At 69.4% G+C, this 57,671-nt stretch carries 48 protein-coding genes, 2 tRNA genes, 1 pseudogene and 1 riboswitch (1 of these 52 running past the window's edge); of the genes and pseudogenes, 30 read left to right on the top strand and 21 right to left on the bottom strand.

Annotated features, from left to right (window positions below; genetic code table 11):
• The 4 genes from PUT80_RS34465 to PUT80_RS34450 form a co-directional block, all read left to right on the top strand.
• Window positions 1-174, top strand: the final stretch of a protein-coding gene (locus PUT80_RS34465) for a bifunctional adenosylcobinamide kinase/adenosylcobinamide-phosphate guanylyltransferase (protein ID WP_037817588.1). Its footprint begins 432 nt before the window's first position; 174 of the gene's 606 nt are visible here — the last part of the coding sequence; its start codon lies beyond the left edge, outside the window; the stop codon is at window positions 172-174.
• Between the two features lie 10 nt (window positions 175-184).
• A complete protein-coding gene (gene cobT / locus PUT80_RS34460; protein ID WP_275294634.1) occupies window positions 185-1,198 on the top strand; it encodes a nicotinate-nucleotide--dimethylbenzimidazole phosphoribosyltransferase in 1,014 nt (337 codons plus the stop codon).
• A 523-nt stretch (window positions 1,199-1,721) separates the two neighbouring features.
• A complete protein-coding gene (locus tag PUT80_RS34455) occupies window positions 1,722-2,477 on the top strand; it encodes an adenosylcobinamide-GDP ribazoletransferase (RefSeq protein ID WP_275294633.1) in 756 nt (251 codons plus the stop codon).
• A gap of 193 nt (window positions 2,478-2,670) precedes the next feature.
• Entirely contained in the window at window positions 2,671-3,870 is a 1,200-nt protein-coding gene (locus PUT80_RS34450) for a hypothetical protein (RefSeq protein ID WP_275294632.1), read from the top strand.
• Here PUT80_RS34450 and cobC read toward each other — a convergent pair.
• From cobC to PUT80_RS34430, 4 genes are read right to left on the bottom strand one after another with little or no spacing between them, the layout of a single operon-like run.
• The gene (gene cobC / locus PUT80_RS34445; RefSeq protein WP_275294631.1) at window positions 3,848-4,873 is read right to left on the bottom strand and encodes an Rv2231c family pyridoxal phosphate-dependent protein CobC; all 1,026 of its coding nucleotides are present in this window, start codon (window positions 4,871-4,873) and stop codon (window positions 3,848-3,850) included. The genes PUT80_RS34450 and cobC overlap by 23 nt on opposite strands.
• Window positions 4,866-6,218, bottom strand: coding sequence for a cobyrinate a,c-diamide synthase (locus PUT80_RS34440; protein WP_275294630.1), 1,353 nt, complete (start codon window positions 6,216-6,218; stop codon window positions 4,866-4,868). The genes cobC and PUT80_RS34440 overlap by 8 nt, the downstream gene beginning before the upstream one ends.
• Window positions 6,212-6,826 carry a cob(I)yrinic acid a,c-diamide adenosyltransferase gene (gene cobO, locus PUT80_RS34435; protein WP_134730433.1) on the bottom strand — a complete coding sequence of 205 codons (615 nt, stop codon included), beginning with the start codon at window positions 6,824-6,826 and terminating at the stop codon, window positions 6,212-6,214. Before cobO ends, PUT80_RS34440 begins: the two co-directional genes overlap by 7 nt.
• Complete coding sequence (locus tag PUT80_RS34430) at window positions 6,826-8,814, bottom strand: putative cobaltochelatase (RefSeq protein ID WP_037817726.1); 1,989 nt, start codon at window positions 8,812-8,814, stop codon at window positions 6,826-6,828. Before PUT80_RS34430 ends, cobO begins: the two co-directional genes overlap by 1 nt.
• Before the next feature lie 70 nt (window positions 8,815-8,884).
• Here PUT80_RS34430 and PUT80_RS34425 point away from each other — a divergent pair, with 70 nt between their 5' ends.
• The 7 genes from PUT80_RS34425 (at window position 8,885) to PUT80_RS34395 (ending at window position 16,757) form a co-directional block, all read left to right on the top strand.
• Window positions 8,885-10,033, top strand: coding sequence for a bifunctional cobalt-precorrin-7 (C(5))-methyltransferase/cobalt-precorrin-6B (C(15))-methyltransferase (locus PUT80_RS34425; protein ID WP_037817599.1), 1,149 nt, complete (start codon window positions 8,885-8,887; stop codon window positions 10,031-10,033).
• Window positions 10,030-10,791, top strand: coding sequence for a precorrin-4 C(11)-methyltransferase (cobM, locus tag PUT80_RS34420; RefSeq protein ID WP_037817600.1), 762 nt, complete (start codon window positions 10,030-10,032; stop codon window positions 10,789-10,791). Before PUT80_RS34425 ends, cobM begins: the two co-directional genes overlap by 4 nt.
• Window positions 10,788-11,798, top strand: coding sequence for a Gfo/Idh/MocA family oxidoreductase (locus PUT80_RS34415; RefSeq protein ID WP_037817602.1), 1,011 nt, complete (start codon window positions 10,788-10,790; stop codon window positions 11,796-11,798). The genes cobM and PUT80_RS34415 overlap by 4 nt, the downstream gene beginning before the upstream one ends.
• Window positions 11,795-12,532, top strand: a complete 738-nt coding sequence (locus tag PUT80_RS34410; RefSeq protein ID WP_037817731.1) for a cobalt-precorrin-6A reductase — start codon at window positions 11,795-11,797, stop codon at window positions 12,530-12,532. Before PUT80_RS34415 ends, PUT80_RS34410 begins: the two co-directional genes overlap by 4 nt.
• 11 nt (window positions 12,533-12,543) lie before the next feature.
• A complete protein-coding gene (bluB, locus tag PUT80_RS34405) occupies window positions 12,544-13,203 on the top strand; it encodes a 5,6-dimethylbenzimidazole synthase (RefSeq protein ID WP_037817604.1) in 660 nt (219 codons plus the stop codon).
• Between the two features lie 18 nt (window positions 13,204-13,221).
• A complete protein-coding gene (locus PUT80_RS34400) occupies window positions 13,222-16,317 on the top strand; it encodes an arabinosyltransferase domain-containing protein (RefSeq protein WP_275294629.1) in 3,096 nt (1,031 codons plus the stop codon).
• Window positions 16,318-16,445: 128 nt separating this feature from the next.
• Window positions 16,446-16,757 (top strand): GNAT family N-acetyltransferase, encoded by a 312-nt coding sequence (locus PUT80_RS34395; protein WP_343076910.1) that lies wholly within the window; start codon window positions 16,446-16,448, stop codon window positions 16,755-16,757.
• 37 nt (window positions 16,758-16,794) lie between these two features.
• On the opposite strand, the gene PUT80_RS34390 is transcribed toward PUT80_RS34395, so the two are convergent.
• Entirely contained in the window at window positions 16,795-17,949 is a 1,155-nt protein-coding gene (locus PUT80_RS34390) for an MFS transporter (RefSeq protein WP_275294628.1), read from the bottom strand.
• Between the two features lie 54 nt (window positions 17,950-18,003).
• Here PUT80_RS34390 and PUT80_RS34385 point away from each other — a divergent pair, with 54 nt between their 5' ends.
• Window positions 18,004-18,792: a helix-turn-helix transcriptional regulator gene (locus tag PUT80_RS34385; RefSeq protein ID WP_051729370.1), complete on the top strand. Its 789-nt coding sequence runs from the start codon at window positions 18,004-18,006 to the stop codon at window positions 18,790-18,792.
• On the opposite strand, the gene PUT80_RS34380 is transcribed toward PUT80_RS34385, so the two are convergent.
• Window positions 18,692-19,195, bottom strand: a complete 504-nt coding sequence (locus PUT80_RS34380) for a hypothetical protein (RefSeq protein ID WP_275294627.1) — start codon at window positions 19,193-19,195, stop codon at window positions 18,692-18,694. The genes PUT80_RS34385 and PUT80_RS34380 overlap by 101 nt on opposite strands.
• A 47-nt stretch (window positions 19,196-19,242) precedes the next feature.
• Between PUT80_RS34380 and PUT80_RS34375 the strand changes: the two genes are divergently transcribed.
• The gene (locus PUT80_RS34375; RefSeq protein WP_051729372.1) at window positions 19,243-19,671 is read left to right on the top strand and encodes a helix-turn-helix domain-containing protein; all 429 of its coding nucleotides are present in this window, start codon (window positions 19,243-19,245) and stop codon (window positions 19,669-19,671) included.
• On the opposite strand, the gene PUT80_RS34370 is transcribed toward PUT80_RS34375, so the two are convergent.
• Genes PUT80_RS34370 through cobG form a run of 3 tightly spaced genes read right to left on the bottom strand, consistent with a single transcriptional unit; the run spans window position 19,662 to window position 22,920 of the window.
• Window positions 19,662-21,179, bottom strand: coding sequence for a precorrin-2 C(20)-methyltransferase (locus tag PUT80_RS34370; RefSeq protein ID WP_275294626.1), 1,518 nt, complete (start codon window positions 21,177-21,179; stop codon window positions 19,662-19,664). The genes PUT80_RS34375 and PUT80_RS34370 overlap by 10 nt on opposite strands.
• A complete protein-coding gene (locus PUT80_RS34365) occupies window positions 21,176-21,799 on the bottom strand; it encodes a precorrin-8X methylmutase (RefSeq protein WP_037817617.1) in 624 nt (207 codons plus the stop codon). The genes PUT80_RS34370 and PUT80_RS34365 overlap by 4 nt, the downstream gene beginning before the upstream one ends.
• Window positions 21,796-22,920: a precorrin-3B synthase gene (cobG, locus tag PUT80_RS34360; protein ID WP_037817619.1), complete on the bottom strand. Its 1,125-nt coding sequence runs from the start codon at window positions 22,918-22,920 to the stop codon at window positions 21,796-21,798. Before cobG ends, PUT80_RS34365 begins: the two co-directional genes overlap by 4 nt.
• Before the next feature lie 96 nt (window positions 22,921-23,016).
• On the opposite strand from cobG, the gene PUT80_RS34355 reads away from it, so the two are divergent.
• The 5 genes from PUT80_RS34355 to PUT80_RS34335 all read left to right on the top strand — a co-directional run bounded on the left by PUT80_RS34355 (window position 23,017) and on the right by PUT80_RS34335 (window position 30,668).
• Window positions 23,017-23,922, top strand: a complete 906-nt coding sequence (locus PUT80_RS34355; RefSeq protein WP_037817620.1) for an ABC transporter ATP-binding protein — start codon at window positions 23,017-23,019, stop codon at window positions 23,920-23,922.
• On the top strand, window positions 23,919-24,773 hold the full coding sequence (locus PUT80_RS34350) for an ABC transporter permease (RefSeq protein ID WP_037817621.1): 855 nt from the start codon (window positions 23,919-23,921) through the stop codon (window positions 24,771-24,773). The genes PUT80_RS34355 and PUT80_RS34350 overlap by 4 nt, the downstream gene beginning before the upstream one ends.
• A 6-nt stretch (window positions 24,774-24,779) precedes the next feature.
• The gene (locus PUT80_RS34345) at window positions 24,780-25,019 is read left to right on the top strand and encodes a helix-turn-helix transcriptional regulator (RefSeq protein ID WP_037354504.1); all 240 of its coding nucleotides are present in this window, start codon (window positions 24,780-24,782) and stop codon (window positions 25,017-25,019) included.
• A gap of 67 nt (window positions 25,020-25,086) precedes the next feature.
• Window positions 25,087-25,162, top strand: a riboswitch (cobalamin riboswitch).
• Window positions 25,163-25,214: 52 nt separating this feature from the next.
• Window positions 25,215-28,820 (top strand): cobaltochelatase subunit CobN, encoded by a 3,606-nt coding sequence (gene cobN / locus PUT80_RS34340; RefSeq protein WP_275294639.1) that lies wholly within the window; start codon window positions 25,215-25,217, stop codon window positions 28,818-28,820.
• A 627-nt stretch (window positions 28,821-29,447) separates the two neighbouring features.
• Window positions 29,448-30,668 (top strand): chitinase, encoded by a 1,221-nt coding sequence (locus tag PUT80_RS34335; protein ID WP_275294625.1) that lies wholly within the window; start codon window positions 29,448-29,450, stop codon window positions 30,666-30,668.
• A gap of 67 nt (window positions 30,669-30,735) precedes the next feature.
• On the opposite strand, the gene PUT80_RS34330 is transcribed toward PUT80_RS34335, so the two are convergent.
• The gene (locus tag PUT80_RS34330) at window positions 30,736-31,842 is read right to left on the bottom strand and encodes a dihydrofolate reductase family protein (protein WP_238608274.1); all 1,107 of its coding nucleotides are present in this window, start codon (window positions 31,840-31,842) and stop codon (window positions 30,736-30,738) included.
• Window positions 31,843-31,874: 32 nt separating this feature from the next.
• Complete coding sequence (locus PUT80_RS34325; protein WP_134730406.1) at window positions 31,875-33,107, bottom strand: aldehyde dehydrogenase family protein; 1,233 nt, start codon at window positions 33,105-33,107, stop codon at window positions 31,875-31,877.
• Window positions 33,108-33,632: 525 nt separating this feature from the next.
• Between PUT80_RS34325 and PUT80_RS34320 the strand changes: the two genes are divergently transcribed.
• A complete protein-coding gene (locus PUT80_RS34320; protein ID WP_078870659.1) occupies window positions 33,633-34,250 on the top strand; it encodes an Ltp family lipoprotein in 618 nt (205 codons plus the stop codon).
• 549 nt (window positions 34,251-34,799) lie between these two features.
• Here the strand turns inward: PUT80_RS34320 and PUT80_RS34315 are convergent.
• Window positions 34,800-35,516: a M50 family metallopeptidase gene (locus PUT80_RS34315; RefSeq protein ID WP_275294638.1), complete on the bottom strand. Its 717-nt coding sequence runs from the start codon at window positions 35,514-35,516 to the stop codon at window positions 34,800-34,802.
• Window positions 35,517-35,724: 208 nt separating this feature from the next.
• Window positions 35,725-36,645, bottom strand: coding sequence for a hypothetical protein (locus PUT80_RS34310; protein ID WP_275294624.1), 921 nt, complete (start codon window positions 36,643-36,645; stop codon window positions 35,725-35,727).
• Between the two features lie 165 nt (window positions 36,646-36,810).
• Here PUT80_RS34310 and PUT80_RS34305 point away from each other — a divergent pair, with 165 nt between their 5' ends.
• From PUT80_RS34305 to PUT80_RS34295, 3 genes and pseudogenes are all read left to right on the top strand, one after another.
• Window positions 36,811-37,572, top strand: a complete 762-nt coding sequence (locus PUT80_RS34305; RefSeq protein ID WP_275294623.1) for a methyltransferase domain-containing protein — start codon at window positions 36,811-36,813, stop codon at window positions 37,570-37,572.
• 37 nt (window positions 37,573-37,609) lie between these two features.
• A complete protein-coding gene (locus PUT80_RS34300) occupies window positions 37,610-38,932 on the top strand; it encodes a M20 family metallopeptidase (RefSeq protein ID WP_275294622.1) in 1,323 nt (440 codons plus the stop codon).
• 843 nt (window positions 38,933-39,775) lie between these two features.
• Window positions 39,776-40,612: pseudogene (locus PUT80_RS34295) on the top strand (trypsin-like peptidase domain-containing protein); the annotation flags it as partial.
• Between the two features lie 119 nt (window positions 40,613-40,731).
• Here the strand turns inward: PUT80_RS34295 and PUT80_RS34290 are convergent.
• Entirely contained in the window at window positions 40,732-41,115 is a 384-nt protein-coding gene (locus PUT80_RS34290; RefSeq protein WP_043839052.1) for a DUF3224 domain-containing protein, read from the bottom strand.
• A gap of 73 nt (window positions 41,116-41,188) precedes the next feature.
• On the bottom strand, window positions 41,189-42,727 hold the full coding sequence (locus tag PUT80_RS34285) for a helicase HerA-like domain-containing protein (RefSeq protein ID WP_275294621.1): 1,539 nt from the start codon (window positions 42,725-42,727) through the stop codon (window positions 41,189-41,191).
• Window positions 42,728-42,845: 118 nt separating this feature from the next.
• Here PUT80_RS34285 and orn point away from each other — a divergent pair, with 118 nt between their 5' ends.
• From orn to PUT80_RS34270, 3 genes are all read left to right on the top strand, one after another.
• Window positions 42,846-43,454: an oligoribonuclease gene (gene orn / locus PUT80_RS34280; protein ID WP_037817745.1), complete on the top strand. Its 609-nt coding sequence runs from the start codon at window positions 42,846-42,848 to the stop codon at window positions 43,452-43,454.
• A 74-nt stretch (window positions 43,455-43,528) separates the two neighbouring features.
• Window positions 43,529-43,601, top strand: a tRNA-His gene (locus PUT80_RS34275).
• A gap of 285 nt (window positions 43,602-43,886) precedes the next feature.
• Window positions 43,887-43,959 (top strand) — tRNA-Lys (locus tag PUT80_RS34270).
• Window positions 43,960-45,647: 1,688 nt separating this feature from the next.
• Here the strand turns inward: PUT80_RS34270 and PUT80_RS34265 are convergent.
• The 6 genes from PUT80_RS34265 to PUT80_RS34240 all read right to left on the bottom strand — a co-directional run bounded on the left by PUT80_RS34265 (window position 45,648) and on the right by PUT80_RS34240 (window position 50,658).
• Window positions 45,648-45,851, bottom strand: coding sequence for a helix-turn-helix domain-containing protein (locus PUT80_RS34265; RefSeq protein ID WP_275294620.1), 204 nt, complete (start codon window positions 45,849-45,851; stop codon window positions 45,648-45,650).
• Entirely contained in the window at window positions 45,848-46,783 is a 936-nt protein-coding gene (locus tag PUT80_RS34260; RefSeq protein WP_275294619.1) for a site-specific DNA-methyltransferase, read from the bottom strand. The genes PUT80_RS34265 and PUT80_RS34260 overlap by 4 nt, the downstream gene beginning before the upstream one ends.
• Window positions 46,780-47,712 (bottom strand): site-specific DNA-methyltransferase, encoded by a 933-nt coding sequence (locus tag PUT80_RS34255; RefSeq protein ID WP_275294618.1) that lies wholly within the window; start codon window positions 47,710-47,712, stop codon window positions 46,780-46,782. Before PUT80_RS34255 ends, PUT80_RS34260 begins: the two co-directional genes overlap by 4 nt.
• Entirely contained in the window at window positions 47,709-48,905 is a 1,197-nt protein-coding gene (locus PUT80_RS34250; protein WP_275294617.1) for a site-specific DNA-methyltransferase, read from the bottom strand. The genes PUT80_RS34255 and PUT80_RS34250 overlap by 4 nt, the downstream gene beginning before the upstream one ends.
• 83 nt (window positions 48,906-48,988) lie before the next feature.
• Window positions 48,989-49,885 carry a DNA methyltransferase gene (locus tag PUT80_RS34245; protein ID WP_275294616.1) on the bottom strand — a complete coding sequence of 299 codons (897 nt, stop codon included), beginning with the start codon at window positions 49,883-49,885 and terminating at the stop codon, window positions 48,989-48,991.
• Entirely contained in the window at window positions 49,882-50,658 is a 777-nt protein-coding gene (locus PUT80_RS34240) for a hypothetical protein (RefSeq protein ID WP_275294615.1), read from the bottom strand. Before PUT80_RS34240 ends, PUT80_RS34245 begins: the two co-directional genes overlap by 4 nt.
• A gap of 590 nt (window positions 50,659-51,248) precedes the next feature.
• Here PUT80_RS34240 and PUT80_RS34235 point away from each other — a divergent pair.
• Genes PUT80_RS34235 through PUT80_RS34215 form a run of 5 tightly spaced genes read left to right on the top strand, consistent with a single transcriptional unit; the run spans window position 51,249 to window position 57,622 of the window.
• Window positions 51,249-52,226 carry a hypothetical protein gene (locus PUT80_RS34235; protein ID WP_275294614.1) on the top strand — a complete coding sequence of 326 codons (978 nt, stop codon included), beginning with the start codon at window positions 51,249-51,251 and terminating at the stop codon, window positions 52,224-52,226.
• Window positions 52,217-52,705 (top strand): pilin, encoded by a 489-nt coding sequence (locus PUT80_RS34230; RefSeq protein ID WP_275294613.1) that lies wholly within the window; start codon window positions 52,217-52,219, stop codon window positions 52,703-52,705. The genes PUT80_RS34235 and PUT80_RS34230 overlap by 10 nt, the downstream gene beginning before the upstream one ends.
• Window positions 52,702-54,627: a hypothetical protein gene (locus PUT80_RS34225; RefSeq protein ID WP_275294612.1), complete on the top strand. Its 1,926-nt coding sequence runs from the start codon at window positions 52,702-52,704 to the stop codon at window positions 54,625-54,627. The genes PUT80_RS34230 and PUT80_RS34225 overlap by 4 nt, the downstream gene beginning before the upstream one ends.
• Window positions 54,624-55,799, top strand: a complete 1,176-nt coding sequence (locus PUT80_RS34220) for a PrgI family protein (RefSeq protein ID WP_275294611.1) — start codon at window positions 54,624-54,626, stop codon at window positions 55,797-55,799. Before PUT80_RS34225 ends, PUT80_RS34220 begins: the two co-directional genes overlap by 4 nt.
• A complete protein-coding gene (locus PUT80_RS34215; RefSeq protein ID WP_275294610.1) occupies window positions 55,796-57,622 on the top strand; it encodes a DUF87 domain-containing protein in 1,827 nt (608 codons plus the stop codon). Before PUT80_RS34220 ends, PUT80_RS34215 begins: the two co-directional genes overlap by 4 nt.
• The last annotated feature ends 49 nt before the right edge of the window (window positions 57,623-57,671 follow it).

The raw sequence follows: 57,671 nt of genomic DNA, 5'->3' as shown, positions 1-57,671 counted from the left end.
CAGGCCCGGGTGCCGATCGTCGCGGTCAGCAACGAGGTCGGCAGCGGTGTGGTGCCCGCAACGGTGTCCGGACGGCTGTTCCGTGATGTGCTGGGCGCACTCAACAACCGGGTGTCCGCCGACAGCGACCGGGTGTCGCTCATCGTCGCCGGGCGGGCGCTCGACCTTCCGTGAGGAGCCAGCCGTGCCGAGTTTCGCCATCCCCGTCCCGGACGCCGCCGCCCGCGCCGCCGCCTTGGAGCGCCTGGACGGCCTGGTCAAACCGGTCGGCTCGCTCGGTCGGCTGGAAGAACTCGCGGCCTGGCTGAGCGCCGCGCACGGGGCGGTCCCGCCGCGCCCGCTGGACGACGTCCGCGTAGTCGTCTTCGCCGGCGACCACGGGGTGTCGGCGCAGTCGGCGTACCCCCGCGAGGTCACCGCGGCGATGGTGCGCGTGTTCCTCGCCGGGCGAAGCGGAGTAACGGTCCTCGCGGCACAGGTCGGGGCTTCGGTGCGGGTAGCGGACATCGCGGTCGACTGGGACGCCTCGGACGTTCCCGCCGAAGTCACCGCCCACAAGATCCGCCGCGGTTCGGGTGCCATCGACGTCGAGGACGCGTTGGCTCCCGGCGAGGCACTTGCCGCGTTTGAGGCGGGTCGTGCCATCGCTGCTTCGGAGTCCACTGCGGACGTTCTCATTCCCGGCGACATGGGCATCGGCAACACGACCGTCTGCGCCGCGGTCGTGGCTTCTGCGCTGGGCCTTCCCGCAGCTGAGGTGGTGGGCACCGGCACCGGGGTGTCCGGGGAGTCCTTGGAGCGCAAGACCGCTGTCGTCGCCGCTGCCCTGTCGCGACGCCCCGTGGCCGACCCCTTCGACCGCCTGACCGCCCTCGGCAGCGCCTGCCTCGCCGCGACGGCCGGTTTCCTGGTGGAAGCGGCCGTCCGCGGAATCCCGGTGGTGCTGGACGGAATCTTCTCGGCGACGGCGGCCTTGGTGGCCCGGGACATCGCGCCCGGGGCTGAGCAGTGGTGGCTGGCCGGACATCGTTCGACCGAGCCCGCGCAAGCGTTTGCGTTGAAGGCGCTGGGGTTGACGCCGATCCTCGACCTGGGCCTGCGCCTCGGCGAGGGCAGCGGGGCGGTGCAAGCCGTGCCGACCCTGCGCGCGGCGCGCGCGGTGATCGCGGAGATGGGTTTGCTGGCGGACCTCGGGTGACCGGGGTGTGCGAAGGGCAGGCCTTGCGCCGGGGTCGGTTCGAGGCTCGGCCCGGGGGCGGGGTTGCGGCTCGGGCCGGGGTTGTGGCTGGGGTTCGGCTCGCGGATTCGGCTGGGCCTCGGTCCGGGGCCCCAGCTGAGGTTCGGCTCGCGGGTTCGGCTGAGGTGCAGGCCAGGGCTTTGGCTGAGGTTCGGCCCGCGGGTCCGGCTGGGGTCCGGCTCGCAGGTTCGGCTGGGGTTCGGGCCGGGGCTTTGGCTGGAGTTCGACTTGCGGGTTCGGCTGGGGTTCAGTCCGCAGGTCCGGCTGGGGCCCGGCGCGCGGTCTTGGCCGGGATTCGCCCCGGGGTCCCCGCTGGGGTTGAGCGTGGCGTCCAGCGCGGGACTCGGTTCGTGGCCCGGTCCGCAGACCGGCGCGGCATCCCTTTCGCTGGGGATCGCCCCAATGTGGCGTTGGGTGCGCTAGACGCACCCAATGTGGCATTCGGTGCATCCCACGCACCCAACGCCGCATTGGGGCGCACCTCGTGACCCGGCTCAGCGACGGAATCCGCCTCGCCGTCGGCACCCTCACCACCGTCCCGGTGCCTGCGCCGCGCGTGATCGATCGGCGGGTCGCGGGTGTCGCGATGGCGCTCGGCCCGCTTGCCGCGCTTCCCCTCGCCGCGGTGGCGGGGCTCATCGTCGCGGGCGGGACTGCGATCGGGCTCCCCTCGCTGGCCGTAGCCGCGCTGGCGCTGGGGGCGGTAGCCCTGGGCAGCCGCGGGCTGCACCTCGACGGGCTGGCCGACACCGCCGACGGACTCGGTGCCTCCTACGACCGCGCGAAAGCCCTCGACGTCATGCGCCGCGGCGACTCCGGGCCTACCGGGGTCGCGACGTTGCTCTTCGTCCTGCTCGTCCAGACCGGTGCGCTGACCGGCGCGATCGCACACGGGCACGGCATCGCGGCCGCGTCGCTATCCGTCCTCTGTGGACGGTGTGTGCTCTCGTTGTGCTGCGCACGAGGGGTCCCCTCGGCCCGGCCGGAGGGCTTGGGCGCGACGGTCGCCGGATCGGTCCCGGTCCTGGTGGCCGCGCTGGTGTTCGTACTCGCGGCGGGGTGCGCCGCGTTGGCGCCGGGATTGCCGTGGTGGCGAGGGGTTCTCGCGGTGGCCCTCGGGTACGCGGCCGCGGCGGTGCTGCTGGCCCGGTGCGTCCAGCGCATCGGCGGAGTGACCGGCGACGTCCTCGGCGGGTGCGTCGAAGTGGCGGTGGCCGCGGCGTTGCTGGCGACCGCCTAGGTCGCATACCAGGCGTAGTCCAAACCGGACAGGTGACTCACACAAGGATTTCGCCGACGTCCGTTACGAAACGCGCCGCTCACATCGCCGTCCGCGACGCCGCCGGGCGCGGTGAGATCGACGCTCAGGCTGCGACGCGAGCACCACTCGTGTTACCAAGGAAGAGTCCGCGAAGCATGACCGAGGGGACCTCGTGGCATCCAGCTCGCCCGTATCCGCGCGCTTTACCCGGCGTCGGCTGTTCCAGTTGTCCGCCGGTTTTTCGGTGCTCACCACGGCTGCCTGCAGTTCGACGCCGGACAGTCCGGCCCCGAACGCCGCGGTGCCCAAGCCGGACGGAGCGCTCGGGGCGAATTTCAACGCCGATCCGGACACCATGGGCTGGGACGAGCTTCAGCGGTCCGGCGCGAAGTGGGTGCGCGGGTTCACCGCGATGCCCGACCTGGACAAGCACGCTGCCACCGAAAACCCGACGATCAAGACGTTGCGGCAAGCGGCCGATCGCCAGTACGGCACGGTTCTGTCGCTCAAGTTTCCGTATTTTCCCGACTCCCGCAAGCCGATTCCACGGCCCGGGACCCCGGAGATGCGGGCCGATCTCGCGCGGGTCGACAAAGTGCTTCCCGCCGTGATGGACAAGGTCGACATCCTGGTGATCGGCAACGAGCCGTTCATCGAATGCCCGCGGGCGGACTGGAACAACGGCGCGCTCAACGAATTCTACGAGACCGTCGCCGCCCACGTGATCAAGCAGCGCAAGGGAAAGACCGCCCTCTACATGGGCGCCCTCAACAATCTCGAAGATCCCAAGTGGACTGGCGCGGGCACCGAACGCTGGCTGAAGTACGTCCGCGACACGCCGGAGATCGCGGGCACCGACCTTCATCCGCACGTCGGCGCGCCGGACGAGGTTCAGGCGTTTCTCGATTACACCCTGCCCAAGCTGGGCGGCAAGAAGTTCCTCGTCACCGAGTTCTCCCTGGTCCAACTGTGGAAGAAGCATCTCGCCGACCGGATCTCGGCCGAGTACGCGGGCAAGTACCACGTGCCGCAGGACACCAAGGTCTGGCAGGTTATCCGCAACGCGCTGCACCAGCCGTTCCCCAAGGCGCGGTGGGACGATTTCCTCCGCACCAGCCCGTGGTTCGAGAACAACAAGAACTTCCTCACCGACCAGATGACGAAGTTCCGCGCGACCGGAAAGCTCGCCGTCGCCGCGTACGGCATCGATCAGGGCATCGCCGCGCTCAAGGGCGGGGACTTCGGACCGGATACTCCGCCGTGGCTGCTCAACAGCGTGTTCGCGCGGGCGACCGTGCAGAAGAATCCCGACGGCACAATTGCGCCGAATTACGCTTGGATTGAGGAATTCACCGCGCTCCAGAAGCATTAGCCAGCGCAGCAAGGAAAGCGTCCGTCGTCGCGCGGTCTCGGACCGCGAGGCGAAGGTGGTCGGGGCCAAGGCCGGGGAAAGTGTCGCCGCGACGGACGGCGTAGCCTGCTTCGCGCAGCCGCAATCGGACGTCCGCGCCGCCGGGGACTCGGATCAGCACGAACGGGCCGCGCGGGGTGCCGAGTACGGGAATTCCCTGTGCGGCCAAGCCGGATTCCAGGTAGTCGCGGTCGGCTTCCGCGGCGGCGGCCAGTTTTTCCGCTTCTTCCAGGGCTGCGGGACGGCAGCAGGAAACCGTCGCTACAGCAGCCAAAGTGGACACTGACCAGGGCGGCTGTACCGCGCGCAACCGGGCGATCAGTGACGGTTCGGCGAGGACGTATCCGGCTCGCAGGCCCGCCAAGCCCCAGGTCTTGGTGAGGCTTCGCACCACCACCACGCCGGGGATTCGTTCTCCGGCAAGGCTTTCGACTTCTCCGGGGACGGCGTCGAGGAAAGCTTCGTCCACCACGAGCACCCGTCCGGGGCGCGCCAAGGCCTGCAGCGACTCGGCGCGGTGCAAGACCGAGGTCGGGTTGGTCGGGTTGCCGACGAAGACCAGGTCGGCCGAATCAGGGACCGCGGCTGGATCCAGGCGGTAACCGTCTACTTCGGACAAGATGACTCGGTCGACGGTGTGTCCGGCGGCGCGCAGAGCGGCTTCCGGTTCGGTGAATTGCGGGTGGACTACCACTGCGTGCTCAGCGGGAAGCGAAGCCAGCAGCGTGAACGCTTCCGCGGCACCGGCAGTCACCAGGACGTCGGCGAAATCCCGGCCATGGCGGGCAGCGACGGCTTCCGCGGCGCGGGTCGGGTCCGGGTAGGCGGCTAGATCATCCAGGGCGGCAGCGAGTTCCGCGCGCAGCCACGTAGGCGGAGCAGGGAGCCGGACGTTCACAGCCAGGTCGACGAGTCCCTCGCCGACTTCGCGATCGCCGTGGTGGTGGAGGTCGTACTCAGCCATGGACTGCTGCCAGGGAATGGGCACGCACCCGCGAGGCGAAACGGTCTGCCAGTTCGGGATGACCAGCCCAGTGAACGTGCAGGTAAGAAGCGTGCAGCGAAGCGGAAGCAAACCCGTCCAGGCTGCGATCCCAGCCCCACGCGGCGGTTTCCCCGTGCGCGGGCGTGATTTCGGTGCGGTGGAATTCATGTCCGGTGACCCGTTGCCCGGCCGCTGCGAGCACGTTGTCCACGACCGAGACCGCCCGGCGGTAACCGAGTTTCCCCCGCGACGTCATGGTCGCGTCCGCGGCGACCGCGCCGACCATCGGCAATCCGTCCAAGGAACGACACAGGTACAGCAAGCCCGCGCATTCCGCACTCACCGGCATTCCGGCGTCGATAGCCTCACCGACTGCCGTCCGGAGTTCCACATTGGACGACAGCTCGGCGGCATGCACTTCCGGGAATCCGCCGCCGAAGTACAACCCGGCGCATCCGGCGGGCAAGGCCTTGTCTCGCAAGGGGTCGATGTCCACGACGTCGATTCCGCGAGCGGCCAGCAATTCGATGTTCTCGGCGTAGCGGAAGGTGAACGCCGGACCGCCAGCAGCGGCGAGGGTCGCACGCGGACCGTCCCACTCGGGACCGGCATTCCACAAAGGACCATTCAGTGAGGGAGCGCTTCGGGCCACCCGCACGATGCCTTCGAGATCGACCCCAGCGGCAACCCATTCCGCCAGTTCCGGCAGCAGCCGCTGCGACTCCGCGGCTCGTTCGGCGGCCGGAACCAGCCCGAGATGCCGACTCGGCGCGTGTACATTTTCGTTACGCCGCAAGGCGCCCAGCAACGGGACGCCGGTCGCTTCCAGCGCGGTGACAATCTCGTCCTCGTGCCGTTGCGAGCCCAGTTTGTTCAGGATCACCCCGGCCAGCCGGACCCGGGTGTCGTACTGCGCGAACCCCAGCACGGTCGCCGCGACGCTGCGCGAAGCCGCCGAAGCGTCGACCACCAGCACGACCGGCGCGTCGAGCAGCCGCGCGACGTGGGCGGTCGACGCGTAGCCTTCGGTGCCCAAAGCGCCGTCGAAAAGGCCCATCACGCCTTCGATGACCGCGATGTCCGCGCCCGCGGAACCGTGGCGCAGCAACGGAACCAGCGTGTCCTCGCCTTGCAGGAACGGGTCCAGGTTCCGTGCGGGGCGACCGGTGGCGAGCGAATGGTAGCTGGGGTCGATGAAATCCGGACCGACCTTGTGCCCGGACACGACGTGCCCGGCGGTGCGCAACGCGGCCATCAGACCGGCCGCGATGGTGGTTTTGCCGTGCCCAGAACCGGGTGCGGCAATGACGACCCGTGCTACCACTCGATCCCCCGCTGGCCCTTCTGCCCGGCGTCCATCGGGTGCTTCACCTTCGTCATTTCCGCGACCAGGTCCGCGGCCTCGATCAATTCCGGCGGCGCGTAACGGCCGGTGATCACGACGTGCTGGTGCCCGGGCCGCGCGGCCAAAGTGGACACGACGTCGTCGACCTCGAGCCAGCCCCATTTGAGCAGGTAGCTGAATTCGTCCAGCACATAGAAATCGTGCGTTTCGGCGGCGAGCCGGCGCTTGATTTCCGCCCAGCCCTCCTGGGCGTTGGCGGCATGGTCCTCTTCGGACCCTTGCTTGCGCGACCAGCTCCAGCCCTCGCCCATTTTGTGCCACTCGACCGGACCGCCCTGTCCGGTGTCGTCGTGCAGCTTCCCGAGCGCCTTGAACGCGGCTTCCTCGCCGACGCGCCACTTCGCCGACTTCACGAACTGGAACACGCCGATCGACCAGCCCTGGTTCCACGCGCGCAAAGCCATGCCGAACGCCGCGGTGGATTTCCCTTTCATCTCGCCGGTGTGCACGGCGAGCAGCGGGCGGTTGCGGCGCTGCCGCGTGGTGAGCCCGTCCTTCGGCACGACAGCCGGTTTTCCCTGCGGCATCAGGCAGCCCTCCCCGTCCGTTCGCGCACGGCCGAGGCCAGCGATTCAGCGGCCACCTCGGACAGTGGCACGTGCTCGGCACCCAAGTGCCCGGCCAGTTCCGCGGCCAGGCCGAGACGCATCCGGCCGGTCTCGCAGTCCATCACGATCGTCGTCACGTCAGTCAGCAAACCCGCGGCGGCCTTGGCTCGCGCGACCGCGTCGGAACCGCTCGTGGCGCGGCCGTCGGTGACGAGCACCAGCAGCGGCCGACGGCGCGGATCCCGGATCGCCTCGACGCGCAGCACCCGCGCGGCTTCCAGCAATCCCTCAGCCAGCGGCGTGCGGCCGCCGGTCGGCAAGCCTTCCAGCCGGGCCGCTGCGGCTTCGACACTGATCGTCGGCGGGAGCGCCAGCTCGGCGTCCGCGCCACGGAACGTGACGAGACCGACCTTGTCTCGCCGTTGGTAGGCGTCCAACAGCAGCGACAGCACCGCGGTCTTCACTTCCCGCATCCGCGCCCGCGCGCCCATCGAGCCCGACGCGTCCACACAGAACAGCACCAGATTGCCTTCGCGGCCTTCGCGCAGCGCGAACCGCAGATCCGCGGACCGCACTTCGAGACCCGCCCCGGACCGGCCCCGCGCCTGCTGATGCGGTGCGGCAGCACGGATCGTCGCGACCAGGTGCGGCCGTCCCTCCCGCACGCTGGGCGGCTGCACGCCGATCGTCCGGCCGGTGTCGGTGATCGCGCGCGACCGACGACCCCGCTCGCCCTCGCCGGTGCCCTTCACCCGGAAGACCCGCGCCCGAAAGGTATCCCCGGCACTGACCGTCTTCTGCGGCGAAGAACCATTGCCCGACGGGGCCGGGGTTTCGCCGCTGTCCGCGGGCGGAGGACCGTCCGAACCGGACGGGCCTCCGTCCGGCGGCGGGCCGCCGTCATCCGGACCGGGGCCGCCCTCGCCGGGACCGTCGTCGTCCGGCCCCTCGGGCGGCGGCTGCGAATCCTCCAACGCCTGCTCCAGCTGCTCCTCGGAAATCCCCGGCGCGTCAAACGGATTCCGCCGCCGCCGGTGCGGCAGCGCGAGCCGCGCCGCGACCCGGATGTCCTCGGTGGTGACCTCGGCGCGCCCGGCCCACGCCGCGTGCGCGACCGCCGTCCGCGCCGTCACGATGTCCGCGCGCATGCCGTCGACCTCGAACGACGCGCACACCTCGGCGATCTGCCGCAGCGCCTCGTCCGGCAGCTTCACCGACGGCAGAAGCCGTTGCGCCGCCTCGATCTTCGCCGCCAGGTCCGCGTCCGCCGAGGCGTAGCCGTCGGCGAAACCGTCCGGGTCCGCTTCGTAGGCCAGCCGCCGCCGGACGACCTCGACGCGCTGCTCCGGATCCCGGCTCGACGCGACCTCGACGGTCAGGCCGAACCGGTCGAGCAGCTGCGGCCGCAGTTCGCCCTCCTCCGGGTTCATCGTCCCGATCAGCACGAACCGCGCCGCGTGCGAAACCGAAACGCCCTCGCGCTCGACCGTCGCCCGGCCCATCGCCGCCGCGTCGAGCAGCGTGTCCACCAGGTGGTCGTGCAGCAGGTTGACCTCGTCGACGTACAGCAGCCCGCGATGCGCGGCGGCCAGCAGGCCGGGCTGGTAGTCGGTGACGCCCTCGGCCAGCGCCTTCTCCAGGTTCAGCGAGCCGACGACCCGGTCCTCCGCGGCACCGACCGGCAGTTCCACCAGCCGCGCCGGCCGCCGGTGCGCGGGAGCGCCCGCCGCGTGCGGCCCGTCCGGGCACGCCGGGTCCGGGCTGACCGGGTCGCACGAGAACCGGCAGTGCTCCACCACGTCGACGCCCGGCAGCAGCCCCGCGAGCGCGCGCACCATGGTCGACTTCGCGGTGCCCTTCTCGCCCCGCACCAGCACCCCGCCGACCGCGGGCGAGATCGAGGACAGGACGAGCGCCAGACGCAGGTCCGGCATCCCGACGACAGCGGTGAACGGATAGGGCTTCAAGAGCACTCCCTCGTGGGTCGGCGTCCGGCCGATCATCGCACAGCGAAGCCGTCGCTTAGGGTGGGAAATCGTGCGCGAAGAATCACGCCTGACGGTGGTCGGGATCGGGGCCGACGGGTGGGCCGGGCTCACCCCCGCGGCCCGCGACGCCGTGCGGCAGGCGGACGTCGTGCTCGGCGCGGAACGGCAGCTCGCGACCTTGCCCGAAGACATCCACACGCGATCCTGGCCCAGCCCGCTGCTTCCCGCGCTCGACCGGATCCTGACCGAGCAAACCGGCTGGGTATGCGTGCTGGCCAGCGGCGATCCGTACCTGTCCGGCATCGCCACCACCCTCCGTGACCGCGGCTACGCGCTCGACGTCCACCCTGCGGTTTCGTCAGCGACACTGGCCCGCGCGCGGCTCGGCTGGTCGTTCGAGGAAACCGAGGTCGTGACAGTCGTCGGCCGCGCAGTCCACCGCGTCGCGCGAGCCCTGGCACCCAACCGGAAACTGCTGGTCCTGGGTGCCTCCGCAGCAGAACTGCGCGAGTTGCTCAAAGCCCGCGGGTACGGCGATTCCGCCCTTACCGCCTGGGAAAACCTCGGCGCGGCCGACGAGCGCGGCTCCGACGGCTGGACCTGCGACCCCGGCCCGCTCACTGTGTTCGCCGTGCTCTGCAAGGGTCCCGGCCTCCCGCTCGTCGGCCTCCCCGACGACGCCTTCGAGCACGACGGCCAGCTCACCAAACGCGACCTCCGCGCGTCCGCCCTCGCCCGCCTCGCCCCGGCTCCGGGCGAACTCCTGTGGGACGTCGGCGCGGGCGCGGGCAGCATCGGCATCGAATGGTCCCGCGCGCACCCGCTGAACCGCGCCATCGCGATCGAACGCGACCCCGCGCGCGCCGAACGCGTCCAGCGCAACGCCAACACCCTTGGCGTGCCGGAATTACAGGTGGTCACCGGTCCGGCGCCCGAGGCACTCGCCGGGCTCCCCCGCCCGGACGCGATCTTCGTCGGCGGCGGCCTGACCGTGCCCGGCGTCCTCGACCAGTGTGTCGAAACCGACGCCCGGATCGTCGCGCACGGTGTCACCCTCGAAGCCGAGCAGATCCTGGCCGCCGCGTACGCCCGGCACGGCGGGGAACTGCAACGGATCTCCGTGGAGCACGCGAAACCGCTCGGCGGGTTCACCGGATGGACGCCGTCCCGGGCAGTCACGCAGTGGAGCTGGAAATGACCGTTTACTTCATCGGCGCCGGACCGGGCGCGGCCGACCTGATCACCGTGCGCGGCCGCGACCTGCTCGCGCGCTGCCAGGTGTGCCTGTACCCGGGCAGCATGACGCCGACCGACCTGCTCGCCTACTGCGCGCCGGACGCCGAGCGCGTCGACACCGCGAACCTCAGCCTCGACCAGATCACCGCGAAACTGATCAAAGCGCATCAAGCCGGGCAGGACGTCGCGCGGCTGTGTTCCGGAGACCCGTCGCTGTACAGCGCGGTCGCGGAACAGGTCCGGCGGCTGGAACCGGAAGGCGTGCCGTACGAGATGGTGCCCGGCGTTCCGGCGTTCGCCGCGTCCGCCGCCGTGCTCGGCCGCGAACTGACCGTCCCGGGAATCGGGCAGAGCCTCGTGATCACGCGCGCGCAGGCGAGGTCCACCGCGATGCCGGACGCCGAAACGCTGGAGAATTTCGCCCGCACCGGCACGACTCTCGCGCTGCACCTGGCGATCAACCATATCGAGCGCGTCACCGAAGAACTCTCCGGGCACTACGGCGAGGACTGTCCGGCCGCCGTCGTCGCCCTGGCCAGCCAGCCCGGCGAAACGGTGGTCCGCGGCACGCTCAAGGACATCGCCGGTCAAGCACGGGCCGCCGGAATGACCCGCGCTGCCACGATTTTCGTCGGCCGGGTCCTCGCCGCGGGCGGATTCCCGGACAGTTTCCTGTATTCGAGCACCCGGGACCGGGCGAGCCAACCGGAGTCGTTGTGACCGAACTGCGCTGGGGTCTGCTGGCCACCGGGACCATCGCCGCCGAATTCGCCGCGGGCGTCGAGCAAAGTCGCCACGGCGTACTCGCTGCGGCGGCCTCGCGCACGGCCCAGCGGGCGCAGGATTTCGCTACCAGGTACGAAATCCCGAAGGCGTACGGCAGCTATGAGGAACTCCTCGCCGACCCGGACGTCGACGCGGTCTACGTCGCCACCCCGCACGCACAGCACGAGGAATGGGCGATCCGGGCCGCCGAAGCGGGCAAGCACGTGCTGTGCGAGAAACCGCTCACGCTCACCGCGCCCGACGCGGAGAAAGTCATCGATGCCGCGCGGCGCAACGACGTTTTCCTCATGGAAGCGTTCATGTACCGCATGCACCCGCAGACGCGACGGCTGGTCGAGCTGATCGAATCCGGGGCGATTGGCGAGGTCCGCGCCGTGGACGTCACGTTCAGCTTCGACTCCGACGCGAACGACGCGGCCCGCCTCGGCGACCCCGCGCTCGGCGGCGGCGGAATCCTCGACGTCGGCTGCTACTGCACCTCGCTGGCCCGGCTGGTTTCCCAGGCCGCGACCGGAATCCCTGCGGTCGAGCCGACGCTCGTCACCGGCATGGCACGGCTCACCGAAAGCGGCGTCGACGAGTTCGCGATGGGCCTGCTGCGGCTGCCCGGCGACATCATCGCGCAGATGTCCTGCGGTTACCTGCTCACCCAGGACGACCACATCCGGATCTACGGCACCGCCGGCCAGCTGTACGTGCCGAAGCCCGCGTGGATCCACGAACTGCGCGCGCCGGGCGTTTCGACGATCGTGCTGACCCCGTCGGACGGCGAGCCGGAGGTCATCGAAATCGAAGCCACCCAAGGGATTTACGCGCGGGAAGCGGACTACGTCGCCGCGCATGTCGCGGACCGGCAAGGCCCGGAACTGACCTGGGCCGAAACGCTCGCCAACATGCGCACGCTCGACCGGTGGCGCGCGGCCGTCGGGTACGGGCGATGACCGTCCTGATCCTGGGCGGCACCGCGGAAGCCCGCGACCTCGCCGCACAGCTGCACGAACGCGGCGTCCCGGTGGTCTCCTCGCTGGCCGGACGCGTCACACGGCCGCGCCTGCCGGTCGGAGAAGTGCGGATCGGCGGGTTCGGCGGCGTCGACGGCCTTACGGTCTGGCTGCGCGAAAACGGTGTCCGGGCAGTGGTCGACGCCACGCATCCGTTCGCGGAACGCATCGGTGCCAACGCTTTCCACGCCACGCAAGCCGCCGGCATTCCGCTCCTGCGGCTCGCCCGCCCCGGCTGGCAGCCGAGCGAAGACGACCGCTGGCACTGGGCCGCCGACCTCGAAGAAGCCGCCGCGCTCCTGCCCGGCCTCGGCACCCGCGTGTTCCTCACCAGCGGCCGCCAGGGCCTGGCCGCGTTCGCCGACCTCGACCCGCTGTGGTTCCTGATCCGCTGCGTCGACCCGCCCGGCCAGCCGCTGCCGCGCCGGCACGAGGTGGTGCTCGACCGCGGCCCGTACCGCCTCGACGGCGAACGCGCGCTGATGACCGAACACGACATCGACGTGCTGGTCACCAAGGACAGCGGCGGCGCGATGACGGGCGCGAAGCTGACCGCCGCGCGGGAACTCGGCCTGCCGGTGGTCGTCGTGCGCCGGCCGCCCCGACCGTCCGCTCCGGAAACCGCGGAAACCACAGACGCAGCCGCCGCCGTCGAATGGGTGCTCAGCCGATGAACGCTGAATCAATGAACGCCATGTTTTACGAAGTCCTGCACCGCCGCCGCGACGTCCGCGCCGAGTTCACCGGCGAACCGGTCGACGACGCCGTCCTCACCCGGGTGCTCGAGGCCGCGCACGCCGCGCCGAGCGTCGGGATGAGCCAGCCGTGGGACTTCGTGCTCGTCCGCGACCCCGCCACGCGCGAGGAATTCGCCCGCCACGTGCACGAGGAACGCGACGTGTTCGCCGCGTCCCTCGACGGCGAGCGCGCGGAGACGTTCGCCAGGATCAAGGTCGAGGGCATCCGCGAATCGAGCCTCGGCATCGTCGTCACCTACGACGAGCAGCGCGGCGCCCCGGCGGTGCTCGGACGGCACGCGATCGCCGACGCCGGGCTGTACTCGGTCTGCCTGGCGATCCAGAACCTGTGGCTCGCCGCGACCGCGGAAGGGCTCGGCGTCGGGTGGGTGAGTTTTTACCGCGAACCCGCGCTCGCCGACCTGCTCGGCATTCCCGCCGGGATCCGGCCGGTGGCCTGGCTTTGTATAGGACCGGTAACGAATCTGGCCGAGGTTCCCGACCTGGAGCGGCACGGCTGGCGCAGCCGCGCGCCCCTGGCCAGCGCGTTACACCACGAGCGGTTCACCCCGCGCGACGAGGGGTCCGCGCAACCGCGTCAACCCTGACCCAATAGATTTCCTCTAATGCGTCCGATTGCCGTAGTGCTGGGGTTGCTTTCGGCGCTGTGCGCCCTGGCCTATCCCTTCCTGCCGGTCGTGCAGGACACCGCGGAAGTCGTCTGGCCCGTCGCCTCCGACACGCGTTCCGTCAACGCGCCCTTGACCGGGTACTGGGCACAGGACCTGAAGGCCGAACTGCCCTGCGAGACGATCCGCTCGCTCGACGCGCGCACGAACGGCCCGGCGCTGCTGTTCTCGACCGTTCCGGACGGGCGCACCGGCAAGCACGCGGCCAACGGCGTCGGCATGCAACTGCGCGTCGACAACGGAGTGCTGCTCGCGTCCAGCCAGGGCCAGCAGATCGCGCAGCAGCCGCTGCCGCAGGACGGCTGCACGGTCACGCTCGACTCGGACGCGACCCAGATGACGCTCTCGGTCGGCAAGACCCCGATCTTCCACACCACCGGCGACGTCCGGCCGCGCGTGCTCGGCATCTACTCCTCGATCACCTCGGCGCGCGACCCGATCGCCGGGCTGCACGTGTCGGTCGTCCCGGACACCCGCTACCAGACCTCGCCGACCACGCTCAAGATCGTCGTCGGCATCCTCGCCGCGCTGTCGTTCCTCGGCTGCCTGATCGCGGTCTGGCGGATGGACTCCGGCTTCGCCCGCCGCGCGCCGCGCTGGGCCCCGGTCGGCTGGTGGCGGCTGACCGGCCGCGACGCGACGGTGTTCGGCGTGCTCGGCGCGTGGGTCTTCATCGGGCCGGTGACCTCGGACGACGGCTACATCCTCACCATGGCCCGGGTCACCGAGGCCACCGGATACCTCACGAACTACCACCGCTGGTTCGGCGTCGCGGAGGCCCCGTTCGGCTGGTTCTACCACCTGTACGAGCTGATGACGCACGTCAGCACGGTGCCGCCGTGGATCCGGCTGCCCTCGTACCTGCTGGGCGTGATCAGCTGGCTGCTGATCAGCCGCGAGGTGATGCCGCGGCTGGGCACCCAGGTCCGCCGCAGCCGCGCCGCGGGCTGGGCCGCCGCCGCGGTGTTCCTGGTCTGGTGGATGCCCTACAACAACGGCGTCCGGCCGGAACCGGTCGCCGCGCTCGGGTCGCTGCTGGCGATCTGCGCGGTCGAACGCGCGCTGGTCACCCGCCGCCTGCTGCCGCTGTGCCTCGGCCTGACCGCGGCCGCGTTCACCCTCGCCGCGACGCCGACCGGGCTGATCGCCGTGGCCCCGTTCCTGGTCGCCGGGAAACCGCTGTTCAAGCTGGTCCGGCAGCGGTCGGCGAGCGGCTGGCTGCCGATGCTCGCGCCGATTCTCGCGTCCGGCTTCCTGGTGCTCGTGGTGATGTTCGCCGACCAGACGTTCGCGACGGTCGAGGAGGCCACCCGCATCCGCACCGCGGTCGGCCCGAACCTGTCGTGGTTCCAGGAACTCGCGCGGTACCAATTGCTGTTCGAGAACCTGCCGGACGGCTCCGCGCCGCGCCGGTTCCCGGTGCTGCTCGTGCTGCTCTGCACGGTCACCTGCCTGGTGGTGCTGCTGCGCCGCGGCCGGATCCCCGGCGCGGCGCTCGGGCCGAGCCGGCGGCTGATCGGCACCACCGCGCTGTTCTTCCTGCTGCTCGCGCTGACCCCGACGAAATGGACGCACCACTTCGGCGCGTTCGCCGCGGTCGGCGCGTCGATGGCGGCGCTCACCGCGCTCGCGACCAGTTCCACCGTGCTGCGCTCCAACCGCAACCGCGCCGCGTTCCTCGCCGTGCTGCTGGTGGTCGGCGCGCTCGCCGCGACCGGGCCGAACACGTACTGGTTCGTCTCGCGGATCGGCGTGCCGTGGACGAACGTCGCGCCGTCGATCGGCGGCATCCCGCTGTCGACGATCCTGCTCGCGGCCGCCGCGATCGCCGGGATCTACGCGTTCGTGGAGAACATCCGCGCGCACCGCCCGGGCCCGGCGCTGACCCAGCAGGAGGGCCGGAGCCGGTCGCTGCGGCTCGGTTCGCTGTCGCTGGTCGTGGTGTGCGGCCTGGTCGCGGCGGGCGAGATCTACACGATGGGCGCGGCGATCTACTTCCAGCGCGACAGCTACAGCCTCGGCGCGGCCAACATCGGGCACCTGTTCGGCAAGAGCTGCAACCTGTCCGACCACGTGATGGTCGAGCGCGACGCGGCGAAGAGCATCCTGCACCCGCAGCCCGAACAGCGGACGGTGCCGGAGAAACCGGTGACGCAGAACCCGCCGAACCCGCTGCCGAGCCCGGACCAGGACAACGGCCGGATCCGGACCGGCTTCCACACCAGCCCGGTCGACGACAAGGACCCGCTGGCCGAGCCGCCGCACGGGTTCAAGCAGGACCAGGTGCCGATGTGGAGCAGCTACCTCGACACCCAGACCCGCGCCGGACGGCTGCGCAGCGACTGGTACGCGCTCACCGACCGGACCGAGAACGGCCAGATCGTGGTCGCCACCGCGAGCCAGCCGCGCCGTCCCACGTCGGTGAGCCTGGAGTACGGCGTCAATACTCCCGAGGGCGTGCGCGTGCTGCGCGGCCAGTTCGCGCTCCCGCCCGGCGCGGGCACCGGCGGCTGGAACGACACCCGGATCAACCTGCGCGACCTGCCGCCGGAGACCACGTCGGTGCGGATCGTCATGGTGGACAACGACCTCACCGAGGACGGCTGGATCGCCGCGTCCGCGCCGCGCGTGCCGACCTTCACCACGCTCACCGACAAGCTCGCGGGCAAATCGGTGTACATCGACTGGCCCGCGTCGTTCGTGTACCCGTGCGCGAACCCGGTCACCTCGCACGACGGCATCTCCGCGATGCCGGACTACCGCATCACCGCCGGCCAGCTCGCCGACGAGGCGAAATGGGCGTCCAGCACCAACGGCGGCCCGAACGGCTGGCTCGAGGAGATCGCCGACGAGCCCGAGGTGCCGAGCTATCTGAACGGGCAGCCCTACCAGTCGTGGGGACAGTTGCTGCAGATCGAGCCGTACACGACCGGGGTGGCGCCGACGGTCCGACACGGCGAGAAGACCGTGTGGGGCTGGTGGTCGCCTGGACCCGGGCCTTCGCAGCCGAACGGCAAGGACCCGACCCGCTAGCCGGGTTGGCTGCCTTGGGGAAGGTTGCGTGACAACCGCTCGGTTCGGCGCTCTCGAGTTCAGGCCACGCCTCGAAATATCTTGTCGAGGGCCACGCGAGGCTGCGCCCGGCGGTCACCGGCGGGCTGGTGACCGGAGTGCTCGACGCGGCAGTGCGGGACCGGCTCGCGACCATCGAGACGATCGCCGTGCATCCCGACCACCAGTCCCAGGGCATCGCGACCGGCCTGCTGGAGACCGTCCTGCCTCGGCTGCGCGACCTGGGCGCCACCGAAGTGGACGCCTGGACCCGGGGCGAGGAAACCGCTCGCGCCGTTCGCCCTGGCCCGGGATTCACCGTCGCCGGGGCCTTCCTGCACGCCGACGCGGCCCGCGAGCAGCAGTTGCGGGACACGTTCACCCGCGTCTACCGCTGCCGACGCTTCCACCGCCATCTCTGACACGACGAGGCTGCGCGTCACCGCCACGGTTGACCGCTCACTGCGGCTCCCGCAGCCGCCGCGCCGCGAACACCGACACCGCGGGCAGCACCGCCAGCGCCAGCAACGCCCACTGCAACCCGACCGCGTTAGCGAGCGCCCCCACGGCAGGAGCGGCCACCCCGCCGACGCTCACTGCCAGCCCGAGCGTCACCCCGCTGGCGGTCCCGAGGCGGTTCGGCAGATAGTCCTGGCCGAGCGTGACATGCAGCGAGAACGGCACGTACAACGCCAGCGCCGCCAACGCGATCAGCGGGAACACGCCGTACCCCGGCAAGAGCGCGATCCCGGCGACCGCGGGCACTGACACGACATACGCGAGGTAAACCGTCCGGATCCTCCCCCACCGTCCGGCCAGCACCCCGCCGAGCATGGTCCCCAGCGCGCCGACGCCGAACAGCACCACCAACGCCACTTCCCCGGCGAGCACGCTGCCGGTTCGCTGGGCGACCCAGATGGCGAGGAAGGTGTTGAGCGAGAAGGCAGCGATGGAGCGTCCGACGACCACCACGGTCAGCCAGCCGAACTGCCGCCAATCGTCGCGCCCGGCGTGTGCCTTGTGCCCCGCCGCGGAATGGACGTCGCTCATCCGCCGGAACAACGCGGCGATCACCACCCCTGCGACGAGCGCGGGCAACACCAGATACGGCGTCGCGCCCAGCCCGCCCGCCTGCAGCACCGGGGTGACGACGATCGGCCCGAGCGCGAAACCGACGTTGCCGCCCAAGGAAAACCAGCTCATCCCGACGTGCCCGCGCCCGGCGATCCGGCGCGCGATCCGCGCTGACTCCGGGTGATAGGCGGCGACGCCGAGAACGGACAGCGCGATCGCCAGCCAGGTCAGCGCGTAGGAATCTGCGAGCCCGGACAGCCCGATCCCGGCGCCGGCGACCGTCATCCCGACCGGCACGAGCCACGGCATCGGCCGCCGGTCGGTCAGCACGCCGAACAGCGGCTGGACCACGGAGGACAGCAACGTCGCGGCCACTGTGATCCCGGCCGCGGCGAGGTAGCCGTAATGCCGCTCGGCGACGAGAAACGGGACGAGCGCGGGGACCGCGCCTTGGTAGAGGTCGTCGACCGCGTGGCCGAGCACCATCAGCGGCATCGGCCAGCGCGCGGGACGCGTCGGAGCGGGAAGGGTCGTCGTCACTCGATCATCGTCGGACCCGGACCTGCCTTCGCGATTCCGTTATTGTGCCGAGTTGTGTCGATTTCCAGCCACCTGCCGACCGCGCCCACGAACACCCGCGACCTGGCGGCCACCACGGGCATCGCCGAGCACTGGCACGACGAGCACCAGATCGTCTACGCCAGCAGCGGCGTGCTGGCCGTGCACACGGACCGGTCGCGCTGGATCGCACCCGCACACCGAGCGCTGTGGATTCCGGCGGGAACCGTGCATTCCCACCGCGCATACGGCGTCACGCGGCTGCATCTGTTCGGCTTTCCGCAGGAACTGAGCCCGTTGCCGGTGACCGAGCCGACCGTCCTCGCGGTCACCCCGCTGCTGCGCGAACTGCTGATCGCGTACACCGAACTCGGCGACGACCGCTCGACCCCGGCAGGCCAGCGGATGCGGGCGGTGCTGTTCGACCAGCTCACCCTCGCCCCGGAGCGTCCGGTGCAGGTGCCCGCCGCGCGCGATCCGCGGCTGGCCGCCGTGTGCCAGTTGCTGGAGGAGGATCCGTCCGACTCACGCAGCCTGGAAGCACTGGGCCGCACGGTCGGCGCCAGCGGCCGGACGCTGACCCGGCTGTTCCGCGCGGACACCGGCATGACGTTTCCGCAGTGGCGCACCCAATTGCGGCTCTACCACGCCCTGCGGCTGCTGGTGGAGGGCCGGTCAGTCACCGCGGTGGCGCAGTTGTGCGGATTCGCCACCACCAGCGCGTTCATCGACGTGTTCCGGCGTTCCCTGGGGCATACCCCGGGGTTTTACCTCCACAGTGGACAATCCGGTGACGCACCACGAGACTCGCCGCGAGCCGGTTGACGCCGAACGAGACGAGAATGAGCCCAGTCGCGTCGAGCAGCTGCGCACCGAGGACGCTGGCCAGCGCGAACGAGCCGATGCGGATCGCGAGAAACACCGCCCACAGCGCGATTCCCGGGCCGGTGAGCCGGTATTGCAGCCCGCCGGCCCGCCGGAAACGCGTCACGTACCCCATCGCGGTCCCGGTGCCCGCGACCAGCACGAGTTCGCCGGCCAGCAGCCAGTCCGCCGGCTGCAACCCGCCGTCCAGCTCGAAACCGAGGCAAACCAGCCCTGCCGCGATCACCGCCAGCGGCATCACCAGCATCCGCCGCGGTTCAGCGGACCGCCACTGGAACTGCCGCACGATCAGGATCCCGACCGCGAGCGCGATCAGCACGTCGCCGACCATCGCCAACTCCATCACTAGTGATACTTCCTCGAATGTATCACTAGTGATTGAATAGGGCCATGCGCGCCGCCGACCTGCATCTCCTCGCCCGCACCCTGCGTGAGATCGCCCTGACCAGCACCGGGAACACCGGCACGGACCAGGTCAACGCGGGAGAGCTGGCGGTGGTCGAGGACGTCTCGCGCAACCCCGGCGCGACGATCAGCGACGTGACGCGCCGGACCGGGCTGGCGCAGAGCCTCGTTTCCCGGATCACGCACCGGATGGCGGACGCGGGCGTCCTGCGCGTGCGGCCCGACGAAACCGACCGGCGCAAGTCGCGGCTGGAGATCGAACCGTCCGCGCGCGAGATGTTCCGCACCCGCGCGGACGGTTCGATCGCCTCAGCCCTCGCCGCGCACGCACCGAAACTCAGTGCCGCGCAACGGAAAGAACTCACCCACCACCTCGCGGAGGCGGAGCGGCTGCTGCGCGAAGGTCAGGAATAACTCCGCGGCGTCCACACGATCGACCGCCCGTCCGGGCCTTCCTCCACCACCGTGCGCGACGAGCCCACGATCAGCAGGCACCGCATGTCCACAGTAGACGGATAAAGCCCGCCCAACGTGGTCACGCGAATGTCCTCCTCCGGCCCGCCGACATCCCGGGCCACCACCACCGGCGTCTCCGGATCCCGGTGCCGCAGCAGGACTTCCCGCGCGTTCGCCAGCTGCGTCACCCGAGTCCGCGACGCCGGATTGTACAGCGCCAGCACCAAATCCGCCGCGCCAGCCGCGTCGAGGCGGCGTTCGATGATCTCCCACGGCTTCAACCGGTCCGAAAGGGACAGCACGCAATAGTCGTGCCCCAACGGCGCACCGACCCGGGACGCGGCCGCCTGTGCCGCCGTCACCCCGGGCACGATCCGCACCCGCGCGCCGGCGCCGTTTCCGGCCGAAACCTGTTCCAGCACCGCCGAAGCCATCGCGAACACGCCCGGGTCCCCGGACGACACTACGGCCACCCGCGCACCAGTCGAAGCCAGCTGCAGCGCCTCGACCGCCCGGTCCGCCTCGACCCGGTTCCCCGACGCGTGCCGCTGCTGTCCCGCCCGTTGCGGAACCCGCGCGACATACGGCCCGTAGCCGACGATGTGGTCCGCCGCCGCCAGTTCCGCCGACGCTTCCGGCGTCAGCCACTCCGGCCCGGCCGGACCGAGCCCGACGACCACGACCTCGCCGCCTTCCACCGGAACCGGAGCCGAAGAAACAGCCGCGGGCTCACCCTCCACTCGCGACTTGTAGGCCGGACTCGGCAAGAGCGCCAAGGAAAAGTACGGCACCGACTCCGGATCGACGTCCGCGAACGGCTCCACCCGCTGCTGTCCCCAGGTCGCCCGCTCGATGTACCAGGCGTCGTCGAGCTTGCCCGACTCCGCGAGCGCTTCCCGCACAGAACCGAAGGTACGGCCCAGTTTCAGCACCGCCGCCGCCTCGGTGTCCGCCAGCCGCCGCGCCAATTCGGGCGCTGGCAACGTTCCCGGCAGCACCGTGAGCACTTCGTCGCGCTGCACCAACGGACGGCCGAGCACCGACGCCGCCGCGCTCACCGACGTCACGCCGGGCACCACCTCGGCTTCGAACCGTCCGGCGAGCCGCTCGTGCATGTACATGTAGGAGCCGTAGAAGAACGGGTCGCCTTCGCACAACAGCACCACGTCGCGTCCCGCGTCGAGATGCTCGGCCAGCTTTTTCGCGCTCAGCTCGTAGAAATCGGCGATCGCGCCCTCGTAACCGCCGGGATGGTCGGTGGTCTCGGTGGTGACCGGATAGACGAGCCGCTCTTCCAGCTGCCCCTCGCGCAGATACGGCTCAGCCACCGACCGCGCGATGCTGCGCCCGTGCCGCGCGCTGTGGTACGCGATGACGTCCGCCTCGCCGATCAGCCGCGCCGCTTTGACCGTCATCAGTTCCGGATCGCCGGGTCCCAGCCCGACGCCGTACAGCCGCCCCGTCATTCGACCGCGCTCGCAATCGCGTTCACGGCACCGACCGCCATCGCACTGCCGCCGCGACGGCCGTGCACGACCAGGTACGGCGCGGGCGCGCGCTTCGCCAGTTCCACTTTGGACTCCGCCGCGCCGACAAACCCCACCGGCACCCCGATGATCGCGGCCGGTGCGCCGACTCCCTCGTCCAGCAGTTCCAGCAACCGGAACAACGCGGTCGGCGCGTTGCCGATCGCCACCACCGAACCGGGAAGCCGGTCCCGCCACAGTTCCAGCGCGGCGGCCGACCGCGTGGTGCCGAGCCGTTCGGCCAGCCCGGGCACGCCGGGGTCGTCCAAAGTGCACACGACGTCGTTCGCCGCGGGAAGCCGTTTGCGCGTGATGCCGCTGGCGATCATCTTCGCGTCGCACAGGATCGGCGCGCCCGCCTCCAGCGCGGCGCGGCCCGCCTCGACCACGTCGAGCGAGTACCGCAGGTCGTCGACCAGGTCGACCATGCCGCAGGAGTGGATCATCCGGACCGCGACGCCCGCGACGTCGTCGGGCAGGATCGCCAGGTCCGCCTCTTCGCGGATCGTGGCGAACGAGTGCCGGTAGATCTCGGCCCCGTCCCGCAGGTAGTCGATCACGAAGGTCCCTTTCTCGCCAACGCATCCGCCAACTCGGACGCCGGGGTCCAGCGTCCGTCGACACGGTAGCCGCCGGGTTCGGCGACAACGTCGCGGTGGGCGCCGGACGGTCGTCCGCACCGCCGTGCACAGCCCGAGACGTGCACCCGCTCCCCGTCCGCGACCAGTGTCGCCGCGTCCGCGCGGACATCGGCGAGAGACTTCGCACACCCCGGCGCGCCGACGCAGGCGCTAAGCTCCGCCGTCGCCGGATCCGTCGAGAGCCCGGCCGCGTGCAGGCGTTCGACGTCCGCGCCGCCGGGCAGCAGCACCGAACGCCACGGCGTGACCACGGCGTCGCCGAAGTCCGCGAGCGTGCGCAACTGAGCGGCCGTCAACTGCCCGAACCTCGGCGCAACGCCCACCGCCTCGCCGCCGTCATCGCGCCGGATCCTCCCGACCGTCGGGTCGATCCGCGTCGGACGTGCCTGGCGCGCTTCCCGCGGACCGTCCGGCAGCAGTGCCGAAGGATCGGCCAGTTCCCCGATCCGCCATGCCGAACCGCGCGTGCGCGCAAACGTTTCCGCCACCGTGAGCAGCGCGGACACCGCCTCGTCCCGCGGCACCAGCCAGCCGGAATCAGCCCCCGCCAGCAGCACCACCCCGGTCGACGAACTCACCGCACGCCAACACACGTCAGTGCCCACGACGTCGCCGCGCCCGTCGTCAAAACCGAACAGGAACCGCCCGGGCAGCTCGGCGAGTTCCGGCCGCGCGCACAGCGCACGATCCAGCGTCGCGGAAAGGCCCCGGACGTCCGCGAGCCCGCCCCGCACCCCGCTCAACGGCGAGGCCAGCACGTTCCGCACGCGCTCGTGACTGGGCGACGGCAGCAGCCCGGCTTCGGTCAGCCGTCCGGCCAAGCCCTGCCGGTGCACGCCGCGCAACTGGACGTTCGCTCGCGAGGTCAGATGGACGTCGCCGTCGCCGAGGTCTTCCGCACAGGTTGCCAACGCGCGCAACCGATCCGCGGTCACCACGCCGCCGGGAAGCCGGACCCTGGCGAGCGGCCCGTCCGCCGCGTCGTGCGTCGCGAAGACTCCAGGGCAGGCGTCGGCGCGCACGCGGGCAGGGCTGGGCATGGCGCTCACTGTAACCCGCGGCTGTTTTAACAGGCTTGCGATCATATGTAGTACATCTGCTACATTCCATCGCACAGGCAGGATGGGGGTCATCCAATGAGAGATCAAGCGGACACCGTGCTCCGCGTCGAAGGCCTACGCATGCGGTACGGCGCGAACGACGTGCTGCACGGCACGTCGTTCACCGCGCACCGCGGCGAGGTGCTCTGTCTGCTCGGCCCGAACGGGGCGGGCAAGACCACGACGATCGAAATCCTCGAGGGGTTCCGCATGCGGTCCGCCGGCGAGGTGTCCGTGCTGGGCACCGACCCGGCACGCGGCGGCGAGGACTGGAGGGCGCGGCTGGGGGTCGTCCTGCAGTCCTGGCGCGACCACGGGAAATGGCGCGTGCGCGAGCTGCTCGACCTGCTCGGGTCGTTCTACTCGCCGTACTCCACCGACCGGATCCGGCGGCCGTGGGACACCGACGAGCTGATCGAGGCGGTCGGGCTTTCCGAGCACGCGGGCAAGAAGATCCGGATGCTGTCCGGCGGGCAGCGGCGCAGGCTGGACGTGGCGATCGGCATCGTCGGCCGCCCCGAACTGCTGTTCCTGGACGAGCCGACCGCCGGGTTCGACCCCATGGCGCGCCGCGATTTCCACGAGCTCGTGCACCGGCTCGCCGACGACGACACGACGATCCTGCTCACCACGCACGACCTCGACGAGGCCGAGAAGCTCGCCGACCGGATCCTGATCCTGAGCGGCGGCCACATCGTCGCCGACGGGTCGCCGGACCAGCTGAGCAGGCAGATCGCGGGCGAGGCCGAAGTGCGCTGGACGCTCGACGGGCAGCGGTTCGTGCACTCGACCACGGAGGCGACGAAGTACGTGTACGAGTTGTTCAAGCAGCACGGCGAAGCGGTCGCCGACCTGGAGGTCCGGCGCGCGTCGCTGGAGGAGACCTACCTGACGCTCGTGCAGCGCGCGGAGTCCGGGCTGACCTCGGCGGGTGCGCGATGACGGTATCGGCGCAGCGAACCGCGGCGAGGGTGGGGCTCCGCCGCGGGTTCATCGAATTCCGCCAGCAATGGACGAACCGGGACGACTTGCTGGGCCAGATCATCTGGCTGGGGATGATCTTCGGCACGCTGATCTTCATGCGCGGCGCGCAGTTGCCCGGCACGTCGTTCTCGCTGGGCACGGCGACGGTGCCGAGCGTGATCGGGGCGGGCATCGTGTTCAACGGCCTGTCCGCCGTCGCCGGGGCGCTGATCGTCGACCGCGAGGACGGCACGCTGCTGCGCGCCAAGGCGACGCCGAACGGGATGCTCGGCTACCTGATCGGCAAGGTCACGACGTTCTCGATGGTGCAGGTCGCGGGCATCGTCGTGATGCTGGTGCCGTCCCTGTTCCTGTTCGAGGGGCTGGCCCCGGACGGGTTCTTCTCGATCCTGCACCTGGTGTGGGTGCTCGCCGCGGGCCTGGTCGCGACCATGCCGATCGGCGCGGCGATCGGCTCGCTGATCCAGGATTCGCGGATGATGGCCCTGGTCATGCTGCCGATGCTCGGGCTCGGCGCGATCTCCGGGATCTTCTACCCGATCACCGCGCTGCCGGTCTGGCTGCAGGACGTCGCGCAGGTCTTCCCGATGTACTGGCTCGGCCTCGGCATGCGTTCGGCGCTGCTGCCCGACCAGGCGGTCGTCGTCGAAATCGGGCAGTCGTGGCGGCCGTGGGCGACCCTGGGGGTGCTGCTCGCGTGGGCCGTGATCGGATTGGTGCTGGCCCCGATCCTGCTGAAGCGGATGGCCCGGCGCGAATCGGGGTCGTCGGTGGCGGCGCGACGGGAAAGGGCACTTCAGCGTGTGTGAGGCGCGGTGAGCGAGAACGTCTACAACCGCATCGCGGTGCTGCGCGCCGAACGCGGCATCTCGCGGCGGCAGCTCGCGGACGCACTCGGCGTGCACTACCAGACCATCGGGTACCTGGAGCGCGGCGAGTACAGCCCGAGCCTGTACCTGGCGTTGCGGATCGCGGAGTTCTTCGAGGTCGCGGTGGAGGTGCTCTTCTCCACCGCGCCCTTCCCGCGGATCGGGGACGAAAGCAAGCCCGCGTGAGGGTCTGCTCACCTTGACGGCGCCGGTGCGCCCGGCGAGAGTAAGAGCGCACACGCGTCGGCACGCGGAGGAACCCGGTGGAAATCCGGGGCGGTCCCGCCACTGTGACCGGCGGCCCCGCGGCCGCCGTCAGCCAGGAACTCCCGCCGGCGTGCCCGACGACCCGGGGCGCGGACACCCCGAGTGAGGAACGCCGTGATCCTGCTGCTGTCCACTTCGGACACCGACCTGCTCAGCGCCCGGGCCAGCGGCGCGGACTACCGCCTCGGCAACCCGTCCCGGCTTCCCCTCGGCGATCTGCCCGGGCTGCTGGACGGCGTGTCGATCGTCGTCGTCCGGATCCTGGGCACGCCGCGGACCTGGCAAGAAGGCTTGGACACGCTGCGCGCGTCGGGTGCGCACGTGGTCGTGCTCGGCGGCGAGCAGACGCCGGACGCGGAGCTGATGAAGCTCTCCACCACGCCCGCCGGGATCGCCGCGCAAGCGCATCTGTACCTCGCGCAGGGCGGTCCGGAGAACCTCACGCAGCTGCACCGCTTCCTGTCCGACACGCTGCTGCTCACCGGCGAAGGCTTCGAACCGCCCGCCGAACTGCCGTCGTGGGGCGTGCTTTCGCGGCCCGCTTCCTCGAACGACGGCCCGGTCATCGGGATCCTCTACTACCGGGCGCACCACCTGTCCGGGAACACCGGTTTCGTGCACGCGCTGGCCGACGCGGTCGAATCCGCGGGCGGGCGGGCGTTGCCGATCCACACCGCGTCCTTGCGCACGCGCGCGCCGGAGATGATGGCTGAGCTGGGCAAGGTCGACGCCCTGCTGGTCACCGTGCTGGCGGCGGGCGGCACCCGTCCGTCGGAAGCCGGGGCCGGCGGGGACGACGAATCCTGGGACGTCGCGGAGATGGCCGCGCTGGACGTGCCCGTGCTGCAGGCGTTGTGCCTGACCAGCGACCGCGAAACCTGGTCCGCCAGCGACGACGGCCTGTCCCCGCTCGACGCGGGCAACCAGATGGCGGTACCCGAGTTCGACGGCCGGATCATCACCGTCCCGTTCTCCTTCAAGGAATTCGACGACGACGGCCTCCCCCGCTACATCGCCGACGCCGAACGCGCCTCCCGCGTCGCGCGCATCGCTCTCGCGCACGCCCGGCTCCGCCACACCCCGCCCGCTTCCCGGCGGATCGCCCTGATGCTGTCCGCGTACCCGACGAAGCATTCGCGCGTCGGCAACGCCGTCGGCCTCGACACCCCCGCGTCGGCGATCAAACTCCTGCGCCTCATGCGCGAACGCGGCTACGACCTCGGCCCCGAGGCTTTCCCCGGCGTCGACCCGACCGGCACCGACCAGCCGGACGGCGACGCGTTGATCCACGCCCTGATCGCCGCGGGCGGCCAGGACCCCGAATGGCTCACCGAAGAACAGCTCTCCGGCAACCCGATCCGCGTCCCCGCCGCCCGCTACCGCGCCTGGTTCGCTGCCTTGCCGGTCGAGTTGCGAGAGGCGATGGAAGAACACTGGGGCCCCGCACCGGGTTCGCTGTATGTCGACACGTCGGCAAACCCCGAGGGCGACATCGTCCTGGCGTCGCTGCAGTCCGGCAACGTCATCCTGATGATCCAGCCGCCGCGCGGATTCGGCGAGAACCCGGTCGCGATCTACCACAACCCGGACCTGCCGCCGAGCCACCATTACCTCGCCGCCTACCGCTGGCTGGAAGAGGAATTCGGCGCGCACGCCGTCGTCCACCTCGGCAAACACGGTTCGCTGGAATGGCTGCCCGGCAAGACCGCGGGCCTTTCCGCCGCCTGCGCCCCCGACGCCGTACTGGGCAATCTGCCGTTGGTGTACCCGTTCCTGATCAACGACCCCGGCGAAGGCGCGCAAGCGAAACGCCGCGCGCACGCGACGATCGTGGACCACCTGGTCCCGCCGATGGCCCGCGCCGAGTCCTACGGCGACCTGGCCCGGCTCGAGCAGTTGCTGGACGAGCACGCCAACATCGCCGCGATGGACCCGGCGAAGCTCCCGGCGATCCGCGCCCAGATCTGGACCCTCATCCAGGCCGCGAAACTCGACCACGACCTCGGTGTCGAGGAACGCCCGCACGACGCGGAGTTCGACGACTTCCTGCTGCACATCGACGGCTGGCTGTGCGAGGTCAAGGACGCCCAGATCCGCGACGGCCTGCACATCCTGGGCGAGGCCCCGGTCGGCGAGGCGCGGGTCAACCTGGTGCTGGCGATGCTCCGAGCCCAGCAAATGTGGGGCGGCAAGCAAGGCGCCGTCCCTGGCCTGCGCTCCGCATTGGGGTTGAAGGAAAACTCGGACGCCCCGCTGTCCGAAGTAGACGCTATCGAGGCGACAGCGCACACGCTGGTTTCCCGGATGGAAACCCACTCGTGGTCCCCCGCTTCGGTTTCTCCCGTGGTCACCGAGGTGCTGGGCGCTTTTGACGCCGAAGTCGCCCGCGTCCTGACCTTCGCCGCCACCGAGATCGTCCCCCGCCTGGCAGGCACCTCGTCCGAAGTGGACGCCGTCCTGCACGCCCTCGACGGCGGCTACATCCCGGCCGGCCCGAGCGGTTCCCCGTTGCGCGGCTTGGTCAACGTCCTGCCGACCGGCCGCAACTTCTACACCGTCGACCCGAAGGCCATCCCCAGCCGCCTGGCGTGGGAAACCGGCCAGGCGCTGGCGGACTCCCTGCTCCGCCGCTACCGCGAAGACACCGGTGACTGGCCGCGATCCGTCGGCCTCTCGGTGTGGGGCACCTCCGCCATGCGCACCTCCGGCGACGACGCCGCGGAAGTCCTGGCGCTGCTGGGCATCCAGCCGGTCTGGGACGAGGCTTCCCGTCGGGTGACCGGCATCGAGCCCATCCCGCTGTCCGAACTGGGCCGTCCCCGGATCGACGTGACAGTCCGCATCAGCGGCTTCTTCCGCGACGCCTTCCCGCACGTCATCACTCTGCTGGACGACGCCGTCCGCCTGGCCGCGTCCCTGGACGAACCCGAAGCCGACAACTACGTCCGCGCCCACGTCAACGCAGACCTGGCCGCCCACGGCGACAACCGCCGCGCCACGACCCGCATCTTCGGTTCCAAACCAGGCGCCTACGGAGCCGGCCTGCTCCCCTTGATGGACTCCGGAAACTGGCGTGACGACAAGGACTTAGCGGAAGTCTATGCGGTCTGGGGCGGCTTCGCATACGGCCGGGATCTGGACGGCCGCCCTGCCCGCGAGGACATGGAATCGTCGTACAAACGCATTGTGGTAGCCGCGAAGAACACGGACACCCGCGAACACGACATCGCCGACTCGGACGACTATTTCCAGTACCACGGCGGAATGATCGCCACCGTCCGCGCCCTGACCGGCTCCGCACCCGCGTCCTACGTCGGCGACTCCACCACCCCCGACGCCGTCCGCACCCGTACTTTGGGCGAAGAAACGGCCCGCGTCTTCCGCGCCCGGGTCGTCAACCCGCGCTGGCTGTCCGCGATGCGCCGCCACGGTTACAAGGGTGCCTTCGAACTCGCGGCAACCGTGGATTACCTCTTCGGCTTCGACGCCACCGCGGGCGTGGTGGGCGACTGGATGTACGAGAAGCTCTCGCAGTCGTACGTTTTGGACGAGGAAAACCAGCAGTTCCTGCGGGACGCGAACCCGTGGGCGTTGCGGGGAATCATCGAACGCCTGACGGAAGCCGCGGACCGGGGTCTGTGGGAAGAGCCGCATCCGGAGTTGATGGCCCAGATGCGCGAGGTTTACCTGACGCTGGAAGGCGATCTGGAGAGCGACTGAGCCCTAGTTGCACCGGGGTGCGGGCCGATCCGCAACCCGGTGCCAACGCTTCTCCTGCCGCGACGCGGGCCCACCAGCGCTCTCCCCGCCTCAGCCGTCGCACAGCACTTTCGCCACGCCACTGGCCAGCCGTTCGACGCCCTGGGCACGCCCCGACCCACGCCTCTTCCATCGCCAGCACACGCCCTTTCGGCCGCACCCGCTAGGCCAACTGCGGCCCCAGCCGCCCACCCCCGCGAAGGTCCGCCGAACAGCCCCCTGACCCTCGCCCTACCGCCAAGCCCGCCCCGCCCAACCACGCCACCACCACAGCTCACGCCACCAGTCACCGAACCTCCCCCGCCGAGCAGCCACCGCGACCCCCGACCGGCGCCCCCGGCTCGCGCCTGCCCAGTCCAACCGCACCGTCACCGTCTCCCCCTCTCCCCAGCGGACCACTCGCCCCGGCGGTCCGCGTCCTTTTGCGCGGAACCGTTGCGTCACAAGGGCTAACCCGCCGCACCGAATTCAGGCATACCTCCCGAACCAGCCCCCCGCCGGACAAGAGCAGCCGACCGCACCTTGACTTCATAATGGTCTAGTCCAATGCTTACCGCATTCATTTTCCGAATGCTCGCCGGAGGACAGATGCAGCGAAGCAGACTGGCCGCCACACTCGTCGCCGCCGCTACCGTGGCCGGGGCGGCCGCCGTCGTGGCCGCGACCGCCCACGCGCAGACCGGGGCGTCGACCGGCCTCGACAACAACTGGTACGCCGCCGCGCCGTACCTCATGCCGCAGAGCAACAACCCGCCGGACCCGGTGACCGTCATGAACGCGACCGGGCAGAAAGCGTTCCAGCTGGCCTTCATCCTCGCGCCGAAGGGCGGCGGATGCAGCCCCACCTGGGACGGCACCTCGCCGGTTTCCTCGGACACGACCGTCGGCGACGCGATCAACCGCATCCGCGGCAACGGCGGCGACGTGTCGGTCTCGGTCGGTGGCTACGGCGGCACGAAACTGGGCCAGACCTGCGGCACCGTCGACGCGACCGCCGCGGCCTACCAGCAGGTCGTCGCGAAATACAACCTGAAAGCCATCGACTTCGACCTCGAAGAACCCGAGTACGAAGACACCGCGGCCATCGCGAACGAACTCGGCGCCGCGAAGAAACTGCAGGCGGACAACCCCGGCCTTTTCGTCTCGGTGACCATGCCGGGAACCGCCGCGGGCACCGGCTGGTTCGGCACCCAGCTGCTGGACCAGGCGAAGTCGATCGGCTTCTCTCCCAACAACTTCTCGATCATGCCGTTCGACGGCGGTTTCAGCGGCGGCGGTGCGTCGCAGGTGTCGGCGCTCGAGGCGTTCCACGGCTTGCTTCAAAGCCACCTGGGCTGGGACAGCGCCACCGCGTACGCGCACGAGGGTTTCTCGGGAATGAACGGGAAATCCGACAGTTCGGAATACTTCAACGTTTCCGATTTCCAGACCGTGTACGACTACGCGACGAGCCACCACCTCGGCCGGTTCACGTTCTGGGCGGTGAACCGCGACCGGCAATGCACGACGACAACCGACAACAGCGTGTGCTCGAACGTCCAGCAAAACGACTGGGACTTCACGAAGTTCACCACCCGGTTCGCCGGCGCGACCCCGCCGCAGACCACTCCGCCGACGAGCCCGACCAGTCCGACCAGCAATCCTCCGGGAACCTGTTCGGCGCCGGAATGGCAGAAAACGCAGGTTTACACCGGCGGTGCCGTGGTTGCGCACAACAGCCACAAATGGACCGCCAAATGGTGGACCCAGGGCGAGGAACCCGGCACGACCGGCCAATGGGGCGTCTGGACCGACAACGGCGGCTGCTGACCGGCTAGTTTTCCCGATCGGGCGCTGCGACGCGGATTCCGTGCCGCAGCGCCCGATCGTCCGACGCTCAGGGCCGAACGCCGGGCAAGTGCGTATTCGCCCGCCGGACTTCCGACGCCAGCGCCGGGACTTCGATCACCCGTCGTCCGGCCGCGACAAGCCGCTCGACCCCTTCGGCCTCGACGAACAACGACGGTTCCCGCCAGGCCATCACCACTCGCGGAATGGCGGTTTCGAGGATCAGCTGCGTGCAGCTTTTGGGGTGGGACGCGCGATCGCTGCACGGTTCGAGCGAGCTGTACATGGTCGCGTCGGCGAGTCGCGGGTCGTGCGGATCGAGCTTCGCCAGCGCCGCTTCTTCCGCATGATTGCGCGGATCGCCTTCGCCGGAATGCCCGGTGGCGAGCACCGTCCCGTCCGGCAGCCCGACGACCGCGCCGACCCGGAACGTCGAACTCGGCGGGCATTCGTCGGCGAGCTCGATGGCCTGCCGCAACCGCAGCAGATCGAGCGACGAAGGTTCGACCGCCGCGCGGTACCGCAGCACCGCGACTTCTCCGAGCCGTCGCACTTCCGTCAGTTCCAGCGGTCGCGGAAACGCGCCCGGCCCGAGAAACCGCGGCGCCCGCGGGTCGCCGACCATGATCGGCGCGATCGCGAGCCGGAGTTCGTCGGCGAGCCCGGCGTCGAGGAACTGCGTGTGCACCGCCCCGCCGCCCTCGACGAGCAGCGTCCGGATCCCGCGCGCGCCGAGGTCGTCCAGGATGTGCTCGAGCCGCGGCGGACTGCCGACCTCCACGACAGTCGCGACCGCACTCAAGCTGTCCGCGCTGCCTCGCGGCGCGTAGACGAGCTTCTCGGTGTCGCCGACGGTGAAGAACCGCGCCGCCGGATCGAGCTTGCCGCTGCTGGTGACCGTCACCTTGACCGGTTGCTCCGGCCGCCCCGCCGCGACCCGCTCGCGGCGGAGTTCGGCGGAGCGCACGAGGAGCCGCGGGTTGTCGGCCCGCACCGTGCCCGCGCCGACGAGGATCGCGTCGGCCTCGGCACGGAGCCGGTCGACCTCCGCGAAGTCGTCCTCGTTGGACAGGAGCAGACGGGTGGCGCCGGCGTCGTCGAGGTAGCCGTCCAGCGATTGCGCCGCGGACAGCAGGACGTGCGGCCGCCCGGTCATCGTGCCCATCCGCTCATCGTGCTCCGGCCAGGTCAGGCGGGCACTACGGCGTACTGGCGGACGTACAGGTCGGTGTAGGTCACCGGCCCGCGCGGCCCCGGCACCCGGTCGAGGTTGATGCCGGTTTCGGGCACCGCGAGCAGCTTGAAGCCGTCCAGCAGCCGGGTCGGCGCGTTCCAGAACACGCCCGTGCCGGTGTAGCCGTCGAAGAACCGCTCCGCGGCCGCCGGGTCCTCGGTCGCGATCCCCGCGGCGAGCCCGGACGTGCGCTCGTTCGCGATCTCGACCGCGTCGACGAGCCCGCCGACCTTCTCCACGGTGACGGTCGCCTCCCGCTCGGAGTCCAGCGCCCACTCGTAGCCGATCGGATGCTCGTGCGGCGCGAGCGAAGGCGTGACGCCGCGCTCGGCCAGCGCCGACTCGATCTGCGGCCACACCGTGTCGTGCACGTCCTCGTGGATCAGCAGCAGGTTCAGCCGGTTGCAGACGCCGAGCCGGTCGAGGCTCGAGAACACGAGGTCACGAACCTTGCCCGCATCCGCCGCGGCGTCGACGTACAGCACACCGCCGCCGTCAGCGTGCGCCAACGTGCGCACCCCGTGCACCGCGGCCTCGGTCGCCAGCGCGCGCGTGCTGTCGCCACTGCCGCGCAGGATGACCAGCGGTACAAGCCCAGGCAGCCGAACCAGCGCTGACGCGGCTTCCCGCTCCACGCGCGGCACCAACTGCACGACGTCCGGGTTGATCCCAGCGGCCTCGAGCGCGGGCGCGATCACGACGTCCCGCAACCGCTGCGCCGAGCCAAGCGCCGCCGACCCGGTCCGCAGCACGCCGCCGTTGCGCGACTTGACCAGCTGCGACGCCACGTCGACCGTCACGTTCGGCCGCGCCTCGTAGTTCGCGCCGATGACGCCAACCGGACGCCGCCGTTCGACCAGCCGCAGCCCACCGTCCAGCGTGGACACGTCGACGGCCCGCTCCTGGTGCGGCGCGCCGGCCAGCAGACGCAGCTGATCGGCCATCCCGTCGAGCCGCTCGGGCGTGATGGTGAGCCGGTCGAGCAGACCAGCGCTCATCCCGTCGGCCGTAGCCTTGGCAACATCGGCCCGGTTGGCCTCAAGCACCTCGTCCCGGTGCGCGACGAGCCGCTCCGCCATCCCGACGAGCGCCGCGTCCACCGCCTCGTCCCCGGCGGCAGCCAACGACGGCGCAGCCGCCTTCGCCGCCCGCGCACACTCCTCGACGGCCTTCGCGACCTCGTCCATCGCCTGTCTCCCTCCGGCGGCTCAGCAGACGTCCAGTCTGCCGGACACCCGCCTCTGACCTGCATCGGGACCCTCATCGCGGGCCAGACGCCGGGACGCACCGACCGACCACGAGAGGCTTCCCATGAGTTCCGGAAACCTACCAAAGGCAGCGGCACGCTCAACCAACGAGCAGCCTTCTGCCGACGTGGAGCCGGGATTGCCGCCGTGGTCGTAGGCGCGACACTGCTTGCGCCCGTGGGCTTGGGCAGTACGAAACGCGTCCACGACCGTTGGGCGACGAGGTCGCGATCGCCAAGGCCGGAGCACCCGCGCACAGCTCCTGGCCAAGCGCGACGCGTGCTGGCATCCGACAGGCTTCCAGACCCCAACGTCGCTCGAAAGCAACGAGTGCGCGCCCTTCTGATCAGACCGCCGGAACACGTGCTGTTCGACAGTCAGACGCCTGAGCTAAGTGGACATCACCGCCGTAACGAACGGAGCAGCACACACGACTACAAACCACCTCAGGCCAAGGAGCACCGCATGATCAAGGGCCTCGCCATCTTCGCCGCAGCGGCCGCAGCGACCGTCACCCTCACCGCCTGCTCCGGTGGTAACGCCAGCGGTCTCGGCGCCAGTGGTTTGACTCCCACCTCAGCTTCGACGCCCAGCTACCCGCCGCAAGAGTCCTGCCCTCCACTCAAAGCCGGACAGTCATGCATCAACGGGCAACTGGTCGAATCCAGCCCCACCAGCGAGACTCCCCAGGCCCTGACGAGTTCGCCCGCCGAGACTCCGCAATCCCCTCCTCCGGTCGAGTCCAGCCCAGCGAGCGAGGCACCGCAGTACCCGCCCCAGGTCGAGCAGGCCCGCGACTCCGCGCTGTCCTATCTCAACTACACCGCTTTCTCACGAAACGGCCTGATCGATCAGCTGTCCTCCAAGTACGGCGACAGCTACCCGAAGAACGTCGCCACCCAGGCGGTGGACAGCCTGGACGTCGACTGGAACGAACAGGCAGCCAAGGCGGCGCAGTCATACCTGGACTACACCTCGTTCTCGTGCACCGGCCTGATCCAGCAGCTGTCCTCGAAATACGGTGAGAAGTTCACCAGTGCCCAGGCCAAGTTCGGCGCGCACCAAACGAAGGCGTGCAAATGACATCCGACGCGTGACCAACGCCGAACAGCTCCCGCACCCCTCACCGCCGCGTCGTGGCTGATCACCCGCAGCGGTTGGAGATCGCAACCACCCAGGAGAGCTGGGTCAGGCGCGAACGCCACCAAGCACTCGGACGTGCAGTGCCGCACACGCCCTGCCAAGCGCGGCGACAGCTTGCCACGGCATTGCCGACGACAGCGCGCGCCCAACAACCGGCCGTTCCACCCAACCGCTTGCCACTCAACTGCTTGCCGCTCAACCAATCCGTAGGCAACCCAGCCAATGCTCAACCGATCCGTGAGCCGCCCAGCCAGCGCTCGACCGGTCCGTAGGCAACCCAGCCAGCGCTCAACTAATCCGTCGGCCGCCCAGCCAGCGCTCAACTGCTCCGCCGCAGCCCGCCGTCCGCTCGCACGCGGAGCGTGCATGAACGTCGCCGCCGCACCGCCGCCAGCTCCGCCGCACCCCAGCGACCGCGCGCCGTCGCACGACGCCACCGAGCCGCCAGTCCGCGTCACCTCACCGCAACCGACAACCGCAGCGACCGCATCACAACGCCAACGGTTGCAGCAGCCACAACCCGCCCGCGATCACGCAACTCGCTGTGAGCACGCCGAACACCAGCACCCACAACACCGCAGGCACAGCGGTCAGCCGGCTCAGCTGGTCGGCGTCGGAGTCCCGCGCCTGGCCACGCCGCCGTTTGAGCTGAAGCTCCACCACCGGCCGAACCCCGCCGAACAGCAGGAACCAGGTCAGCAGGTACACGAACGGCGCCTGCACCACCTTCGGCGCGACCAAGGCCACCAGCCCGAGCACGACAGCGCTCGCCACCACCGTGAACACGCCGTAGGCATTGCGCACCATGATCAGCACGCCCAGCAGCAGCAACGCGACCAGCACGAGCACCGCGGTGATCAGGTCGGCTCCGACCAGGCTCGCGAACAGCAGTCCCAGGACCGACGGAGCGATGTATCCGGCCAAAGCGGTGAACGCCATGCCGGGTCCCTCAGGCTTGCCGCGCGACACGGTGACCCCGGAGGTGTCCGAGTGCAGCCGGATCGACCGCAGCCGCCGTCCGACCGTCACCGCGGCCAGCGCATGGCCTGCCTCGTGCACGATCGTGATGACGTTGCGGGCGAACCGCCACGGCGTCCCGCCGGCCAGCACGACCAGCAAAGCGATCGCGCCGGTGACCAACGTGATGACGCTCGGCGTGTTCGCCTGTTCCAGCGCCGCGCTGACTGTCCCAGTGCCCGCGGCCATGGCCGCACCGGAGACTTCTCCGGTGCCCGGTCGAGCACTGAGCACAGTCGAGACGGCGAGTACAGGCGTAGTCACGCGGACACCTCACCACAGGCCCTATTTGGCTGCTGTGAGTGCCCAGGCAACATCCGTCGACCGCGATTCGGTATGGGCCGCGGCCTCACTCCATGACGTCTCCCTCCTGTCGATCCGCGACTTCAAGTACCACTCAGTCCGCCACCTCCACGGACACCTTCAGCCGATCAAACCGGAACAGATGGGCGACCCACGACCGATACGGACGCCAATCCTCAGCCAACGGCTCAAGCTCGTCCGGCGGCGTGTCGGGAGGCAACGCGTACTCCGCGCACAGAATCTGGTGGAGCTGGGTGTCCAGGCGGGGGAAGAGATCGGGATGTCCCGCGCCGTGCAGCAGGATCTGCTCGGCGGAGAACGCTCCGATGCCCGGGATCGCACACAGGCGGCTCATCGCTTCGGGGATCGGCAGCGCCAGCAACTCCTCGGTGTCCAGGCGGCCGTCTACAGCTGCCCGGGCGACAGCTCGGAGGCGCGCGAGCCGGAATGGCCCCACCGACGGTTCGTCGCCCAGCTCGGCCAGAATCTGCGGCGAGGGAAAGGAAAACAGCCCGTCTTCGCCGACCTGACGGCCATGGCGCACAGTCAACTGCTCGCGAAATCGTCTCGCCTGCGGGACCCGCATTCCTTGCGTGAGCACGGCCCAGCAAGCCGCTTCGTACGGCGACGAAAACAGCACTGGGCGCGCTCCGCTGTGACGGGCGTGCAGCCGCCGGACCACCGAGTCCCGGCTCGCGGCCTCGGCGAACCCCGATTCGTCGACATCAAGCGAAAGCATCCGGCTCACCTGCGCGACCACCCGCGCGGCGACCTCCACCGGCGCCGCCACCCCGACTTCGACCGTGCCCGGGGATCTCTGCCGGATCGCGGCCCCGGCATGGGTCCAGGTCCCCTCCACCGGGAACGCCATCCGCAGCACGCCCGGTTCGGCGGCGAAGGATCCCGCCAGGCCCGCCCCGGCGAGCCATCGCGACGCGGCGCTCAGGTCGAAGGCCCCGTGCACGGCGATTTCACCGGTGGGCAGGTCGATCGGACGCAGGATCGGTGCGGTCATCAGTCAGTCCTCCTCGCTGGTCTCCGCGAGTCGGAGACCGTGCGGACGACGTTAGGAACAGCCACCGACAATGCCGGGCCTCGAACGCTTGATCGGGCAGATCTTCACTCGAACGAGTGAGCAGTTGATGCCGCATACTGCCGGTATCCCACCGAGAGGACCTCTGTGCCGCACCACAGCACCCAGCAACGGCTCACCGATCTGCTCAGCGAACCGGCCACGACAGCCGACGGTTTCTTCGACACCCTCGGCGACGCGGCCCAGGCCGGCCCGCCCACCGGGCTCACCCAGCGGCTCATGCGCACCACGCTGCTGCCGCAGGTATACGAACACTACTGGCGGCCCGTGCTCGGCCGCGTCCTCAAAGGCCCCAGCGGCCCGAGCATGGCCGACGAGGTCGCGCTGGCCTCCGAACGTCTCGGGCTACAGCCGGGCCAAGTCGTGCTCGACGTCGCGTGCGGAACCGGCCGGTTCACGCGCGCGTTCGGGGACGCGGTGGGACCGGAAGGGCTCGCGATCGGTCTGGACGGCGCACGCAGCATGCTTTCGCGCGCGCTCGAAGAAACTGACTCACCGAACGTGGCCTACCTTCGCGCCGACGCGGTCGAACCGCCGCTGCTTTCATCCACTGTGGACGCTGTCTGCTGTTTCGCCGCCCTGCACATGTTCGCCGAGCCGGAACGCGCGCTCGATTCGTTCACCCGGATTCTCCGTCCCGGCGGCCGGATCGTCCTGCTCACGAGCGCCCGCCGAGACTGCCGGCTGGCTCGGATCGCCGACACCGCAGGAGGAATCGTCAGCGGGCAACGCATGTTCGACCGCGGAGAGATCGCGGCCGGCTTGCGCGCGCGTGGCTTCGACGAGGTGCGCGAGCAGTACTTCGGCGTCGCCCAACTCGTCTCCGGTCGGCTGTCCGACGTGCGGTGATCCATTTCTGTCGGGGTTCGGAGTTAGCATTCCCCGCATGACCCACGCCGCACCTGTCCCGCCGGACGACAGCCACCTCCGTTCCCTAGTCGAAGCCACCGCCGATGCCGTGGCCGCCGCCGAACCGCTCAGCTCCGACTACGCCGGGGCCGACGCGGAAACCCGTGCTGCGGTTGAAGAAGAAGTGCGTTCCCGCGCGAGCGAACTCGTCGCGCTCAGCCAGGATCTGCACGCGCATCCGGAAGAAGGGTTCGCCGAACACCGGTCAGTCGGCGCGCTCGCCGACTTGCTGCGCGCCCATGGGCACGAAGTCACCGTAGGCCTCGGCGGGCTGGACACCGCGTTGCGCACCGGAACTCCGGACAACAAGGGGCCGCACATCGCGGTTCTGTCCGAGTACGACGCACTGCCCGGATTGGGACACGGCTGCGGGCACAACGTTATTTGCACTGCCGGAGCAGGCGGATTCCTCGGTGCGGCAGCAGTGGCCGAACGACTCGGCGGACGTGTGTCCCTGGTGGGCACCCCTGCCGAGGAAGGCGGTGGCGGCAAGGAGACGCTCGCGCGAGCCGAGGTCTTCGACGATGTCGACGCGGTGATCATGCTGCACCCGTTCAGCCACGACATCGCATTGCACCCGTTCCTCGGCAGGCGGCAGCTCGAGATGGTGTTCCACGGCGTCGGCGCGCATGCTTCGGCCCAGCCGTTCATGGGGCGCAACGCGCTCGACGCGGCGGTGGCGGCCTATCAAGGAGTGTCGGCGCTGCGACAACAGCTGCCGTCGAGCGACCGGGTGCACGGCATCTTCACCGACGGCGGCGCGCGGCCGAACGTGATCCCAGCCCGGGCGGCTCTCCTGTTCTACCTCCGGTCGGCAAATCCCGACACGCTGCGCGACTTGGCCAGCCGGATGACCGCGATCGCCCACGGCGCGGCCGAAATGACGGGCTGCGGAGTGGAATTGCGCTGGGACGCGCAGCCGGCGTATCTGCCGATCCGGTTCAACACGACACTGGCCGGACGGTGGTCGGTCAATCAACAGGGCACGGGGCGGAAACCGCTGCCGCCGGGCATCGTGCCGGAGTTCCTGACGGGGAGCACGGACCTCGGGAATTTGTCTTTCCGGATGCCCGCGCTGCACCCGATGATCGCGGTGTCCGGGCCGACGGTCGCCTTGCACACCAAGGAATTCGCTGAGGCTGCTGGGTCGCCGACGGGTGATCAAGCTGTCGTCGACGGCGCGCTGGGGCTGGCTCTGACTGCCGCCGACTATCTCGCCGACGCGGCGCTGCGCAAAGCGGTGCACGACGAGTTCGAGGCATCGGGAGGGGCACTGGACGTGCCGAGTTTCTTTGACTGACAGGTGTGGGAGTTGGTGGATGACGATGGCCGGAAGGCTGGAAAGGAGGTGCGCGGCGACCAATCTGCCGGGTTGTGCGGAAGCTTTGGACGGTTTGGACTGATGCAGTGCTGGTCGGCAGTGGCGAACTCCGCGGGCTCATCGCTCTGAACGGCACTGCCTGCCCTGGATTGACTCACGGCACGGCACGGCACGGCACGGCACGGCACGGCACGGCACGGCACGGCACGGCACGGCACGGCACGGCACGGCACGGCACGGCACGGACGAGGATGCGCTGCCTGAGAACGGCTGAGAATTCTCAGCTGATTCTTCTCAGGAAAGCCTGAGGGTTTTCCACAGGCTGCTCATAAGCACAGGCGCGAGTCTGGGTTCATGACCGAGAACGAGAGCCGGCCTGGCCCCGCTACACCCGGTGGGCACCAGCCGCACCAGAGCAGTGAGCAGTACGGCCAGTACCGGGCCGGGTCGAGTCCGTTCGTTGCGGGACAGGGACGTCCGCGGGAGGTCGGAGGCGGTCCTGTCGGGCAAGCCGGAGGGCGTGGCGAGCAGGAGACGGCCTCCAGCGCTCAGCAAGCCGGGCCGAGCAACGCGCAGCTGCCCAGCGGTGCCCAGGCAGCCGGACCCGGAGCGGTCCGGGTTCCCCAGCCGGGTGCTGCCGCGCAGTCTGGGCCGAGCACCGCGCCTCTGCCGAGCCCGCACGCCGCACCGCCTCAACCCGGCACCGCGCAGCACCAGCTCGGCACGCCGCACAACCAACCCGGCACCCCACAGCAGCAACCCGGCACTCAGCACTACGGCCCAATGCCACAACCCGCGCAACCGCCCGCAGCCCTGGCTGGTCCGCGGAAGCGACCCGGCCGGATGGCGGCGCTCGTCGGAGCCACGGCACTGGCCGCCGCCCTGCTCGGCGGCGGTGCCGGTGCGGCGATCGTCGGGCTGACGGGCGGCACCAGCGCGTCCTCGAGCACCGCGTCGACCGCCGCCACTGGGCAGACCATCAGCAACACCACGGCTTCCGGGGACGTAAGCACCGTCGCGGCGAAGGTGGTGCCCAGCGTCGTTCAGGTGAACGTCACGACCGGGCGGGGCACGGCGATCGGATCGGGCGTCATCCTCACTGCGGACGGCCGGATCCTCACCAACGCGCACGTCGTGGAGGGCGCGCAGACCGTCACGGTCACTACGTCGGACGGCAAGAAGTACCAGGCCAGGGTCGTCGGTTCGGACACCAAGAGCGACATCGCGGTGCTGCAAGCCCAGGGCGCGAGCGGGCTCACCGCCGCGACGCTCGGCGATTCGAGCAAGCTCGCGGTCGGGCAGCAGGTCATCGCGATCGGGTCGCCGGGCGGGTTGCAGAACACCGTCACCACCGGCATCGTCAGCGCGCTCAACCGGCCGCTTTCCGACGTCGGGGGCGGCGACGGCGATCAGCAGAACTCGCCGTTCGGGAGGCAGACCTCGAACGTCACGTCCGGCCCCAGCTACACCGCGATCCAGACCGACGCCTCGATCAACCAGGGCAACTCGGGCGGCGCGCTCGTCGACAGCCAGGGCCAGGTGATCGGCATCAACTCCGCGCTCTACAGCCCGAACTCCTCGGCCGGCAGCGTCGGAATCGGGTTCGCCATCCCGATCAACGACGCCAAGAAGATCGTCGACCAGATCGTCAACGGCTGACCAAAACTCCGGAGGCGGACCGTGGTCGGGGCGGCCCGCCTCCGCTCCTCACTCTCGGGACGGTGAGGAAACCTGGCCGCTCTCTCCGGGAAATTCGGGGCCTGGAGAGAGCGGCTTCTTCACGCGCCCGGCAGTTCGTAGACCAGCGTGAACGTGTGCTTCCCCTCGTCGACGGCGATGTCGGCCGATCCGGAGATGCCCACCAGTTCGTCCGTGCCCGAACCGGGCAGCAAGACCAGCGACAGCCCCTCGTCGCCAGCCGTGTGCCGGAGAACGAAGCTTCCCTTCCGGCCGTCGACAGAACCGGTGAACCGCTCGAAGGCGACATACGCGCGCGACGTCTCGTTCGACGCCGTCAGCATCTCGACCCGGCTGGTCCCTTCGACCGCCCCGGTGAACGTCTTCTCGATCAGCACCTGCGCGAACGCCGTGCCGCCGGCCTCGTCCTGCGCCTGCGGCTCCCATTTGTCCAGCTCGAACGCGGCGACGGCGGTCCTGGTCATGCTGTTGCTCCTCTGCCGGAAACTCGATCCCGCACAGTCAACCGCCGATACCTGCCATCTCCCGTCAGGTATCTCAACGCCGCCGGTTGCCGAACAGCCCGCGCGAGAATTCCCGTCCGAGCGAACTCGCCGCCGAGCGCATGAACGACTTCACCGCCGGGTTGCTCAGCACCTGCGAGATCATCCCCGGCTCGTCCTTCTCCGGCTTGGGCGCGGCCGGCGCCTCGGACTCCGCAGCCGGTGCCGAATCCGGGGCTGGCGTGGCTTTCGCAGCCAACTTCTCGTACGCCGACTCGCGGTCGATCGTCTCCCCGTACTTCGCGTTCAGTTCCGACGACGCGACCGCCGCGCGGATCGCGTCCGCCCCGATCGACCCCATCTTCGACCGCGGGGCGCGCAGCCGCGTCCAGGCTACCGGCGTCGGCGCGCCGCGTTCGGACAGCACGGTGACGATCGCCTCGCCGATCCCCAGCGACGTCAACGCCGTCTCGAGGTCGTAGTGCGGCGACTTCGGATAGGTCTTTACCGTGCGCGCCAACGCTTTCTGGTCGTCCGGCGTGAACGCGCGCAACGCGTGCTGCACTCGCGCGCCGAGCTGGGACAGCACGTTGTTCGGGATGTCGGTCGGCAGCTGCGTGCAGAAGAACACGCCAACGCCCTTCGACCGGATGAGCTTCACCGTCTGCTCGATCCGCTCGAGGAAAGCCTTCGACGCGTCGGAGAACAGCAGGTGCGCCTCGTCGAAGAAGAACACCAGCTTCGGCTGGTCGAGGTCGCCTTCCTCGGGCAGTTCCTCGAACAGCTCGGCCAGCAGCCACATCAGGAACGTCGAGAACAGCGCCGGTTTGGACTGCAGATTGTCCAGTTCCAGCAGGGTGATGACGCCCTTGCCGTCCTGCTGGCGCATCAGGTCGTGGACGTCCAGCTCGGGCTCGCCGAAGAATTCCTCGCCGCCCTGAGCCTCCAGATTGGACAGTGCGCGCAGGATGACGCCCGCCGTCGCCGCGGACACCCCGCCGATGCCCTTAAGGTCTTCTTTACCCTCGTCGCTGGTCAGATGCGTGATCACCGACCGCAAGTCCTTGGTGTCCAGCAGGGCGAGACCGCGCTGGTCAGCCCAGTGGAAAATCAGGCCGAGCGTCGATTCCTGCGTCTCGTTGAGCCCGAGCACCTTCGACAGCAGCACCGGCCCGAAGCTGGTGATCGTCGCGCGGACCGGGATGCCGGTGCCGCTGGTGCCGAGCGACAAGAACTGCACCGGACCCGCCTCCGGCGCCCACTCGTCGCCCAGTTCCGCGGACCGTTTCGCGGTGCGATCGCTCGCCTCGCCGGGCGCGGACAGGCCGGACAGGTCGCCCTTGACGTCGGCCAGCACGACCGGAACCCCGGCCGCCGACAGCTGTTCGGAGATCAGCTGGAGCGTCTTGGTCTTGCCGGTGCCGGTCGCGCCCGCGACCAGGCCGTGCCGGTTCAGCGTCGCCAGCGGCAGCCGGACCGCGGCCGACGCCTCCGTCTTCCCGTCGATCACCACCGCGCCCAGCTCGACGGCCGCCCCGTCGCTCACGTATCCCTGCGCGATCTCCGCCGCTGGTCCCGACGCTTGCTCGGCCACTGGCCGCACCCCGTTCCGAGTCCGAAATCACACCTCGCTGCACTGGCTGACCGAGCGTAACGCGCCGGAAGCCCAGGTGACGCCGCTGATATCCCCGTGTCGGGTTAGGGTGGTGCGGGTGAACGACCATCTTGTCTGGATCGACTGCGAGATGACGGGGCTCGACCTCGGCAAGGACGCGTTGATCGAAATAGCCGCGCTGGTGACCGACGCCGACCTGAACGTGCTGGGCGAGGGCGTCGACATCGTCATCCACGCCGACGACGCCAAGCTCGACGGCATGCCGCAGGTCGTCCACGACATGCACGCCAAGTCCGGCCTCACCGAAGAAGTCCGCGCCTCGACGACCACGCTCGCCGAGGCCGAGCAGCGCGTGCTGGAGTACATCCGCGAATGGGTGCCGGATCCGGCCAGCGCACCGCTCGCCGGCAACTCGATCGCCACCGACCGCGGCTTCATCGCCCGCGACATGCCGGAACTCGACAACCACCTGCACTACCGGATGGTCGACGTGTCGTCAGTGAAGGAGCTCGTGCGCCGCTGGTACCCGCGGATCTACTACGCCAAGCCGGAGAAAGGCCTGGCCCACCGCGCGCTCGCGGACATCAAGGAGTCCGTCGGCGAACTCGAGTACTACCGCGCGATCGCCTTCGTCCCCCAGCCCGGCCCGACGAGCGACGAGGCCAAAGCCGCCGCCGCCGAAGTGCTGGAACGCCACCGAGGGTGACCCCCTGAAAAGCGCTCGCGGGCACCCGCTAGGATTGCTTCCAGCAAGGTGATCGCGAGATCTTTTGCCAGATGGTGGCTATAGCTCAGCTGGTAGAGCACCTGGTTGTGGTCCAGGAGGTCGCGGGTTCGAGCCCCGTTAGCCACCCGCGCACCCCGGCTTCACCGAGATCTTTTTCGGAGAAGCCGGGGTTTTGTCATTTCCGGGGTACTGTGGCGAGTGCCGGTGTCGCGCAGGTCACTGGGGTCCCCCCCTTCTGGCCTGCCCGCTGCCGCGTCGGCCGACGCTGTCCGGGTACACGGTGGGTCACCGCCGCTGACCTGGGCTGTTGTCCCGGCGAGCCGAAAAGGGGACCCCCCTGAAACGGGGCCTGAACGCCCTGCTAATCTTTTCCACGTCGCCGAGGGAAACCACAGCGGCGGGAAGCACCAAGCGCCATTAGCTCAATTGGCAGAGCAGCTGGCTCTTAACCAGCGGGTTCGGGGTTCGAGTCCCTGATGGCGCACCCTCATTCCCCAGGTCTTGTGATTCATCGACCTGGGGATTTTGGTTTTCTGGAAGGTTTTCTTCCGGTTCTGGACTGTCCATTGTGGTCGTTGGCGAGCCCGAGGCGAGCCCGAGACTTCGCGCCGACTGCCGCGGGATGATCGCCGCCGTCGCCTCCGCCGCCGCGAACGACACCTGCGGCAGAACCGACGTGTAGGTGTCGGAGGCGATGGTGATCGAGGAGAGCCGCAGCATCCGCTGCACCACCTTCATCTCCACACCCGCCGCCAACGCCAAAGTCGCCGCGCCATGGCGGAGATCGTGCAACCGGATCGGCGGCAGCCCGGCTTGGCGGGACAGTTCATAGAACACGTCCGTGACATGCGCCGGGTGCAGTGGGCTCCCGTCCCACCGGGTGAAGGCAAGGTCGTGTTCCTTCCACTGTGAGCCGAGACGTTCCCGATCTGCGTCCTGAACGGCCAGATGCTGGGCGAGCACCAGGCCGGTGTCCTGGTCGATCGCGACCGCGTTCACCGACTCGTCCGTCTTCGGCTTCGACTCGCCGGTCTCCCAGCCCCACTGCACGATCTGATTCGAGACCCGCACCTCCCCGGCCGCGAGACGGATCTCCGACCGCCGCAACCCGCACGCCTCGCCCCGCCGCAACCCGATATGCGCGATCAGATGAAACAACGGATACAAGGGATGATTGACCGCGACATCGAGAAAACAGCCGGTCTGCTCCGGGGTCCACACCATCACCGGGCACGGAATCAGCCCCGTGCGCTGCCACTGCAGCACCCGCTCCGCCGTCCACACCAACGGCGTCCACCGCACCGCCGCAGGCAACTCCACCAACGACGCCACATTCACCACCAGCAAGCCCTCCTTGACCGGGCGGTTCAGGCACGTCTTCAAAGTCCCATTGATCCGGTGGATCGAGGACGGGCCGACCGGACGCTGCCACTTCACCGCCGCGACCTTCCGCGGATCCCCGCTCTCGCGGTACACCCCGATCAACTCGTTGTGCTCAGCGATCGCGTCGTACATCGCATCCAGATGCCGCACCCGCAGCCTCCGCCGCCGCACCTGTCCCAGATGCGGCCCCAGATACAACCGCACATGCGACTCATACGACCGATACGTGTTGCGCGAGACCTTCCGCTTCTTCGCCGCGAGGAACCCCGTGAACTCCTCGGCCATCAACGGGTCGTCAGTCACGTCCGCGCCCGCGCGCACCAGACGACGCATCTCGTCGATGTCCGGAAACGTCTCCCGCTGGGCGAACGCCAGGGCGATCACGTCGCCGATGTCGCGCCGCAGCTCCTCGTCGTCCTCGTCCGCAATCGCCAGCAACCCGCGCACATGCTCCAACTCATCCTGTGCCGCCGTGGCCGAGTCGAAGCCGCGCCGCCGTCGCGGACGCCGCTGCCCCGCCGCATCAGCAGGAAGCTCGACCCGGAAACCCCACTGGCCGTGCTTGTAATTCGTCAGCTTCGGACACGCGCTCCCGAGCAGTTTCCTGTTCTCGTCCCGGCAATTGCACGTCCGGTACACCGACCCCTCGGTCACCGCACACCATCCCCTCGCCTTGTGGAACCAGCGGATCCGACCGCTGGGGAAGACATGCTCGCGCCGCGACCACCGCTCGGGGAAGCCCGAGTTGCAGCACGATCACCCGATCCGGCGAACCAGGCCGACCCCCGGCTACCCCGTCTGCGTTTCCAGCCCGAGCACCCGCAACAGCCCCGCAGTCGGGACCCGATACCCGCCGCCCACGCGCACAACCGGGCACGGGAAACCGCCCTCACGTGCCAGCGCGTATGCCGTCGTCCGCCCGATCCGCAACGCCCGCGCCGCCGTCATCAGATCCACCACCGCCGGCAACGCAGCCGCCTCGGCAACGGTCATGACCTCCATCGCTTCCATCCCGCCACCGCGTCAGCCAACCGACGATGCGTCAAGTCCCGACAAGCGGGGTCCACGTCGACGCCGACGAACGAGCACTCGTGCTCCAGCGCGGCGACTCCGGTCGTTCCGCTCCCGCAGAACGGATCCAGTACCACTCCCTCACGAGGACAGCCGAGACGAATACAGCGCCGAGCGATCTCCAGCGTTCCGGCAGCAGGATGCCCGGCGCCCGAACGCCCAGACGACACCCTCCACATATCCGAATGATCGGTCCCCCGCCCTGACTGCGGAGCAAACCAGTGTCCCGGCGACCGGGCCAACAGCAACACCGTCTCGTAACGCTGGGAGAGACGGTCCCGCACGCTCTCCGGCCGCGCGTTCGGCTTCTCCCACACCACCGCGTTCCGCAGCAGCCAACCGTGTTGCTGCAACGACAACGCCACCCGCCACGGCACGCCCACCAGATCCTTGCGTCGAAACGCCGACTGCGGCGGCCGATGCACCCCGTAACGACTCGCCGCGCGCACCGACGCCGTCCGCGCCGCCGAACCCCGCGCGACGTAATTTCCCCACGAACCACCGAAGCAATCCCCCAGATTCAGCCACACCGTCCCGCCCGGCCGCAGAACCCGCGACACCTCATGAAAAACCCCGACCAGATTCGCAACGTAAGAATCCACACTGGACTCCGCGCCGTACTGGCCCGCGACACGGTAATCCCGCAGGCCCCAATACGGCGGCGACGTCACCACACAATCCACCGACTCCGGCGACATCCCCGCCACGACCTCCGCCGCGTCCCCCACCAGCAACCGAACTGAACCGAATCCACGCTTGTCCCTTGTGAGGCAAGCAAACTCGCAGCTATCAGCAGGTGCACCTCGGACAAGGCCGTCAACATGACGAGCGATCGACACGGTGTCGTTGGTCATCTTGTTCCTCCCTCGGCCCGCGCAATGCGCTGGAAGGCGAAGGCGTGATAGGCGGGATTGGTGTCGATGCCGGTGAAGCGCCGACCGAGCGCACGGGCCGCGACGCCAGTGGTGCCGCTGCCGCTGAACGGATCGAGCACGTGCCCGCCCGGCGGACATCCAGCTGCCACGCAACGGAACGGGATCTCCAGCGGCGAAACGGCAGGATGCCCGATGCGGGCGCGGTTGGGAAGGATGCTCCACACGTCGCCCGGGTCACAGCTCACCTGTCGGATCGAGTCGCAGTCGAAATGGTGATCCGGCTGCGCGACGAGCAGGAAGATCATCTCATGGCGGGCGGCGAGGCGGTCACGGATCGGTGTGGGTGTGGAGTGGGGTTTGCACCAGACGATCGCCGATCGCAGGATCCATCCGTCGCCTTGAAGCGCGAAGGCCAAGCGCCAGGGCATACCGAGCAGGTTCTTGTGCGGCACGTCCGCTCGTGGCCGGTAGTGCGGTTGTCCAGTTTGGCCGGGAACGGCGCACCAGTAGCCGTCGGAGTTGGTGGAGTAGCTGTCGCCCAGGTTGACCCACACCGTCGCCCGCGGAGTGAGCACACGCCGAGCCTCGCCGAAGACCGCACGCAAGGTCGCGATGTAGTCGTCGGCGGTCGGCTCCAGTCCGATCTGCGGATGCTCGCGGCAGGCCCCGCAATCTCGACACCGCCATCGGCCCGGGCCCTCGTCGCTGCGACCGGCCGGCCGGTGACGGCAGTCTGGCTGGTTGCCGGTCCAGACGTCGGGGGCGTAGTCGCGCAGCCGCCAATAGGGCGGGCTGGTGACCAGACAGTCCACGGAGTTCTCCGGCAAACTGCGGATCCCGGCCTCCGCGTCGGCGGTCACCAGCGTGACACCATCCGATCCCCGGATGCCCACAGCAGCGGTACTCACGCGGCCCTCCCGGTGTCGTGCTGGCTGAGGCCCAGGCGGCGAAGGCCGATGTCGTGGAACTGCGGATTGAGGTCGATGCCGACATAGGAACGGCCGAGTTGGCGGGCTGCCAGACCGGTCGTGGCGGCACCGCTGAACGGGTCGAGCACGACGCCGCCGTCCGGGCAGCCCGCGGCGATGCAGCGCAACGGCAGGTCGACCGGGAACGCGGCGAAGTGCGCTTCCCGCAGCGGCCGGGTGGTGATGGACCAGACGTCCCCGGGGTTCTTGCCCCGCCGGTGCGCGGCATCGTGTCCGGTCCCGGTGGGCCGCATCGCGTCCCCCGGCGTCTTCCCGGCGAAGGGGGCCGTATCGCGGTATTTGCCGTAGACGCTGTGCCCGCGGCGACGCGCGGTCGCGCCGATCCCGCCCTGGCGGCCCTTGTTCGCGCCGCCGATCACGAGGCCCTCCCTGACCGCCTCCGGACGAGCCAGGGGTTCGCGGATCGGGTCGAGGTCGAAAAAGTACTTCTGCTGTTTGGTCAGCAGGAACACCATCTCGTACCGGTTCGAGAGCCGGTCGCGCACGGATTCGGGCATGGCATTGGGCTTGTGCCACACAATCGCGTTCCGCAGAATCCATCCGTCGGCCTGCAACGCGAACGCGACCCGCCACGGCATCCCGACCAAGTTCTTCCGCGGCAGCGGAACAGCGTGATGCGCCGTCGTCCGCGGCGATGCCGACGCCGCATTGCCGGGCAGTTCGGAGGAGTAGGAATCGCCCAGGTTCAGCCATACGGTGCCGGTGTCAACGAGGACACGGTGCAGTTGCGCGAAGACCGCTTGAAGCCGGTCCACGTACGCCTCCGGAGTGGGTTCCAGGCCGTGCTGGCGGTCCTCGCGCTGCGCACCACAGCAACGGCAGCGCTGCGTCGTGCCACCTCGGTGCGCCGCAGACTCCGGGTAGGCAAGGTGCGGGTATTTGGACTGGGGAACGTTGCCGCCGCGTCCGGTGCTGGCCAGGTGCGCGCAGCCGGGATCGCCGCCGACCCAGGTTCCGGTGCCGTAGTCGCGCAGTCCCCAGTACGGCGGGCTGGTGACCACGCAGTCCACCGAGTTGTCCGCTAGATCGGCAAGCGTGGCCGCGGCGTCGCCGGTGTAGAGCGTGACCGTCTCGTCGTGGTAGTGCACGGTGCTGTCGGGGCAGCGGGTCATGGCGTCGTCCTGTCTCATGCTCGGCGAAGTCGTCGGTTCCGGGGTAGGGGAACGGCGGGCGAGAGAGCGCCGCGTGCGCGCGGTCATGCTGCTCGCAGTCGGCCGGAATCGCCGACGCCAATGGCGGACCGCAGAACCCGGTGTTCCTGCGGGCGCGCGGCGACGGCCACCGCCGGAGCTGCGCTTGCGCTCTCGTCGGGAATTCCGAACACAAGCGCCTCGATGTGCGCGTGAAGGGCAGCCGGTGCTCCGGCAACGTCCGCTCGGGCAGCAGCGCGGCGTTGCCCGAGCGACGCATGCGTGAGCAGTCTGTTGCCGCGGAGTTCGGCGGTGAGCGCGATGCAACGCTCGATCGGTTCAAGCCTCGCCGCGGTCGCAGCGGCAACGATCGGAGTAGTCAGGTCGGCCAGCGCACCGTTCGGGTGGCGGCGCGGCCGGGCGAGGACGACGACGCGTCCGCCGGGGCGCAACAGGGACTCGCAGTAATGCAAGGTCTGGGCCACGTCGGCGACGGAGGACTCGACCGGGTCGCGATCGGGACCGGGCGTCGAGGTCCGCAGTGTCGTCACGACGAGTCCGGCCTGCCCGATCAGTCCTGCGGCCCGAACGGTTCCGAGCATTGTCGGGCGCGCGTCGACGACTGAGCCCTCGCACGGCGCACCAGCTGCCTTGGCGGCCGTGACGTTCGCGCGGGCGAGCTTCCACCAACGACTGCGAGAGGTCAGTCCCAGCGCGTGTCGGCCGGCGCGCAACGCCGCAACGACCACGGTGCCCGCGCCGCAGTCAGGGTCGACGACGAGGTCCCCGCGGCGGGAGAAGGCGGCGATCACGTGTGCGGCGATGGCGGGCGGAATCCGCTCGGAGTCAGTTTCGGTGTTGGGCTCGCATCCGGTGTCGCGAAGTTGCGCGAGTGGGCCCCGTTGGCCGGTCGGCCACACCGACAGACCCGGTGGGATCGGCGAGGAGGAGCGATCATTCATCGGAGGTCTCCGTCCTGGTCGGCCGCAGGGGTCCGGGGCTTCTGACGGGTGAACACGAACAGGTCGTCGTGTGCCAGAGCGTGCTGCGCAGGCGGGCGTTCGACGTCCCTGGGCAGCGTGTTCGGTGTCGCAGTTGTGCTGGGGTGAACGTGCACCCGCAGAAGGGCGATGCGGTCGAGGTAGTGCAGCCCTGTTCGGTGCGCAGCGCGCACCAGCGGGCCGGCGGGGTCGGCGAACACGCCGGACATCCGGCGGCTGGGTGTGACGACGGCGAGCACGCCGTTCTGAGTGAGCAAATCGGCCCAGTCGGTTGGGCGGAACCATCCAGCGGCCCGTGGTTCGACCACGCCGATGATGAGGTCGTAGCGATCCGGGTTGCTACCGGTTTCCGGGAGGACCAGCCCGGGACGGTCCGAGATGGCAGGACCGGCAGACCGGACGGCGGCCGGGCGGGTGATGTCGAGTCCGGATCCGGACTCGGACCGGCGGGCAGAAGGCCCGTCGGAATGTTCGTCGGCCGCGCCGGGTGGTGCGAACGCGGTAAGCGTCTGTACCCCGCGGCCGAGTCGGACCACGGTCCACGCTGCTTCGTGTGGTCCCGAGTACGGACCGGGCTGGGAGCGATTGCGGCTACCGGTGTACGAGGTCGACACCGATGAGGCGAAGCAGAGTACGGGATCAAGCAGGAGCACTCGCTGGCCGGGCCGCGTGTACGCCGTGACGATTTTGACGACGGCGGACAGCAGCCAGTCCGCCAGCAGGCCGGTGCCCACGCACAGTTGGTCCTGTGCACAGGGCCACACAGTGCTCGGCCGTACCGGGCGAGTGCGGCGGCGCGCCCGCGGACGTGGCGTCCGGTGTCGCTGCGGATGCGGGATCGAGCCAGCGGGGCGATGCTCCTGCGAGATGTCTCGCGGCGAACTGGTGTCGTGTGCCGATGTCATCGGTGTCTCCTCCGCGCCTGGTTCCTGCCTGGACCTGACACCGCTGAACTCCGGATTCGAACCCTGTTTTGGACACACTCGAACGAATTTCCCTAAGCCTTTTCGCGCGGCGAATACTCCACCGAAGTCAGGGTCGAAAGCCCTAGGCGGCCGACGGGCCATCCATAGAATCCACCCGGCTTTGGAATTTTCATCTTGACAGTATCCGCTCACTGCCAGCCAGTCGCTCCTGTTGCCTAAATCTAGGCTAATCCACCGCTAAAACCGCAGGTGGCCAGCCATATTGCACACGCTTCACAACGCGCAGGATTGCCGCTCGAACCATTAGTTGCTCTCTAGCATTGACGGAGCAAATACATAGTATTGGTCGCTGTTTCCTGGCTTCGCTGTTTTCACATCGAGGCAACAGGAGCGATGACATGACCGATCGACCCGCTTTTCTTCGCCGCGGGGACGAGCGTGTACCGAACTCGTTGGATATCGCACGGGACGCGTTCGCCTGGCTGGTGACCGGCCCGGAACCGGTATCGCTGAACGGCCGGGCGTTCCCGGGTTTGCCGGACCGGCGCATCCCGCTGGACGAGGTCCGCGACCGACTGCTTGCGCGCCGTTGTCCGCAAGCCACGAGGGACGCGGTGTGGGCGCATCTCGTGCTGCGCTCCCGCGTCGAGGGAGCGACCTGGACGGTCGCCGCGGTGGGCGTCGCGCTGCCCGCACTGACGTCGGTCGCGGCGACCTTGTCCGCGCGCTTCGCCGGCGATCCGGCCGACATCCACGCCGAAGTCCTGCGCGGCTTCCTGAGCGAGTTGCCGACCATCGATCTGCGTCGGCCGCGGATCATGTTGAGGTTGCGATGGGCTGCTTACCGGTCCGGCTACAACGCGCTCGCCGAAGCCTTGGCCGGTCCGACTCCCGTCGCTCCCGGCTTCCGGTCCACGCCGCCGCACCCGCCGTGGGGCCACCCGGATCTCGTTCTCGCCCGCGCTGTCGCGGATGGGGTCCTGACCCGGACCGAGGCCGCGCTCATCGGCGCGACCCGGCTGGAGCGGATGCCGGTTGCCGACTGGGCCGCACAGCACCGAGCTAGCGAATGGGCGGTCTACAAGTCGCGCAGACGCGCAGAGGTTCGGCTCGCCGAGTACCTGCGCGACCGCGTCGCCGAAGCCGATCCGGCGGATCCACTGACCGATGAAGTGGCCGCCGCGGTCGCGCTGGCCAGCAACGTGAGTCCGACCCGAACCGGGTCAGCCGCGGCGCGCTCCGCGACTGCTGAGGACGCCGTTCCCGGACGGACGCAGCAAAGCCACGTGTCCAAACCGGATGCGGATTCCGGAGTTCAGGGCTGCGGGACACACCCGCGCTCAGCCCGTTCCTCGGAGGTGCCGCCATGCGCCTGATCGACTACGTCCAGGGCAAAGTCACCGCGCTGCGCAGTGCCCACGCTGGCTGCAGCCTTGGGGATCGAGACCTTGCACGACTGCCCGGCCCGCCGCCGAAAGATCAGATCACTGCCGGCGGCCGACGGTGGGCACCGCGTCTTCTGTGGCAGGCCCGGGCGGTGTTGGTCGCCGAGATTGTCGGTGTCGCGCTGGTGCTGTCGGCGTCGACGGCGCACGCCGACACCGTGGTCGTTGCCCTGGCCACTTCGTTCACCGACATCCTGAGCAACATCCAGAAGTGGGTCATGGGGATCCTGGCGGGCCTGGCCACGTTGTTCATGACCATCGGCGCATCCCGCTACATGTGGGGAAACAACGAGCCGTCCGAGATCGCTAAGGCCAAGGCCGCGGTCAAGGCCGCCGCATTCGGCTACTGCTTGGCGCTGCTGGTGCCGCTGATCCTCGAAATCCTCAAAGGGTTCGTGGGTGCGCAATGACTGCAGGCACCTCTCCTCCGGTTCGCCCGCGTCGTCAGCCCGGCCGCAGGCGGCGCTGGTACGCGGTCGGGCTGCTGGCAGGCGTCGTCGTATTCCTCATCGCGGTCCTCGCGACCGGTGCCGGAGCGGCCCCGCAGCAAGCCCCGCCTCCGCTTCCGATACCGACCAACGAATCGTGCGCGCCGAGCTCCCCGCTGCCGGAATGCAACCTGCCCAAGCCGACCACCACGACGCCGAAGCCACCGACGACGCCCCTGCCTATCCCGACCGAAGTGCCTCCGCCGACGACGTGCACCTTCCCCGGCCAACTCAGCTGCGCCTCACTCGGTCCGACGACGACCGCACCCTGCTCGGGCGAAGACTGCATCCCGCAGCCGACGCCGACCCCGCCCGCGAGCGGAACGCACTCGCCGGGCAAAGGCAACAACGGCAACGACTCGAACTGCGGACTCACCGACATCGGCGCGTGCATCACCGACGCGATCAATTCCGTGTTCGTCGAAGTCGTCAACTCCGCATTGTCGCCGATTCTGGACCTCATCGGGCACAGCGCACTCTCCACGCCCACCATCAGCGATCTTCCCGGAATCACCGACCTGTGGAACAACTCGTGGAACATCGCGGTCGCCGCCTACGGCCTGTTCGTGCTCGCCGCCGGCATCATCGTGATGAGCCACGAGACGCTGCAGTCCCGCTACTCGCTCAAAGAGATCGCTCCGCGCATCCCGGTCGCGTTCGCTGCCTCCGCACTGTCGCTGTTCATCGTCGACAAGATCATCCGGCTGGCCAACGGCCTGACCCTGGGCGTGCTCGGAGGAGACGTAAGCCCTCCCTCCGTGGGCGACACCATGTCGGAGGCATTCCACAACGCCCAGTCCGGCGGGCTGTTCATGATCCTCATCGCGATAGCGCTGGTCGTGGTCGGCGTCGCGCTTCTGGTCGTATACGCCGTGCGGGTCGTCATCACCCTGGTCCTGATCGTCGCCGGACCGCTGTTCCTGATGTGCCACATCCTGCCGATCACCGATCCGCTGGCCAACTGGTGGTGGAAGGCGACCACCGCCGCGGTCAGCATCCAAGTCGCCCAGGCGCTCGTGCTGATCACCACAGTCCGGACCGTCCTGTCCAGCGGCGTGCACCTGTTCGGCTCGACGCTCTCGGCGCTCGGGATGTTGCTGGCGGGCATCGCACTGTTCTTCGTGCTGTTCAGAATCCCGTTCTGGTTCATGTCGGCCACCAAGCTGGGCTCCGGCCGCTCGTTGCTCGGCAGCCTCATCCGCGCGTACGTCATGGCCAAGACCTTCGGCATGGTCATGGGCAAAACGCGCACGCCTCAAAAAGCGGCCATCAAAACCGGCACCGCCAGTCGCAGCAGCAACCCGACCCCATCATCTCGGCCCGCGCCGAAACCCAGCACTCCCGGCGAACGGCTCAAGACCGCATACGACGCGGAACGCCAACGTGCCGCTCGCCGACCACGGACGCCCTCGCAAGCGCCCCAGTTCATCCAGCCCTCGCCGCAAGAAACCACGCACGATCCTGCGGTTACCCCTCGAAAGCAAGGGACCGCGAAGCCCAAGTTCAGTTCCGTATCTGCCCCTGCGACTCCACCGGCTCGTCCGACTCAGAAGCCCGGTGCGCCCGAATTCCGCTCCGCTGCGGTACGCCCCAGCTCCCCGGCACCGCCTCCGAGCAGACCAATTCGCACAGCCGCAGTACCTCCGAAGCTGAAGTTCCAGCCCGCGGCAACGGCTCCCCCGCAATCGCCGGTGCCGCCGAAACCAACCGCGGCCCCCGCGGCACCGAAGTTTCAACAAGCGCAACCCGAATCTCGTATCGGGGACGCCTACCGCCGCACGCCCTCGGTACCGCCCGCGGTGTTCCGCGCGCCAATGCCCGCCCCTGGAGGTGACCAGTCATGAGCCAACCAGTCCGGATACCGGCCGACGTCGACCGCGAGGACCGCATCATCGGACCGCTGACGGCACGGCAGCTGGCCATCCTCGCCGTCACCGGCCTCATGCTGTACGGGGCTTACACGATCACTCGCGCTTTGGTACCGCTGCCGGTGTTCCTGATCTTCGCGATCCCGGTCGGAGCCACTGGCACGATCCTCGCGCTCGGGCAGCGCGACGGCATCAGCCTCGACCGGCTGGTTCTGGCCGCGCTGCGCCAGCGGATGAGCCCACAGCACCGCGTCGCCGCGCCGGAAGGCATCCGCCCGGCACCGGAATGGCTGGCTAACCGCGTCGACACCGCCGACGGCCAACCTTCACGACGAAACCGCAGTGCCCGTGCCGCGGTGTCGCCGGCACCGCTGCGGCTGCCGGCCGATGCGGTCACCGACACCGGAGTCATCGACCTCGGCAAGGACGGCCTCGCGGTCGTCGCGGTCGCGTCCACCGTCAACTTCGGTCTGCGGACGCCCGCCGAACAGGAGTCTCTGGTCGCCTGTTTCGGCCGCTATCTGCATTCGCTCACCGCACCCGTGCAGGTGCTCGTCCGTGCAGAAAGGCTGGACCTGTCCGGGCAAATCGCAGAGCTGCGCGACCAAGCTGCTGGACTTCCGCACCCTGCACTCGAACAAGCCGCGCGTGAGCACGCCGAGTACCTCGACCAGCTCAGCCGCGCGACGGACCTACTGCGCCGCCAGATCCTTCTGGTCCTGCGCGAGCCCGTGCTTCCCAGCACAGCCGACGGCCTCGGCGGCGCTTCCCCGCTGGCCACTCTGGCTGCGAAACGCAAAGCGGCCAAGAACGCCAGCCTCGTCGACGACGCCGCGCGCAACGCTGCCGAGACGCGGCTGGCGCGTCGGCTCGGCGAAGCCGCCGAACTTCTTTCCCCAGCGGGAATCACCGTTGTTCCGCTGAGTGCCGGACAGGCGACCGCGGTGCTGTCCGCCGCTTGCAACCCGGACTCACTGATCTCGCCGGGTGCCGACTTGGCCGGATCCGACGAAGTCATCACGACCGCCCCGGACGACAGCTGGGACAACACCGCATTCGGACAGCCGGTGCCCGACGGCGACGACCTCGGCGACGACTGGGGCCACGAACCCGACAACCACAACTCGGAGCGGAGGTTCCGGCCGTGAAGTCCAACCGCAGGAACCGAACCACCGCCGCACCGCTCGGGCGGGCCGGCGCGTTCACCCCGGACGCCATCTCCGTCCGTCCGCGGGCGTTGGAAGTCGGCGGCGAATGGGTCTCCTCGTTCGCCGTCGCGGGCTACCCGCGAGAAGTCCACAACGGATGGCTCCAACCGCTGCTCACCTACCCAGGACGCATCGACGTCTCGCTGCACATCGAGCCGATCGACCCGGTGACCGCAGCCGCAAGGCTGAAGAAGCAGCTGTCCAAACTGGAATCCGGGCGACAGCATTCGAGTGAGAAAGGCCGGTTGACCGACCCATCCGTCGAAGCCGCCACCGAAGACGCCTACGACCTGTCTTCCCGAGTCGCCCGCGGTGAAGGCAAGCTCTACCGGCTCGGCCTTTACCTGACCGTGCACGCCTCCACCGAAGAGGCACTCGCCGACGAAGTCGCCGCGATCCGATCGCTCGCTGCGTCACTGCTGCTGGACTGCAAACCGACCACCTACCGCAGCCTGCAAGGCTGGATCACCAGCCTGCCCATGGGCCTCGACCTCGTCGGCATGCGCCGCACCTTCGACACGTCCGCGCTCAGCGCCGCGTTCCCGTTCACCAGCCCGGACCTGCCCCCGCCCGACCCCACGTCGGTCGGAGCGCCGAGCGGAGTCCTGTACGGCTTCAACGTCGGCAGCCAAGGCCTCGTGCACCACGACCGATTCGCGCTCGACAACCACAACAGCGTGACCCTCGGCCGCTCCGGGGCAGGCAAGAGCTACCTGGCCAAACTGCAAATACTTCGCTCGCTCTACCGCGGGACCGAGATCCACGTCATCGACCCCGAAGACGAATACGCCCGCCTGTCCGCCGCAGTCGGCGGCTCCTACGTCCGCCTCGGTGCGGAACAGGTCCGTGTCAACCCCATGGACCTGCCCATCCACACCCGGCCCGACGGACGTCGCACCGCGCCCCGAGACGCACTGATCCGCCGATCCCTTTTCCTGCACACCGTCGTCGCGGTCCTGCTCGGCACGGAACTGACCGGAGCCGAACGCGCGGTGCTCGACCGGGCGATCACCACGACTTACCAGCGCGCAAGCATCACCTCCGATCCCCGGACCTGGACCCGCCCGGCACCGCTGCTGACCGACCTCACCGACGTCCTCGCTGAGGACGACGAGCAAGCTGGCACTGAACTCGCCGCGCAGCTGCGCCCGTACGTCACCGGCGCGTTCTCCGGCCTGTTCTCCGGTCCCACGACGACGCGCCCCGAAGGACACCTGGTCGTGCACTCCCTGCGAGACCTGTCGGACGAACTCAAACCCGTCGGCACCCTGCTGACCCTCGACACGATCTGGCGGCAGGTGTCCAACCCGGCCATTCGCAAACCTCGACTGGTCGAGGTCGACGAGGCCTGGCTCCTGATGAAAATCCCTGCTGGTGCCGAGTTTCTGTTCCGCATGGCCAAAGCCTCCCGGAAGCACTGGGCCGGGCTGGGCATCTCGACACAGGACACCGCAGATCTGCTCGGCTCGGATGTCGGCAAAGCGATCGTCGCCAACGCGGCGACGCAGATCCTACTCCGGCAAGCCCCGCAAGCGATTGACGAGATCACGCGCGCCTTCGACCTGTCCATGGGCGAACGGCAATACCTGCTCTCGGCCGACCGCGGTCAGGGCCTGCTCAGCACCGGCATGCAACGAGTTGCGTTTCAGTCCATCGCATCACCGGTTGAGCACCAGCTGGTCACGACTTCCCCAGAGTTCCTCGCAACTTTACCCGAATCTGAGCGGAACTCTGGGTATTTGGTGCTTGACGATGATAGCTGAATCCCGGAGTTGGGGAACTATGGAATCGTCATTCCTTTGTGGATTGTTC

The sequence above is a fragment of the Amycolatopsis sp. La24 genome, assembly GCF_029087445.1.
Classification (GTDB): domain Bacteria; phylum Actinomycetota; class Actinomycetes; order Mycobacteriales; family Pseudonocardiaceae; genus Amycolatopsis; species Amycolatopsis nivea.
Note: the sequence above shows the minus strand (reverse complement) of the source record. Positions and strands in the feature narration are given on the sequence as shown.

Coding starts and splice junctions, on each gene's coding strand:
- PUT80_RS34370 (WP_275294626.1), bottom strand. CDS start 21,179: ATGACGGGGCGGCTGTACGGCGTCGGGCTGGGACCCGGCGATCCGGAA.
- PUT80_RS34310 (WP_275294624.1), bottom strand. CDS start 36,645: ATGACCGCACCGATCCTGCGTCCGATCGACCTGCCCACCGGTGAAATC.
- PUT80_RS34220 (WP_275294611.1), top strand. CDS start 54,624: ATGAGCCAACCAGTCCGGATACCGGCCGACGTCGACCGCGAGGACCGC.
- PUT80_RS34330 (WP_238608274.1), bottom strand. CDS start 31,842: ATGACCGGGCGGCCGCACGTCCTGCTGTCCGCGGCGCAATCGCTGGAC.
- PUT80_RS34225 (WP_275294612.1), top strand. CDS start 52,702: ATGACTGCAGGCACCTCTCCTCCGGTTCGCCCGCGTCGTCAGCCCGGC.
- cobO (WP_134730433.1), bottom strand. CDS start 6,826: ATGCCGCAGGGAAAACCGGCTGTCGTGCCGAAGGACGGGCTCACCACG.
- PUT80_RS34400 (WP_275294629.1), top strand. CDS start 13,222: ATGCGTCCGATTGCCGTAGTGCTGGGGTTGCTTTCGGCGCTGTGCGCC.
- PUT80_RS34290 (WP_043839052.1), bottom strand. CDS start 41,115: ATGACCAGGACCGCCGTCGCCGCGTTCGAGCTGGACAAATGGGAGCCG.
- PUT80_RS34250 (WP_275294617.1), bottom strand. CDS start 48,905: ATGACCCGCTGCCCCGACAGCACCGTGCACTACCACGACGAGACGGTC.
- PUT80_RS34325 (WP_134730406.1), bottom strand. CDS start 33,107: ATGGACGAGGTCGCGAAGGCCGTCGAGGAGTGTGCGCGGGCGGCGAAG.
- PUT80_RS34315 (WP_275294638.1), bottom strand. CDS start 35,516: ATGGCCGCGGGCACTGGGACAGTCAGCGCGGCGCTGGAACAGGCGAAC.
- bluB (WP_037817604.1), top strand. CDS start 12,544: ATGAACGCCATGTTTTACGAAGTCCTGCACCGCCGCCGCGACGTCCGC.
- PUT80_RS34245 (WP_275294616.1), bottom strand. CDS start 49,885: ATGAATGATCGCTCCTCCTCGCCGATCCCACCGGGTCTGTCGGTGTGG.
- cobC (WP_275294631.1), bottom strand. CDS start 4,873: ATGGCTGAGTACGACCTCCACCACCACGGCGATCGCGAAGTCGGCGAG.
- PUT80_RS34230 (WP_275294613.1), top strand. CDS start 52,217: ATGCGCCTGATCGACTACGTCCAGGGCAAAGTCACCGCGCTGCGCAGT.
- PUT80_RS34320 (WP_078870659.1), top strand. CDS start 33,633: ATGATCAAGGGCCTCGCCATCTTCGCCGCAGCGGCCGCAGCGACCGTC.
- PUT80_RS34335 (WP_275294625.1), top strand. CDS start 29,448: ATGCAGCGAAGCAGACTGGCCGCCACACTCGTCGCCGCCGCTACCGTG.
- PUT80_RS34410 (WP_037817731.1), top strand. CDS start 11,795: ATGACCGTCCTGATCCTGGGCGGCACCGCGGAAGCCCGCGACCTCGCC.
- PUT80_RS34380 (WP_275294627.1), bottom strand. CDS start 19,195: ATGGAGTTGGCGATGGTCGGCGACGTGCTGATCGCGCTCGCGGTCGGG.
- cobM (WP_037817600.1), top strand. CDS start 10,030: ATGACCGTTTACTTCATCGGCGCCGGACCGGGCGCGGCCGACCTGATC.
- PUT80_RS34260 (WP_275294619.1), bottom strand. CDS start 46,783: ATGACCAACGACACCGTGTCGATCGCTCGTCATGTTGACGGCCTTGTC.
- PUT80_RS34300 (WP_275294622.1), top strand. CDS start 37,610: ATGACCCACGCCGCACCTGTCCCGCCGGACGACAGCCACCTCCGTTCC.
- PUT80_RS34235 (WP_275294614.1), top strand. CDS start 51,249: ATGACCGATCGACCCGCTTTTCTTCGCCGCGGGGACGAGCGTGTACCG.
- PUT80_RS34355 (WP_037817620.1), top strand. CDS start 23,017: ATGAGAGATCAAGCGGACACCGTGCTCCGCGTCGAAGGCCTACGCATG.
- PUT80_RS34350 (WP_037817621.1), top strand. CDS start 23,919: ATGACGGTATCGGCGCAGCGAACCGCGGCGAGGGTGGGGCTCCGCCGC.
- PUT80_RS34265 (WP_275294620.1), bottom strand. CDS start 45,851: ATGACCGTTGCCGAGGCGGCTGCGTTGCCGGCGGTGGTGGATCTGATG.
- PUT80_RS34375 (WP_051729372.1), top strand. CDS start 19,243: ATGCGCGCCGCCGACCTGCATCTCCTCGCCCGCACCCTGCGTGAGATC.
- cobG (WP_037817619.1), bottom strand. CDS start 22,920: ATGCCCAGCCCTGCCCGCGTGCGCGCCGACGCCTGCCCTGGAGTCTTC.